A 54,851-nucleotide genomic window follows, 5' to 3' on the forward strand; every position below is an offset into this window, starting at 1 on the left:
GGGGGGGGGGGGGGGGGGGGCGGGGGGTGGGGGGGGGGGGGGGGCGCGGGCGGGGGGGGGGGGGCCGGCCCCCCCCCCCCCCCCCCCCGGTCGGGGGGAGGGGGTGTCCGGCGGATCAGGGTCGGACCGGGGTCGGACCCGGGCCCGGCCGTGATCCGCCGGACACCCCCTGGCTCGGCCGCGGCCGTCAGGCGCGGACGCCGCGGGCTGCCAGCATCTGGGCCGCCTTCCCGGCGGTTCCGGCCTGGTGGAGCTCGTCGTCCGTGATCTCGACGCCGAAGCGCCGGCTCAGGTCGACGGCCACCTCGACCAGGACGAGGGAGTCGTAGCCGAGCATTTCGAAGTTGGTCTCGGGGGTGGTGTGGGCCGGCGCCTCGTACTTCGCGATGAGCACGTCGAGGATGACCTCGGTGAGGACGGTGACCGGGTTGGCGGCGGTGAGCGTGGTGATGCTCATGGGGATCTCCTTCGTGGAACGGACGTCTGAATGAGGGATGCTGCGGTCAGCAGGCGATGATCTCGGGCCAGGTCAGGGCTGCCGAGCCCCAGGTGAGGCCGCCACCGAAGGCGGTGAGGAGCACCCGGTCGCCGGGGGCGATGGTGCCGGCGGACGAGGCTTCGGCGAGGGCCAGCGGGATGGAGGCGGCGGAGGTGTTCCCGACCCGGTCGATGTTGATCACCGCGCGGTCGGCCTCGATGCCGATCTGCTCGGCGACGGCCCGCAGGATGCGGATGTTCGCCTGGTGGCCGACCAGGTGGTCGACGCTGTCGACGGGCCAGCCGATGCGGTCCAGGAGGGTGGCGGAGGACTCGCTCATCCGGCGGACGGCGCTGGCGAAGACCTTCTTGCCCTGCATGGTGAAGTAGCGGCCGTCGTCGCCGGGTTCCTGGTGCGTGGCCCGCTGGCGGGAGCCGCCGTCGGGGATGCAGATCAGGTCCTTGTCGGTGCCGTCGGAGCCGAGGTCGAATCCGGCGAAGGCGCCGGGCTGGCCCGCCTCTCCGCGGCGCAGGACCGCGGCACCGGCGCCGTCGCCGAAGATGACGGAGGTGGTGCGGTCCTGCGGGTTCAGGATGGTGGAGTAGGTCTCGGCCCCGATGACCAGGGCGGTCTCGACCCGCCCGGCCAGTACGGCGTTCGCGGCCACTTCGAGGGCGTACACGAAGCCGGAGCACACCGCCGAGATGTCGTAGGCGGCGGCCCGGGAGAGGCCGAGGCGGGCGGCGACGTCGGGGGCGGTGGCGGGGCACGGGTGGTCGGGCGTGGTGGTGGCCAGTACGACGAGGTCGACATCGGCTCCGATGTCCAGGCCAGCCGACTTCAGCGCGCGGTGCCCCGCCTCGGTGGCGAGGTCTCCGGTGGACTGACCGGTGTCGGCCCACCGACGCTGGCGGATCCCGGTCCGGGTGCGGATCCATTCGTCGGAGGTGTCGAATCGGTCGGCGAGCTCTTCGTTGGACACCCGCCGAGGCGGAAGGTAGGTGCCAAGTCCTCCAAGAACGGCCGCAGGCATGGGGATCCTCCAGTAGGTGTGGGTGGGAGCGGACGGGGCCGGGCGGCCCAGCGGCTGGGCATCCGGCCCCGTCCGCCGCTCGTTTGGTCCGCGGGACCTCAGGCCGCGATGCGGTCCAGCTCGTTGGTGGTGTCGAGCTGGGCGTACTCCTCCTGGGCCCGCTCGATGGCCTCGTCGATGCTCAGGACCGGGCGGATGCCGTAGATGTCGATGATCTTCTGGAGGCGCTCCGGGATGGTCCCGCCGACGCTGTGGTACGGGATGTTGAGCTCGTCGAGGGTCTTGAGCATCAGCTCGTCGGCGAGCGAGCGGAAGCGCTCGTTCACGGGCCGGTGGCCGTCCGCGACCAGCGGGAACTCGATGGGCAGGTGGACGAAGGAGTCGTAGGCCGCCTTGGCGTGCTGCTTGGCCGGGACGGCCATCTGCTCCAGCACCTTGCCGTAGAACCGGACCTCTTCGCTGACCTCGACGGTCTCCAGGTTCACGGACTCGTTCGGGTTGATGCCGACGAGGACGCGGACGGTGCCGTACGCCCACTCGTGCAGCGAGGAGCCGTCGGAGACGAAACCGTGCGGCAGGTGCGACTCGTTGACCGCGCGCTCCTGGTTGCGGCGCATGATCAGCATGATCAGCTCGGCCGGGGTGCACTCCTCCAGCGTCTTGCCGGGGATGGAGATGGGCAGCAGCTCCCGCATGGTCTTCGCGGAGGAGCGCGGCAGGCCGGTGAGGTGCGCGACGGCCATGGTGGTGAGGGTCTTGCCGACGGAGTAGGTACCGGCGATGGCGAGCTTCATGATCGTTCCTCGAATGTGTGTGAAGTGAAGTGGGGTGAAGCGGTGATCAAGCAAGAAAGGGGGTGCCGCGGGGCGGGTCAGCCGGGGAGGCGGTGCGCCACCGAGCAGATGACGCTCACTCCCGCGAGTTCCGCGGCGATGTCGGCCCGGCGCCAGGTGTCGCCGTGGCGGGTGGTGAGCCGGGTGGCGTCGCGCAGTTCGGCCGCGACCGGGTGCGCTCCGCCGTCCGGCGTGGTCAGCGGGCGGTGCGGGGAGGAGGCCTCCAGCAGGGTGGAGCGCATCCAGAGGGTGTCGGAGTCGGCACGGCTGACCCCGTCCAGTTCGTAGAGCAGTACCTGGCCGAGCTGGAGGGCGACGACGAAGGCGTCGACCAGTCCGGCGGACGGCTGGTGGCCTCCCTCGGTCCCGGAGCCCGGCGCGGCGGCCAGGTCCCATGCGGTCAGCCGGGCGAGGGCGGTGGCGCTGTCCCGGCCGGGGGCGACGCGCACGTCCTCGACGCTCTGCCGGCGCTGACGGTACGCATCGCCGAAGGGGCGGTCGGCCGCCCCGGTGAGGGGCGGGCGGGCCGGTGCGCGGCGTACGTCCGGGTGGTCGAGCTCGACCCGGATCGTCAGGGCGCCGACGGTGGCGTCCACGACGGACACGGTCCGGCCCGGGTCGGGCGAGGGCTGTTCGCCGCCGAGGCGGGCGGCGACCGGGATGGCGGTCAGGTCGTCCTCGACCGGTACGGCGCCGGCCTTGATCCGGGCCCGGCGCAGCCAGGAGCCGCGGAAGTCCTCCTCGCCGAGGCCCCGGTGCTCGGCCAGCAGGGCCTCGGTGAGCTGTACGCCCAGGAGCAGGACGTCGATGGTGGAGAGGTGGGGCTTCTGGTCGACGTCGCCCTTGCGGGACCAGTCGGCGGGGTAGGTGACGGCCGCGGTGCCGGTCAGGGTGGGGGTGGTGTCCCCGGCGGCGGCGTCCTGGCCGTGGGTGATGCCGGTCAGCCGGTGCTGGGCGCGCTTGTAGCCTTCGCCGAAGAAGCGGCGCTCGGGAGCACCGAGGTAGTCCGACACGTTGTCGAGGTGCAGGGGGTCGCGGGTCGCGTTGCTCTCGGATGCGGCCAGGATCGCCATCGGGGTCCTTCCTTCCTTTGTGCCGTGTGGGGCGGGGATGGGGCGGGGGGCTACTTGGCGCCGACGAGGGTGCGCTCGTCGGCCGTCTCCTGGATCGGCTCCGGGGCGACCGGGGCTTCCGCGGGCTTGTCGGCCTTCAGGAAGAGGGCGACCAGCAGGGCTCCGCCGAGGACGATCAGGCCGTCGACGAACATTCCGAAGGTGGTGCCGGTCAGGACGCCGGCCACCGAGGCGACTCCGTCGGTGAGGTCCCCGTACTGCGAGGCGGCGACGGCGGACATGATCGGGATGCCGAGCGTGAAGCCGATCTGCTGGGTCATGGTGGCCAGGCCGGTCGCCAGGCCCTGCTCGCTGTCGTCGATGCCGGAGGTGGCGGTGACGGAGTAGGCGACGATGGCGAGGACGTGGCCGAAGCCGCCGACGAAGGTGGTGATCAGGATGGCGACGATGCCGGCGGTCTTGTTCTCACCGAGCCAGAAGAGGACACCGGTCATGACGGCCTGGATGACCAGGCCGAGGACCAGGCCGCCCTTGGCGCCGGTACGGGCGAGGATCTTCGAGGCGAAGGTGCCGCCGAGGAAGGCGCCGAGGCCGAGGAAGCCGAACATCAAACCGGTCTGGAAGGCGGTGAGTTCGAGCACCTGCTGCATGTACAGGGTGAGCAGGAAGGAGAGGGCGGACTCCATCGAGAAGGTGACCAGGCCGCCCAGGTTGCCCCACTTGACGGAGTTGGACTTCAGGATGGCCACCGGGGCCAGCGGCGCGGCGGACTTCAGCTCGATCAGGTAGAAGGCGACGAGCAGGACCGCGGCGAGCAGCAGGGTGCCCCAGGTCTGCGGCGCGGCCCAGCCGTTGCGCTCGATGCCGGTGATGCCGAAGACGAAGGCGAGCAGGCCGCCGGTCACGGTGATCGCACCGGGGACGTCCAGCTTGGGGCGGGAGTCGGAGACCGAATCGGAGATCACGGCGATACCGGCGACGAACAGGACGACACCGACCGGGACGTTGATGAAGAAGTCCCAGCGCCAGGACAGCAGATCGGTGAGGACACCGCCGAGAATCGCGCCGGAGGCGAATCCCAGGGAAAGCAGCGCGCCGTTGAGGCCGAGCGCCTTGGTCCGCAGCGGACCCTCTTCGAAACTCGTGGTGATCAATGCCATTCCTGACGGAGTGACGATGGCGGTCGCCAGGCCCTGCGCGATGCGCGCGGCGAGCATGACCTCAGGGCTCGTGGCGAGTCCACCGATCAGGGAAGAGACGGTCAGAAGCGCCATTCCGGCGAGGAAGAGCTTCTTCCGGCCGATGATGTCGCCGATGCGGCCGAAGAGGAGCATGAATCCGGCGGCGGTCAGTGCGAATGCGGATACGACCCACTGGAGGCTGTCGATTCCGAATCCGAGATCGTCGCCGATCTTCGGGAGGGCGACGGTCAGGATCGAGAAGTCGACGGCGAACATGAACTGGGCGCCGAGAAGGACGAGGAGGATCGTCTTCTGCTTGCCCGTCATGCGGGGGGAATTCGGGGAGGTTGTCTTGGACATGTGAAGAGCTTCGTGCTTCGCAAGAAGATCAACCAGTGCGCGGGCAACATAGTGCCGGTGCCAACAGGATGTCCGGACGGCCGTGGTCGGGTGACGTCAGCTCAGCGGGTCCCAGACGTGCCCGTCGCCGTCCCGGTCCGCGCGCACCCGGCCGAAGACGACGTCGGCGAAGTGGCCGGCGTAGACCACGGTGCCGGGGGCGGCGGCGTCCTGGAGGAAGGCCGTGCGGGTCCGTACGGCCGCGGCCCGGTCGGCGTCGAAGAACACCGGCCAGTGCGGGTGGGCGACCTGGAGCGGCGAGTGCAGGACGTCTCCCGTGACGATCAGCCGGTCCCCGTCCGGGCCGCCGTCGCCGGCGATGACGTAACTGGCGTGCCCCCCGGTGTGACCGGGGCTCTCCCGCAGGGTGACGCCGGGGAAGACCTCCTCGCCGTCCACGGCCGGCCGGACCCGGTCGTGGAGCACCGCGGGTATCGACCCGGCCCCGCCGCCGCGCCATTCGGCCGTGGAGAGGACGAAGGAGGCCGAGGAGAACAGCGGGCCCCGGTCGGTGCCGAGGAAGGCCCAGCCGACGTGGTCGTCGTGGAGGTGGGTGAAGGCGATGGTGTCGATCTCCGCGGGTGCCCGGCCCGCCTCGGTGAGGGATCCGAGCAGGCCGCCGCCCACCAGCTCGCCCATCGAGGGATGCGTACGGTCGGCCGCCAGCCGGCGCGGCCCGTAGCCGGTGTCGATGAGCAGGGCCCGGTCCTCGTACTCGACGAGCAGGCCCCCGATGGCGGCGACCAGGCAGCCGTCGGCGTCGAGGTGGTCCGGGAAGCCGTCCGTGTCCGCCGCCGTCAGGCCGGGGAACCAGCCGGTCGGGCGGAGCTGGACGAGTCCGTCGGGCAGGTGGGTGAGGCGGTACTGGCCGAAGGTACGGGTGCGGAGCGGGGAGGGCCGGCTGAGTCGCTGCGCCGTCGGGGCCGGTGACATTGGGATGCGCTCTTTTCGCTGGATCGTCGAAACCCGGCGATCACGGGGGCGATCACCGGGTCGTGGGAGGGGTGCGGGGAACAGGGAGGCGGGGCGGGGGCGGGGCTAGGCGGCCGACTGGTGGCGCGATTCCGTCGGGGGTTCGGCAGCGAGCTTCTCGATCAACTGGCGGCCGCTCGTTCCGGGGACCGGGAAGAAGACGGTCAGCCGCAGACCCAGGCGCGCCGTGAAGTCCAGGGTGGTGCGCTTGAGGGAGATCGGCCCGGTCAGCGGGTGCTGGAGGATGTCCACCCCGCAGGCGTCCTCCCGGACGTCCAGGGCGAACCAGTGGTCCGCGAATTCCGGGCTCTCGGCACACAGCCGCTCGATTCCGGAGGCGAGCAGCGGGTCTCCGGGGTATTGGGCCGCGTGGGAGCGGAAACGGGCGACCAGAGTGGGCGCCTCCTGCTCCCAGGAGGGGTACGCGTCACGGGTTTTCGGGTGGAGGAAGAAATCCCGCAGGATGTTCCCGGTGCCGCCGTCCATGGCGAGGAGTTCACGCGCCGACCGGTTCGCGACGGTGATGTCCCAGACGCGATCCGTGATGTAGGCGGGACTGGGCGACCAGTTGTCGACATAGGGCTGCAGGACCCCCGCGTCCGGTGTGGCCGGGGCGACGTTCTGGTCGGGCCGCAGATCCGCCAGACGCCAGACGTATTGGCGCTGCGTGTAATCCAGATTGAGCACACGGGAAATCGAACCCAGCACCTCCGCGGAAACGTTCTCCGCACGTCCCTGTTCGATCCACGTGTACCAGGAAACGCCCACCCCGGCGAGGAGGGCGACTTCTTCGCGGCGCAGTCCCGGTGTCCGCCGCACCCCGGCAACGGGAAGGCCCACTTCGGCCGGTGTGATCTCGGCGCGGCGGGCGATGAGGAACTTGCCCAGCTCTTTCAATTGCTGCGATTGGGACATGGCGAATGGATCCCCCGGGGTTGCGATTGGTCATATGACGGTATCGACACCCGCCGCCGGCCCAACGGCCGCAGGGCCCACTCTGTCAGGTATGGACCTCTTGACGGCTGGTCCAGACCTTTCTAATCTCACCGCAACACTGTGGTGAGCGTGCCATGACAAGCGTGCTCACGGGCGGCGCAGGTCCCACCCCCATGTGGCAGTCGGCCCCACGACTGTCGCGGACCTACGGAGGAGCACCCCTTGAGCACAGCATCCCCACCCCGTACCGGGCGCACCCGGCGCACCCGGTTCTTCACCCGGGTCGCGGCCATCGTGGCCGCCCTGGCCGTGCCCGTCACCGGACTCGTCGCCCTGGCCGGCCCCGCGCAGGCCGCGACCTCCGCGACCTCGACGTACACCAAGGTCTCCGACTGGGGCACCGGCTTCGAGGGCAAGTGGACGGTGAAGAACACCGGCACCACGACCATCACCTCGTGGACCGTCGAGTGGGACTTCCCCGCCGGCACCGCGGTCACCTCGGCCTGGGACGGCACCGTCACCAGCTCCGGCACCCACTGGACCGGCAAGAACGTCGGCTGGAACGGCACCCTCGCCCCCGGCGGCACCGCCAGCTTCGGCTTCAACGGCACCGGCAGCGGCTCCCCCAGCGGCTGCAAGGTCAACGGCGGCTCCTGCGACGGCACCACCCAGCCCGGCGACAACCCGCCCTCCGCCCCCGGCACCCCCACGGCCGGCGGCGTCACGGACACCTCGGTGACCCTGAGCTGGTCGGCGGCCACCGACGACAAGGGCGTCAAGAACTACGACGTCTTCCGCGACGGCGCCAAGATCGCGACCGTCACCGGCACCACCTACACGGACTCCGGCCTGACCAAGGGCACGACGTACGGCTACACCATCACCGCCCGCGACACCATCGACCAGACCGGCCCCTCCTCCGGCAGCCTGTCCGTGACCACCACGGGCGGCACCACCCAGCCCCCGGACCCGGGCGGCAAGGTCAAGCTCGGCTACTTCACCGAGTGGGGCGTCTACGGCCGCAACTACCACGTGAAGAACCTGGTCACCTCGGGCTCCGCCGCGAAGATCACCCACATCAACTACGCCTTCGGCAACGTCCAGAACGGCCAGTGCACCATCGGCGACGCCTACGCCGACTACGACAAGGCCTACACCGCCGACCAGAGCGTCGACGGCGTCGCCGACAACTGGGACCAGCCCCTGCGCGGCAACTTCAACCAGCTCCGCAAGCTCAAGGCCAAGTACCCGGGCATCAAGGTCCTCTGGTCCTTCGGCGGCTGGACCTGGTCCGGCGGCTTCGGCCAGGCCGCGGCCAACCCGGCCGCCTTCGCCCAGTCCTGCTACAACCTGGTCGAGGACCCGCGCTGGGCCGACGTCTTCGACGGCATCGACATCGACTGGGAGTACCCGAACGCCTGCGGCCTGTCCTGCGACACCAGCGGCGCCGCCGCGTTCAAGAACCTGATGTCGGCGCTGCGGGCCAAGTTCGGCGGCTCCAACCTGGTCACCGCCGCGATCTCCGCCGACGGCTCCAACGGCGGCAAGCTCGACCTCGCCGACTACGCGGGCGCCGCCCAGTACGCAGACTTCTACAACGTCATGACGTACGACTTCTTCGGCGCCTGGGACGCCAAGGGCCCGACCGCCCCGCACTCCCCGCTCACCTCGTACGCCGGCATCCCGATCGCCGGCTTCAACTCCGAGGCCGCCATCACCAAGCTCAAGGGCAAGGGCATCCCCGGCTCCAAGCTCAACCTCGGCATCGGCTTCTACGGCCGCGGCTGGACCGGGGTCACCCAGGCCACCCCCGGCGGCACCGCCACCGGACCCGCGCAGGGCACCTACGAGCAGGGCATCGAGGACTACAAGGTCCTCAAGACCAGCTGCCCGACCACCGGCACCGTCGCCGGCACGGCCTACGCCAAGTGCGGCAGCAACTGGTGGAGCTACGACACCCCCGCCACCATCGCCGGGAAGATGACCTGGGCCAAGAACCAGGGCCTCAAGGGAGCCTTCTTCTGGGAGTTCAGCGGCGACACCACCAACGGTGAGCTCGCGAACGCGATCCACACCGGGCTCCAGTAACCCCACGTACGGAAGCCGGGGAGACGGGTCCGCCCCCGTCTCCCCGGCTTCCTCACGTCATGATCCGACTACGCCACGTTGACTCTCTGGCCGGGAGGCGCCGCCTCCAGCCAGGCCAGGAAACCGGTCAGGGCGTCCTCGCTCATGGCCAGCTCCAGGCGGGTCCCCCGGTGGACACAGCCGAGCACGACGGCGTCGGAGAGCAGGGCCAGCTCCTCCTCGCCCTCGGGGGCACGGCGGGCGACGACCTCGATGGAGGCCCGCTCCAGCAGCCGGCGCGGGCGCGGGGAGTAGCTGAAGACGCGGAACCAGTCGATGCGGTCACCGCTGTAGCGCGCGACCCCGTACACCCAGCCCTTGCCGGAGACGTCGGGCTCCTCGGCCACGCCCCAGCGCATGCTGCAGTCGAAGGTGCCGCCGGAACGCTGGATCAGCCTGCGGCGCAGCCCGAAGACAAACAGCCCGATCACCACCAGGGCTACGACCAGGCCGCTCACAAGCAGAGCGAGGAGCATCTTCACCGACCTCCTCGCTCATCGAATACAGACGAAAAACAGACCTGCATCGCCTCAGCCGCGACCCGCTCCGGAAAATTCCGGAACGGACCGCGGCTGAGGTTTCACACTTTTGGTACGGCGCTCAGTGCCCCGCGACCGCGCGCAGACGGACTTCGGCACGCCGCTCGGAGGCAGCGTCGGTGTCCGCCTTGGCGCGCTCCAGTGCCCGCTCCGCGCGCTGGACGTCAATCTCGTCCGCGAGCTCGGCGATCTCGGCCAGCAGGGACAGCTTGTTGTCCGCGAACGAGATGAAACCGCCGTGCACCGCTGCGACGACAGTGTTGCCCTCGCTGGTGCGGATGGTCACAGGGCCCGATTCCAGCACACCGAGAAGCGGCTGGTGACCGGGCATGACGCCGATGTCGCCGGACGTGGTGCGGGCAACAACAAGGGTGGCCTCGCCGGACCAGACATTGCGGTCCGCCGCGACCAGCTCGACGTGCAGCTCAGCAGCCAAGGTGGCTCCTCGGGTCACCACCCGGCGGATCGGCCGGGTGTTGGGTCAAATTCTAATGGGCGTGGGGAGAGGGACGGGACATACCCGCCCCTCTCCGTGAAACCTGTGAAACCGATGCGCTCCTCGCGGAGCGCGCCGGATCAGGAGACGCCCAGCTCCTTGGCGTTGGCCTTCAGGTCCTCGATGCCACCGCACAGGAAGAACGCCTGCTCGGGGAAGTGGTCGTAGTCACCGTCGCAGATCGCGTTGAACGCGGTGATCGACTCCTCCAGCGGAACGTCCGAACCGTCCACGCCGGTGAACTGCTTCGCCACGTGGGTGTTCTGCGACAGGAAGCGCTCGACACGACGGGCACGGTGGACAACGAGCTTGTCCTCCTCGCCCAGCTCGTCGATACCGAGGATCGCGATGATGTCCTGGAGGTCCTTGTACTTCTGGAGGATCCCCTTGACGCGCATCGCCGTGGCGTAGTGGTCCGCCGCGATGTACCGCGGGTCGAGGATGCGGGACGTCGAGTCCAGCGGGTCCACGGCCGGGTAGATGCCCTTCTCGGAGATCGGACGGGAGAGAACCGTCGTCGCGTCGAGGTGGGCGAAGGTGGTCGCCGGCGCCGGGTCGGTCAGGTCGTCCGCGGGGACGTAGATCGCCTGCATCGAGGTGATCGAGTGACCACGGGTCGAGGTGATGCGCTCCTGGAGGAGACCCATCTCGTCGGCCAGGTTCGGCTGGTAACCCACCGCGGAGGGCATACGGCCGAGCAGGGTCGACACCTCGGAACCCGCCTGGGTGTACCGGAAGATGTTGTCGATGAAGAACAGCACGTCCTGCTTCTGCACATCGCGGAAGTACTCCGCCATGGTCAGACCGGCAAGCGCGACGCGAAGACGCGTGCCCGGCGGCTCGTCCATCTGGCCGAAGACAAGCGCCGTCTTGTCGATGACGCCCGAGTCGGCCATTTCCTCGATGAGGTCGTTGCCCTCACGGGTACGCTCACCGACGCCCGCGAAGACCGACACACCGTCGTGGTTGTTGGCGACGCGGTAGATCATTTCCTGGATCAGAACGGTCTTGCCGACACCGGCACCACCGAACAGACCGATCTTTCCACCCTTGACGTACGGGGTGAGAAGGTCGATGACCTTGACGCCGGTCTCGAACATCTCCGTCTTCGACTCAAGCTCGTCGAAGCGGGGGGCCTTGCGGTGGATCGGCCAGCGCTCGCCGACGTTGGCGTTCTCCTCGGGGTAGTTCAGCACCTCACCGAGGGTGTTGAACACCTTGCCCTTGGTGAAGTCACCGACGGGGACGGTGATGCCCTCGCCCGTGTCGGTCACCGCGGCCTGGCGGACCAGGCCGTCGGTCGGCTGCATCGAGATGGTACGGACGAGGCCGTCACCCAGGTGCTGCGCGACCTCAAGGGTCAGGGTCTTGAGCTTGCCGTCCTCGGCCGGGTCGGCGACCTGGACCTTGAGGGCGTTGTAGATCTCGGGCATGGCGTCGACGGGGAACTCCACGTCGACGACCGGGCCGATGACCCGGGCGACGCGGCCCGTGGCGGCGGCCGTCTCAACAGTGGTCGTCATTACTTGTCACTCCCCGCGGTCGCGTCAGCCATGGCGCTCGCGCCACCGACGATCTCGCTGATTTCCTGGGTGATTTCGGCCTGGCGGGCCGCGTTGGCAAGCCGGGAGAGGCTCTTGATGAGATCCCCGGCGTTGTCGGTGGCCGACTTCATCGCGCGGCGGCGGGCGGCGTGCTCGGAAGCGGCCGACTGCAGCAGTGCGTTGTAGACACGGCTCTCGACGTAGCGCGGCAGCAGGGCGTCGAGGACGTCCTCCGCCGACGGCTCGAAGTCGAACAGCGGAAGGATCTCGCCCTTCGCGCCGGTCTCCTCCTCTGCCTTCTCAAGGCTGAGCGGCAGCATCCGGCCGTCGACCGCGTTCTGCGTCATCATCGACACGAATTCCGTGTAGACGATGTGCAGCTCGTCGACGCCACCCTCGGCCGTGTCCAGCTGGATGGCCTCGATCAGCGGTCCGGCGACGCGCTTGGCGTCGGCGTAGGCCGGGCTGTCGGTGAAGCCGGTCCACGAATCCGCGACCTTGCGCTCGCGGAAGCCGTAGTAGGCGACACCCTTACGGCCGACGATGTACGTGTCGACCTCCTTGCCCTCCCCGCGCAGCCGCTCGGTGAGCCGCTCCGCCTGCTTGATGGCGTTCGAGGAGTAGCCGCCGGCCAGACCGCGGTCGCTCGTGATGAGCAGGACCGCGGCGCGCACCGGCGCCTCGACCTCGGTCGTCAGGGCGTGCTTGGTGTTCGAACCGGTCGCCACCGCGGTCACCGCACGGGTGAGCTCGGTCGCGTACGGCATCGATGCCGCCACCTTGCGCTGCGCCTTGACGATGCGCGAGGCGGCGATCATCTCCATCGCCTTGGTGATCTTCTTGGTCGCCGTGACGGCACGGATACGACGCTTGTAGACCCGGAGCTGCGCTCCCATGAGTCAGCTTCCTTCCGTCGTCACTTGGAGACGTTGACGGCCGGCGCGTCCTCGCCCAGGAGCTTGCCGTCCGAGGTCTCGAACTGGCGCTTGAAGCCGGCGATGGCGTCAGCGATGGACGTCAGGGTGTCGTCCGACATCTTGCCGCCGTCGGAGATCGAGGTGAGGAGGTCCTTGCGCTCACGGCGCAGGTGCTCCAGCAGCTCGGACTCGAAGCGACGGATGTCGTTGACCGGGACATCGTCCATCTTGCCGGTGGTACCGGCCCAGACGGAGATGACCTGCTCCTCGACGGGCATCGGCTGGTACTGGCCCTGCTTCAGCAGCTCGACCAGACGCTTGCCGCGCTCCAGCGAGGCCTTCGACGCGGCGTCCAGGTCGGAACCGAAGGCGGCGAACGCCTCCAGCTCGCGGTACTGGGCGAGGTCCAGGCGCAGACGGCCGGAAACCTGCTTCATGGCCTTGTGCTGGGCGGAGCCACCGACGCGGGAGACCGAGATACCGACGTTCAGCGCCGGGCGCTGGCCCGCGTTGAACAGGTCGGACTCCAGGAAGCACTGGCCGTCGGTGATGGAGATGACGTTGGTCGGGATGAACGCCGACACGTCGTTCGCCTTGGTCTCGACGATCGGCAGACCGGTCATCGAACCGGCACCCATGTCGTCGGACAGCTTCGCGCAGCGCTCCAGCAGACGGGAGTGCAGGTAGAAGACGTCACCCGGGTAGGCCTCACGGCCCGGCGGGCGGCGCAGCAGCAGCGACACGGCGCGGTAGGCGTCGGCCTGCTTCGACAGGTCGTCGAAGATGATCAGGACGTGCTTGCCGGCGTACATCCAGTGCTGGCCGATGGCGGAACCGGTGTAGGGCGCCAGGTACTTGAAGCCGGCCGGGTCGGACGCCGGGGCGGCGACGATCGTCGTGTACTCCAGGGCGCCCGCGTCTTCCAGGGCACCGCGGACCGACGCGATGGTCGAGCCCTTCTGGCCGATGGCGACGTAGATGCAGCGGACCTGCTTGTTCACGTCACCCGAGCGCCAGTTGTCGCGCTGGTTGATGATCGTGTCGACGGCCAGAGCGGTCTTGCCGGTCTGACGGTCGCCGATGATCAGCTGACGCTGGCCGCGGCCGATCGGCACCATCGCGTCGATGGCCTTGTAGCCGGTCTGCATGGGCTCGTGGACCGACTTGCGGACCATGACGCCCGGGGCCTGCAGTTCGAGCGCGCGGCGGCCTTCGGTCGCGATCTCGCCGAGACCGTCGATCGGGTTGCCGAGCGGGTCGACGACGCGGCCGAGGTAGCCCTCGCCGACGCCGACGGAGAGAACCTCACCGGTGCGCTGCACCGGCTGGCCCTCCTCGATGCCGCTGAACTCGCCGAGGACGACCGCACCGATCTCGCGCTCCTCAAGGTTGAGGGCGAGACCGAGGGTGCCGTCCTCGAACTTCAGCAGCTCGTTCGCCATGGCGGAGGGCAGGCCCTCCACCTTCGCGATGCCGTCGCCGGCAACGCTGACCGTTCCGACCTCCTCGCGCGAGGCCGCGTCCGGCTGGTACGACTGGACAAAGTTCTCCAGTGCGTCCCGGATCTCCTCCGGCCGGATCGTGAGCTCCGCCATCTGGGTTCCCTGCTCTCCTTGTTGGGCCTGAAGCTTCTTAGGGGTCTGGGGGCGACCCCCAGGAATCTTCTGCAAGTTCTGCACGGCCCAACCGGGCCGCTAGGAATGCTTTTGTTCTGTTGCTGGCTGGTCAGCCGGCCATGCGACGGGACGCCTCGGTGAGACGCTCCGCGATGGTGCCGTCGATGACCTCGTCACCGACACGGACCACGATCCCGCCGAGGACCGTGGGGTCCACGTCGAGGTTCAGGTGCATCTGGCGGCCGTACAGCTTGGCCAGCACCGCGCCGAGACGCGCCTTCTGCACGTCGCTGAGCGGAACCGCGCTGGTCACGGTGGCGACCATGCGGTCACGGCGCTCGGCGGCGAGCTTGGAGAGGGACTCGAGTCCCGCTTCCAGGCTACGTCCACGCGGGTGCGTGACGAGACGCGTGACCAGACGCTCGCTGACGGCGTTCGCCTTGCCGCCGAGCAGGCTGCCCAGCAGCGTGCTCTTGGCGGAGGCGGTGGCCGCCCGGTCGGTCAGCGCGGCGCGCAGCTCGGTGTTCGAGGCGACGATCCGGCCGAAGCGGAACAGCTCGTCCTCGACGTCGTCGAGCGCGCCGCCCTGCTGGGCCGCCGTGAGGTCGGCGGTGGCCGCCAGCTCCTCCAGCGAGTCCACCAGGTCGCGGGACTGCGACCAGCGGGACCGGGCCATGCCCGACACCAGGTCGAGGGTCTCCCCGCCCACCTGGCCGGACAGCAGTCGGCTCACCAGCTCGGCCTTGGCCTCGCCGGACTGCGCCGGGTCCGTGATGACCCGACGCAGCGAGACCTCACGGTCGAGCAGCGCGGTGACGGCTGCCAGCTCACCGGCGAGCTTCGCCGCGTCGACGGACGTGTTGTCCGTCAGCGCGTCGAGACGCTCGCGCGCGGAGGCCAGCGCCTCGCGGCTCGCTCCGTTCATCGGGCCGCCTCGGCCTTCTCCTCGAGCTCGCTGAGGAAGCGGTCGATCGTGCGGCTCTGCCGGGCGTGGTCCTCAAGGGACTCGCCGACGAGCTTGCCGGCCAGGTCGGTGGCGAGCTTGCCCACGTCCTGGCGCAGCGCCTGAGAGGCGGCCTTGCGGTCCGCCGCGATCTGGGCGTGGCCTGCAGCGATGATCTCCTCACGCTGCCGCTGGCCCTCTGCGCGCAGTTCTTCCTTCAGCGCAGTGCCCTGCTCCAGCGCTTCCTGGCGCAGGCGCGCGGCCTCGTGCCGGGCCTCGGCGAGCTGGGCCTTGTACTGCTCCAGCACGCTCTGAGCCTCGGTCTGAGCGGCCTCAGCCTTCTCGATACCGCCCTCGATCGCCGCGTGGCGCTCGTCCAGAACCTTGTTGATGTTCGGGAGGAGCTTCTTCGCGAGGAAACCGAAGACGATGACGAAGGCGATCAGACCGATGACGAGCTCGGGGATCGGCGGGATGAGGGGGTTTTCCACCTCAGCCGCGAGAACCAGGAGGTTCACATCAGTGCCTTTCGTCTAGTGGGCTGTTCGTCGAGACCGAGGATCAGGAGCTCGGGTAGACGAACGGCATGACCAGACCGATCAGGGCGAGCGCCTCACAGAAGGCGAAGCCGAGGATCTGGTTGGCGCGGATCAGACCGGCAGCCTCGGGCTGACGGGCGAGGGCCTGGGTGCCGTTACCGAAGATGATGCCGACGCCGACGCCGGGGCCGATGGCCGCGAGACCGTAACCAACGGAGCTGAGGGAGCCGGTGACGGCGGCAAGGGTCTGGGACATGCCAGTTCTTCCTTCTCTTTCACGGACCGGTGGGGGTTGGCCACCGGACGAATACGGGGGGCTGAGCGGGGGCGGGCCTGGCTCAGTGGTGCTCGGCGAGGGCGCCCTGCAGGAAGCTGCAGGCCAGGAGGACGAAGACGTACGCCTGGACGGCCTGGATGAAGAGCTCGAAGGCGGTCATCACGATGACCATGACGAACGAGACACCCGCGTAGGCGATGCCGATGCCGTTCAGCAGGTACCAGCTGGCGATCGTGAAGAGCAGCAGCAGGGTGTGACCGGCGAACATGTTCGCGAACAGTCGGACCGCGTGGGTGAACGGGCGGACCAGGACGTTCGAGAAGAACTCGATCAGCATGACGAGCGGGAGGACCGGGCCGAGCGACTTGTCGTAGCCGGTCAGGTTCTTGAAGCCGCCGACGAAGCCGTGGCGCTTGAAGGTCACGCTCATCCAGATCACGTACACGATCGCGGCGAGGGCCGCGGGGTACGCGATGATCGACGTCACCGGGAACTGCGCCACCGGGATGATCGACCAGAGGTTCAGGATCCAGACGAAGAAGAACAGCGAGACCATCAGGGGGACGTACTTCTCGCCCTCCTTCTTGCCCAGCGTCTCGTACACGATGCCGCGACGCACGAAGTCGTAGCCGGCCTCGGCCACCATCTGGAGCTTGCCCGGGACGACCTTCGGGTTACGGAAGGCCAGCCAGAAGAAGCCGACGATGACGACGGTGCCGAGCAGTGCCAGCAGCATCGTCTTGTTGAAGTAGGTGTTGCTGTCCGCATTGCCGAAGATCGGCTCGAACAGGAACGAGTGCAGGCCGGGAGCCGGGAAGCCACAACCGTCGAAGATGTGGCAATCGGTCTCGAAGGCGAGCACCGTCGTCGGGTCAGCACTCACCGCGGGCTCCTTCAGCGTGGCGCATAGGTACGGCAACCTCGTTGTGTCGGCGCGGCGCGCGGCCGCGGTTCGGCACTGGACTGGTGTTACGGATGGTGGGGCGGCGGCCAGGCATCGAGCCTCGCGATGGAACAGGCGTCAGCTCAGGTGCCCGAGCCCGCAGTGCCGCATATGGCACCGGACGATAGCAGGATCCCGAACGCACACTTATCCCGGCCCTACCCCTCACGACTTCGACCCCGGATTTTCGGGCTTTTCACCCTTGTCCGAGTCCGGTTCGACGTAAAGGATCTTGGCCTTCATGTGAGCACGCGTCTGCGCGCCGATCCACACGAGAGTGGTGGCGACGAGCGTGATCGCGAATGCCCTGGGGTGGAACAGCGTCGTGTTCTTGAACACGGCGAGAAAGACGAAGAGCAGCAGGATCTGGGCCGCGTAGAGCATGAGCCCCATGGCCTGGAACAGGTGCGGCAGTGATTTCGCCGTGCGCTGCAGAACGATGAATCCGAGCCCCATGAAGAGAATCACGACCACCGTCGCGACAACGGAACCGATCGCTCCCTTTCCGCCGACGACGACACCGCTGATGACGGCGGCGATGGCGCCGGCGACAGCGGTGGGTACGGCGGTTTGCAGGAGGGGTCGGACATCATCTGACCGCATGGCGGTTTGCTCCGCTTGGGTGGTGGGGGCACGGGACTCGTACGGGACGAGCGTAAGCCCGGTCCGAGAGAGAACCTCGGGCCAATGGACCGTCGCACTACGGCCCTTCGGCTCTGTCGCCGGGTTTAGTGAACGGTATCACAAACTATTTGATGAGAGCTTTACCTGCTGGGTGTGCCGACTGTCACACATGAGAGTTAACCCGCGCGTGTGTGCACGACAGGGTGGCAGGTTGTCTGCTAAAGGGGCGTCATGTCGGACATGTGCGCCGACCGTCAGCGTGCCGATCCGGCCTTCCGCCGGTCGGGAAAGCGCGAACGGGGGCCTACGGCAGTCGCGCCGTTGACGCCGGAGACACCCGCCGCGATGGGCCTGGCAGGCTCCGGCTCCCGGCCGGAGGCTTCCCGGAGGGCTGCCTCAGCGGCACGCTCGGCGTGCCGGTAGCGCGGCGGCACCAGTCCGTACGCCCAGCGCGGGGCGCGCGGGGTGAAGCGCGGCAGGAGCAGCAGGGTCAGGCCCACCGCGCTCAGCGCGGCGATCGCCAGCACGATCCACATCGAGGCGGAATGCACCGAATAGGCCACCGTGCCGAAGGCGATCAGCCCTGACCAGAAGTACATGATGAGCACCGCGCGACTGTGCGAATGCCCGAGTTCCAGCAGGCGGTGGTGCAGGTGCCCGCGGTCCGCAGCGAAGGGCGACTGGCCCTTCCACGTACGCCGGACGATGGCCAGGACCAGGTCCGCCATCGGGATGGCGATGACGGTCAGCGGCAGGATCAGCGGGATGTAGGCGGGGAGCATCGCGTGCGTCGCGTTGCGCTCACCGCCGGCGAAGAGGGCCAGGGCGTCCGGGTCCACCTGCCCGGTGAGGGAGATGGCGGACGCGGCCAGCACCAGGCCGATGAGCATCGAGCCGGAGTCGCCCATGAAGATCCGGGCGGGGTGCATGTTGTGCGGCAGGAAGCCCAGGCACATGCCCATCAGGATCGCGGCGAAGAGGGTCGCGGGCGCGGCCGACTCGATGCCGTAGCCGAACCAGATCCGGTACGCGTAGAGGAAGAGCGCGGTGGCGGCGATGCAGACCATGCCGGCGGCGAGACCGTCGAGTCCGTCCACGAAGTTCACGGCGTTGATGGTGATCACGACGAGGGCCACGGTGAGCAGGTTGCCCTGCCACTGGGTGAGCGGGACCGTTCCGATGCCCGGGACGGGGATCCACAGGATGGTCAGACCCTGCATGACCATCAGACCGGCGGAGATCATCTGCGCGCCGAGCTTGATCAGGGCGTCGAGTTCGAACTTGTCGTCGAGTACGCCGACCAGCCAGATCAGGGCCGCGCCGGTGAGCAGCGCCCGGGGTTCCCTCGACAGCTCGAAGACGCCGTTGAGGTTCCGCAGGTGGTCGGCGACCAGCAGGCCGGCACACAGCCCGCCGAACATCGCGATGCCGCCGAGCCGTGGCGTGGGCTCGCGGTGCACGTCGCGGGCGCGGATCTCCGGCATGGCCCCGGCCGCGATCGCGAACTTCCGCACGGGCCCGGTCAGCAGGTAGGTAACCGCGACCGTGACGCAAAGCGTCAGCAGATATTCACGCACGGGCTGCCCCAGATGTATCGCCGGCCATCTCAGCCCCACACATTAGCTGCGATGTCCCCTCCCCCGAGGACGCGAGGGGGCCGCATCCCGGTTGCAGTACGCCCCTCTTGCCCCGATTACTCCCCGTAAGGGGGAAATCCCTGCGTCAGCTCGTTGACCTCCGTACGTGTCTTCGCGGCGTCCCCGTGCAGTGCGGCGGCGAACAGCCCGGCGATGCGGAGCATCTCCGCCTCCCCCATCCCCTGGGTGGTCACGGCCGCGGTACCGAGGCGGATGCCCCGCTGGTCCCCGTACGGGAGGGCGCAGGTGTCGAGCACGATCCCGGCGGCCGCGAGCCGGCCGCGCGCGGTCGGGCCGTCGACGCCGAGCGGCGCCGGGTCGGCGGTGATCAGGTGCGTGTCGGTGCCGCCGGTGGTGATGGTGAAGCCGTACCCCTCCAGCGCCTCGGCCAGCACCCGGGCATGGGCGACGACGCGGTGGGCGTACGTGGTGAAGGCGGGCCCGGCGGCCTCGCCGAAGGCCACGGCCTTGGCGGCGATGGTGTGCATCTGGGCGCCGCCCTGCGTGAAGGGGAACACCGCCCGGTCGATGCGCTCCGCGAATTCGGCGCCGCACAGGATCATCCCGCCACGCGGCCCGCGCAGCACCTTGTGCGTGGTCGCGCAGACGACGTCCGCGTACGGCACGGGGCTGGGCGCGGCACCGCCCGCCACCAGCCCGATGGGGTGCGCGGCGTCGGCGATGAGGTAGGCCCCCACCTCGTCGGCGATCTCCCGGAAGGCCGAGTACTCCGGGTGCCTGGGATAGGAGATGGACCCGCAGACGATCGCCTTGGGCCGGTGCGTGCGGGCCAGCTCCTGCACCTGGTGGTAGTCGATGAGCCCCGTCTCGGCGTCGACCCCGTACCCGACGAAGTCGAACCAGCGGCCCGAGAAGTTGGCGGGCGAGCCGTGCGTGAGGTGCCCGCCGTACGGGAGGCCCATCGCCAGCACGGTGTCCCCTGGCCGCAGCAGCGCCGCGTAGGCGGCGAGCACGGCGGAGGACCCGGAGTGCGGCTGCACGTTGGCGTGCTCGGCCCCGAACAGCGCCTTGGCCCGCTCGACGGCGATCTGCTCGGCCACGTCCACGTACTCACAGCCGCCGTGGTAGCGGGAGCCGGGGTAGCCCTCGGCGTACTTGTTGGAGAGCGCCGACCCGAGCGCGGCGAGCACCGCGGGCGAGGTGAAGTTCTCGGCGGCGATCAGCTGCAGGGTGGTCGCCTGCCGCCGGGCCTCACCGGCGAGTACGTCGGCCATCTGCGGATCCTGTTGGCGCAGGAGATCCGTCGGCTGGGTGAGGACGCTCATGGCATGCTCCCGCGCAGTGGGGGTACCGGTACCAGCCACTGTAGGCCGGAGCCACCCCTCGCGCCCTGCGGCACCGCTGCCGGGGCGCCGCGGGTCAGCGGCGTGCCGTGACGCCCGTCAGGGCCGTGACCACCGGGTCGAGGGCCTGGTTGAGCACCTTCTCGACGCGTTCCTCGCACCGCTCGGCCCCTGGGGGGCCTCCCGGGCGTCGGCCCGCTGCGTCGGCCTCCGGCCGCCGGGTCAGCGGCGTGCCGTGACGCCCGTCAGGGCCGTGACCACCGGGTCGAGGGCCTGGTTGATCTCGTCGCCGATCGAGCGGAAGAACGTGATCGGCGCGCCGTACGGGTCGTACACCTCGTCCGCGTCGGGGGAAGGCGCCAGCAGCCAGCCCCGCAGGGCGGCCGCGGCCCGTACGAGGGCCCGCGCCCGCTCCGCCATGCCGTCCTCCAGCGGCGGCAGCGTGGCCGGGTCTATCGCCCGTACCAGCCGCGTGAACTCCTTCAGCGTGAAGGTCCGCAGCCCCGCCGAGTGGCCCATCGAGATGACCTGCGCCCGGTGGTCCCGCGTGGCGGTCAGCACCAGGTCGGCCCGGATGACGTGCTCGTCCAGCAGCTCCCGCCCGGTGAACCCGGACGCGTCGGCCCCGAAGTCCGCCAGCACGGCGGCCGCGTTCGCCTCCATCGGGGCGCCCTCGTGACCCCACGTACCCGCGCTCTCCACGATGAGGTCCCCCTGGACGAGGCCGCCCAGCCGGTGCGAGAGGGCGTGCCGCGTCAGCCGCTCGGTGATGGGCGAGCGGCACACGTTGCCGGTGCTGACGTGGAGGATGCGGAAGGTGGTGTCCCCGGCTATGCCACGCCCCTCAGGGCTCACGGGGCGACCTCGAGGTCGGGTACGACCTCCCGCAGCTGGTCCGCGGTGAGCGCGCCCTCGCGCAGCAGGACGGGAACCTTCCCGGTGACGTCGACGATCGACGACGGCTGGATGCCGGGCGTCGGCCCGCCGTCCAGGTACACGGACACGGAGTCCCCGAGCATCTCGCGGGCCGCGTCGCAGTCCTCGGGCGCCGGGTGCCCGGTCAGGTTGGCCGAGGACACCGCCATCGGGCCGACCTCGGTGAGCAGCTCGATCGCCACGGGGTGCAGGGGCATCCGTACGGCCACGGTGCCGCCGGTGTCGCCGAGGTCCCACGCCAGCGAGGGCTGGTGCTTGGCGACGAGCGTCAGCGCACCCGGCCAGAAGGCGTCGACGAGCTCCCACGCCTGCTCGGAGAAGTCCGTGACCAGGCCGTGCAGGGTGTTCGGGGAGCCGATGAGCACGGGGGTGGGCATGCCGCGGCCCCGCCCCTTGGCGGCGAGCAGGTCGTGGACGGCCTCCGGGCTGAAGGCGTCCGCGCCGATCCCGTAAAGGGTGTCCGTGGGCAGCACGACGAGCTCGCCGCGACGCACGGCGGATGCGGCTTCGCGCAGACCCGTCTTGCGGTCCGTCGCGTCGTTGCAGTCGTATCGCCGGGCCATCAGCGGTTCTCCTCGTGCAGCAGGGTGGTGGCGGGAAGGGGCGCCCCGGTCACGGCAGCGCCTTGCGGGCGGTCGCGAAGCGCGGGCGGTTGTTGAGGTCCGGGTGGTCGGCCGCGTCGGCCCACCCCCGTTCCTCGGCGAAGATCCAGGGCACCTGACCGCCCTGGGTGTCGGCGTGCTCGACGACGACGATGCCGCCCGGCCTCAGCAGCCGGTGGGCGGTGCGCTCGATGCCGCGGATGGTGTCGAGGCCGTCCTCGCCGGAGAAGAGCGCCATCTCCGGATCGTGGTCCCGTGCCTCGGGGGCCACGTACTCCCACTCGGTGAGCGGGATGTACGGAGGGTTGGAGATGACCAGGTCGACCTGTCCGTCGAGCTCGGGCAGGGCGCTGAGCGCGTCACCCTGGTGGACGGTGACCCGGGAGCCCTCGGCGTTCTTGCGGGTCCACCGCAGGGCCTCCTCGGACAGCTCGACCGCGTGCACGCGCGAGCGCGGCACCTCCTGCGCCATGGCCAGCGCGATCGCGCCGGAGCCGGAGCACAGGTCGACGATCAGAGGCTCGACCACGTCCATCGCGCGGACGGCGTGTATGGCCCAGTCCACGACCGACTCGGTCTCGGGCCGGGGCACGAAGACCCCGGGCCCGACCTGGAGCTCCAGGTACCGGAAGAAGGCCCGGCCGGTGATGTGCTGGAGCGGCTCGCGCGCCTCGCGGCGGGCGACGGCCTCCCAGTAGCGGGCGTCGAAGTCCGCGTCCTTGACGTGGTGCAGTTCCCCCCGCTTGACGCCGTGCACGAAGGCCGCGAGCTCCTCCGCGTCGAAGCGCGGTGAGGGCACGCCGGCGGCGGCCAGCCGCTGGGTGGCCTGGGCCACCTCGGCAAGCAGCAAGTTCACGCTGGTCCTCCGGGCTGCTGTCATGGGGGTCCCCCCTGCTCGAGCGAAGCCGAGAGCTTGGGGGAGGGGGGTGGTACGGGTCTTTACTGCGCGGCGGCGAGCTTGGCCGCGGAGTCGGCGTCGGCACAGGCCTGGATGACCGAGTCGAGGTCGCCGTCGAGCACCTGGTCCAAGTTGTACGCCTTGAAGCCGGTGCGGTGGTCCGAGATCCGGTTTTCCGGGAAGTTGTACGTGCGGATCTTCTCCGAACGGTCCACGGAGCGCACCTGGCTGCGGCGCACGTCGGAGGCCTCCTGCTCGGCGGCCTCCTGGGCGGCTGCCAGCAGACGCGAGCGCAGGATGCGCATGGCCTGCTCCTTGTTCTGGAGCTGGCTCTTCTCGTTCTGGCAGGAGGCGACCACGCCGGTCGGGATGTGCGTGATGCGCACGGCCGAGTCGGTGGTGTTGACGGACTGGCCGCCGGGGCCGGAGGAGCGGTACACGTCGATGCGGAGGTCGTTCATGTTGATCTCGACCTCGACCTCCTCGGCCTCCGGGGTGACGAGCACGCCGGCGGCGGAGGTGTGGATGCGGCCCTGGGACTCGGTGGCCGGAACGCGCTGGACGCGGTGCACGCCGCCCTCGTACTTCAGGCGGGCCCACACGCCCTGGCCGGGCTCGGTGGCGCCGTTGCCGCCCTTGGTGCGGACGGAGACCTGGACGTCCTTGTAGCCGCCGAGCTCGGACTCGGTGGCGTCGATGATCTCGGTCTTCCAGCCCACGCGCTCGGCGTAGCGCAGGTACATGCGCAGCAGGTCGCCGGCGAACAGGGCCGACTCGTCGCCGCCCGCGCCCGCCTTGACCTCGAGGAGCACGTCCTTGTCGTCGCTGGGGTCGCGCGGGACCAGCAGCAGGCGGAGCTTCTCGGTGAGCTCCTCGCGCTGCGCCGTCAGCTCCTTGACCTCGGCCGCGAAGTCGGGGTCGTCGGCCGCGAGCTCCTTGGCCGTCTCGATGTCCTCGGCCGACTGCTTCCAGGCACGGAAGGTCGCGACGATCGGGGTCAGCTCCGCGTAGCGCTTGTTCAGCTTGCGCGCGTTGGCCTGATCCGAGTGGACCGAAGGGTCGGCGAGCTTCTTCTCAAGATCGGCGTGCTCGCCGATCAGTTCCTCGACCGCCTCGAACATCGGGGGCTCCTGTGGTGAAAGTACGAAAGAACGGCACTGGGTGACGGGGCTGGACGACGACAAAGGCGCCGGTCCGGCCACCCCCGCATGGACAGGGAGCGGCCGGGGACCGGCGCCTGGGTCGCGCTACTTCTTGGCCGCACCCTTGCCGAAGCGAGCCTCGAAGCGGGCCACACGGCCACCGGTGTCGAGGATCTTCTGCTTGCCCGTGTAGAACGGGTGGCACTCGGAGCAGACCTCGGCACGGATGGTGCCGCCGGTCAGCGTGGAGCGGGTGGTGAACGACGCGCCACAGGTGCAGCTGACCTGGGTCTCGACGTACTCGGGGTGAACATCGCGCTTCAAGGTGTCTCCTAGATTCGGGAGGGCGCCGGGTCGCAGGGGCCGAATTGCGCGCTGCGTGAACCGGGGCCGACAGACCAGTCTGCCAGGACCGGGCTGCCTGTCAAAATTCTGAGGACGCCTCCCTCAACGGAGGGGGGTCCGCATCTATTCCGCCGGGTCCCCGCCCGGGTCCTCACTGGACGATCGAGCCCGCGGAGCTCTTGTCACCGGAGGAGTTCACGGTGGCCTCGGCGGGGATCGGCTGGTCGGCCAGCAGGGCGTCCCAGACCATCTTGGACTCCTTGGTCAGCGGGGCGACGCGGTTGCTGTCACGGGCGTCGGTGGTGACCGGGAGCGTGATCATCTGCATGTCCTGGGCGCTGATGCCCTGGAGGCCCTGGGCGAAGCCCATGAGCGATTTCACATCGCCGAGCGCCTTGTCGGTGGTGATCGCCTTGGTCGCGTTGTCGGCGAGGTCGAGCAGCCTCTTGGGGTTGTCGAACAGCCCGATGCTCTTGACCTGCTTGATCAGTGCCTTGATGAAGGCCTGCTGGAGCTGTATTCGGCCCAGGTCGCTGCCGTCGCCGACGCTCTTGCGGGTGCGGACGAGGCCGAGGGCCTGCTCCCCGTTGAGCTTGTTGGGGCCGGCCGCGAGGTCGAGGTGGCTGGACCCGTCCTTGATCGGCTTGGTCGTGGTCACCTCGACGCCGCCGAGGGTGTCGATGATCTTCTTGAATCCGGTGAAGTCGACCTCGATGTAGTGGTCCATGCGGATCCCCGACATCTTCTCGACGGTCTTCACCGCGCAGGCGGCCCCGCCGATGGTGAAGGCCTCGTTGAACTGCCTGCGCGAGCTGCCGGGGTCGGTCTTGCCGTTGGGCATGGTGCAGGAGGGCTGGGCGATCATCGTGTCGCGGGGTATGGACACGACGCTGGCCTTCTTGTGGCCCTCGTACAGGTGGATGATCATCGCGGTGTCGGAGCGGGCCGAGCCGCCGTCGTCCTGGCCGTACTCGGAGTTCGCGCCGCCGCGGGAGTCGGAGCCGAGGACGAGGATGTCCATCGAGCCGTTGTCCACGTTCTGCGGGCGGTCGGTGCCGAGCGCCTGGTCGATGTCGACGGTCTTCAGGTTGCCGTTGAACTTGAAGTAGAAGTAGCCGAGGCCCGCCCCGCCGAGCAGGACCACGCCCGCGGCGCTCCACGCGACGATGGCGAGGGCTCTGCGGCGCGCCGGCGGTTTCCGTCGGCGCCGACCCGCGGCGCGCCTGCCGCGGCCGTTGCTTTCCTCGCTCATGCTCTCCTCAGTCCCTGAATGCGATCCTCGCTGCCCCCTGACACAGACGGCCGAACGTCCTCCAGGGTTCCACGGCGCGCGCGGCGTCCGGACGCCCGCGAGACCGCGTCCCGCCGCCCCGACGTCGGCATGTACGCGTCGTAGCGGGCCACCTACCTGCGGTTTCACCCGCCGGCGCGGAGCGGCCTACGGCGGTTCGCGCAGGTCAGGACTGTGGTGAAGGTCGCACAGGACGGACAGGACGCAAACGCACGGCCGCCCCCGCCGCAGGTGCGGCGGGGGCGGCCGTGGTGGTGCCCGGGACTACCGTCAGTCGTCGTTCTTGCCCGACGGGGTCGTCTTCGCGATCTGCATCAGGAACTCGGCGTTCGACTTCGTCTGCTTCATCTTGTCGAGGAGCAGTTCGATCGCCTGCTGCGAGTCGAGCGCGTGCAGCACCCGGCGCAGCTTCCAGACGATGGCGAGCTCCTCCGCGTTGAGGAGGATCTCCTCCTTGCGGGTGCCCGACGGGTCGACGTCGACGGCCGGGAAGATGCGCTTGTCGGCGAGCTTCCGGTCGAGCTTGAGCTCCATGTTGCCGGTGCCCTTGAACTCCTCGAAGATCACCTCGTCCATGCGCGAGCCGGTGTCGACCAGCGCGGTGGCCAGGATGGTCAGCGAGCCGCCGTCCTCGATGTTGCGCGCGGCACCGAAGAAGCGCTTCGGCGGGTACAGCGCGGTCGAGTCGACACCACCGGACAGGATGCGGCCGGAGGCGGGCGCCGCGAGGTTGTACGCGCGGCCCAGACGGGTGATGGAGTCCAGCAGGACGACCACGTCGTGACCCAGCTCGACGAGACGCTTGGCGCGCTCGATGGCCAGCTCGGCGACGGTGGTGTGGTCCTCGGCCGGGCGGTCGAAGGTCGAGGAGATGACCTCGCCCTTGACCGACCGCTGCATGTCGGTGACCTCTTCCGGACGCTCGTCGACCAGGACGACCATCAGGTGGCACTCGGGGTTGTTCGTGGTGATCGCGTTGGCGATCGCCTGCATGATCATGGTCTTGCCGGTCTTCGGCGGGGCCACGATCAGACCGCGCTGGCCCTTTCCGATCGGCGACACGAGGTCGATGATGCGGGTGGTCAGCACGCCCGGGTCGGTCTCCAGACGGAGCCGGTCCTGCGGGTAGAGCGGGGTCAGCTTCTGGAACTCCGGCCGTCCGCGCCCGGATTCGGGCGCCATGCCGTTCACCGAGTCCAGTCGCACAAGGGCGTTGAACTTCTCGCGGCGCTCGCCGTCCTTGGGCTGGCGCACGGCACCGGTGGTGTGGTCGCCCTTGCGCAGACCGGCCTTGCGGACCTGGGCGAGGGAGACGTACACGTCGTTGGGGCCGGGCAGGTAGCCCGAGGTCCGGATGAACGCGTAGTTGTCGAGGATGTCGAGGATGCCCGCGACGGGGATCAGGACGTCGTCGTCGGCGACCTGCGGCTCGCCCGGCGCGAACTCGTCGCGGCCGCGACGGCCACGGCGGTCGCGGTAGCGGCCGCGACGGCCACGGCGGCCGCCCTCGTCGTCGAAGTCGTCCTGCGGACCGTTGTCCTGGCGGTCCTGACGGCCCTGCTGGCCCTGCTGCTGGCGGTCCTGACGGCCGCCCTGCTGCTGACGGTCCTGACGGCCGCCGCCCTGGCCGCCCTGCGCGCCCTGACCCTGGCCGCCCTGGCCCTGGTCGTCGCCCTTGGCGCCGCGGTCACGGCGGTCGCGCTGGCGGTCCCCGCGCTCGGCGCGGTCACGGCGGTCGCGACGGCCGCGGCCCTCGCCCTCCTGGGCGGGCGCGGAGACGGCGGTCGCGGCCTCGGCCTTGACCTCCGCCGGCGCGGTGGCGGTGGCGGTCTCGGGCTTCGCCTCGACCTGTACGGCGGCGGCGGGGGCTGCGGTCTCCGGGCTGCCGGAGGGGGCCGTGGCCCGACGGCGACGCCGCTCGCCGACCGGCGCATCCTCTCCCCCACGCTCGGCTTCGCTCGCGCGGGAGGGGCCCCCAGCGGGCTGACCGGGGATCTCGATCTGCGCCGGCGCGGCGGCGGGCTTCTCGGCGGGCGCCTCGGCGGCGACCTCGCCCGTACGGGCCTTGCTGGTGGCGCGGCGCTTCGGCTTGGCCTCGGCGGTGTCGGCGGCGCCCGCGGCGGAGGACGCGGCCTTGGGGGCGCTGCCGCCACCCGCCTGCGCCTCCTTGATGACCTCGATCAGCTGGCTCTTGCGCATCCGCGCGGTGCCCCTGATGCCGAGGCCCGACGCGACCTGCTGCAGCTCGGCCAGGACCATGCCGTCGAGGCCGGTGCCGGTGCGGCGACGCCGTCCGGCAGTAGCGGCTGCGGCGCCCGCGGCGGGGGCACTGGCGTCGACAGAGGTGTCGGCAGCGCCCATCAGATCGGTGGTGTCGCTCACGAAGGGTCCTTCCCTGGAGCGGACGTCGGCCTGTCTGGCTCGGCGACCGGTTGTGCTGTCCGACAACAGTTCTAGGTGTGTGAACTGTGCCGGGGCGGTGGTCCGCCGATAGAGAGACGGCGGAGAGAAACGTGCCTGGGTGGTTCCGGCGAGAAGCCCCCGAGCTGAAAGCGTGGGAATGTCACGCCGATTCCGGAGCGTGCTCGAAACTGCTGGAAGTGATCAAAGCAGTCGGGGAGGCTCCCGGAAGAAAGGTGGTCCCGGATGGGGACACTGAGCACCGAGCCATGGCGGCTTCGGCTGCACACTTGAGACTAACAGTACCGGATCCAAAAGACATTCCCCCTCTCAATCACCGGCAATCGCGCCCTTCCGCGCGGGCGGCCTGCCCTGGCCGCCCACGCCCCTGACCGGCCCTGATTCAGCCGCCCTGGGTACCCAGCGGAAGTACGCTCGCGCCCGCGGCGTCGAGTGCGAGCCGGTTGGCCGCCCATCCCTCGCCCGCGAGCTGCGCGACCTTGTCGGCCGCGCCGTTGTCGACCAGCGCGAGGACCGTGGGGCCCGCGCCGGAGATGACCGCGGGGATGCCGTCCGCCCGCAGTCGATTGACGAGTGCCACGCTCTCGGGCATCGCCGGGGACCGGTACTCCTGGTGGAGCCGGTCTTCGGTGGCCGCCAGCAGGAACTCGGGACGCCTGGTCAGGGCCTCCACGAGCAGGCCCGCGCGGCCCGCGTTGACGGCCGCGTCCACGTGCGGGACGGTGCGCGGCAGCAGGCCGCGCGCGGTCTCCGTCAGGACCGGCTTGGAGGGGACGAAGACCACCGGAACGATGGAATCGGCGGGCTCCATACGGATCGCCTTGGCGCTGCCCCCGTCCATCCACGCCAGGGTGAAGCCGCCGAGCAGACAGGCGGCGACGTTGTCGGGGTGCCCCTCGATCTCGGTGGCGAGCTCGAGGAGGGCCGTGTCGTCGAGCTTGGCCTCTCCGCCTATGGTCACGGCGCGGGCGGCGACGATGCCGGCGCAGATCGCGGCGGAGGAGGAGCCGAGGCCGCGGCCGTGCGGGATCCGGTTGGCGCAGACCACCTCGAGGCCGCGCGGCTGGCCGCCCAGCAGGTCGAAGGCGGTGCGCATGGAGCGTACGAGCAGGTGGCTCTCGTCCCGCGGGAGGGTGTCGGCGCCCTCACCCGCGATGTCGATGTCCAGGCCGGAGTCGGCCACCCGGACGACGACGTCGTCGTAGAGGCCCAGGGCCAGGCCGAAGGCATCGAAGCCGGGGCCGAGGTTGGCACTGCTGGCGGGGACGCGCACCCGTACGGCGGCGGCGCGGAACGCTGGACCGGCCATCGTCCGATGACACTCCTTGTTGCTGTGCGAGATCTTCGCTCTTCGCTGGCTCGCTGCGAATGTACTGGAGAACGTACGACACCCGAAGGCCCTTGGGGCAGCACCGCGGTCATATGCGCGGTGGCGGATGTAAGTACAGCGTATCGAAGGAAGGTTCTCTCGCGACATAGGGCGCACAGGAGGCGCACGATGCGTGTCGCGGGTGCCGCGGGCTTCGGCCGTACTTTTGTCGTCGTACGGGGTGAGTTGCCGGGTTCCGGAGGGTCTGGCGGACCCTGCGGAACCCGGCTCTCGGGTGGTGCGTCAGACCAGGCCGAGGCGGATGGCCGCGGCTTCGGCGTCCACCGGAACGGTGACCGGCTGCGGAGCGCCGGCGATCGCCCAGTCGGGGTCCTTCAGGCCGTTGCCGGTGACGGTGCACACGATCTTCTGGCCCGGGTCGACCAGACCCTGCTCGGCGGCCTTGAGCAGGCCGGCCACGGAGGCGGCCGAGGCGGGCTCGACGAAGACGCCCTCCTGGGCGGCCAACAGCCTGTAGGCGGCGAGGATCTGGCGGTCCGTCACCTCGTCGATGAAGCCGCCCGACTCGTCCTTCGCGGCGAGCGCGTAGTCCCAGGAGGCCGGGTTGCCGATCCGGATCGCGGTGGCGATGGTGTGCGGCTCCTTGACGACCTCGCCGCGCACGATGGGCGCGGAACCGGAGGCCTGGAAACCCCACACGCGGGGCGTACGGGAGGCCAGGCCATCGGCCTTGTACTCCTTGAAGCCCTTCCAGTACGCGGTGATGTTGCCGGCGTTGCCGACGGGCAGCACGTGGATGTCGGGCGCGTCGCCGAGCGCGTCGACGATCTCGAACGCGGCCGTCTTCTGGCCCTCGATGCGGACCGGGTTGACCGAATTGACCAGTGCCACCGGGTAGTTGTCGGACAGCGCGCGGGCCAGGTTCAGGCAGTCGTCGAAGTTGCCGTCCACCTGGAGGATCTTGGCGCCGTGCACGAGGGCCTGGCCCATCTTGCCGAGCGCGATCTTGCCGCGGGGCACGAGCACCGCGGAGACCATCCCGGCGCGCACCGCGTACGCGGCGGCGGAGGCCGAGGTGTTGCCCGTGGAGGCGCAGATGACGGCCTTGGCGCCGTCCTCCTTGGCCTTGGTGATGGCCATGGTCATGCCGCGGTCCTTGAAGGACCCGGTCGGGTTCGCGCCCTCGACCTTGAGGTGCACCTCGCAGCCGGTGCGCTCGGAGAGCACCTGCGCGGGGACGAGAGGCGTACCGCCCTCGCGGAGTGTGACCACGGGAGTGGTGTCCGTCACCGGCAGGCGGTCCCGGTACTCCTCGATGATGCCGCGCCACTGGTGGGTGCGATTGCTGCTCATGGGTCCTTACTCCCCTTCAACACGCATGATGCTGGCGACACCGCGCACGGTGTCCAGCTTCCGCAGCGCGTCGACGGTCCCGGAGAGGGCGGCGTCGGGCGCTCGGTGAGTGACGACGACGAGGGAGGCCTCGCCGTCCTTGCCCTGCTGGGTGACGGTGTCGATGGACACGCCGTGCTCCGCGAAGACCGTCGCCACCTGGGCGAGGACGCCCGGCTTGTCGGCCACATCGAGGCTGATGTGGTAGCGGGTGACGACCTCGCCCATGGCACTGACCGGCAGCTGGGTGTACGCCGACTCGCCCGGCCCCGTTGCCTCGGCGAGCTTGTTGCGGCAGACGGCGACGAGGTCGCCGAGGACCGCGGACGCGGTCGGCGAACCGCCCGCGCCGGGCCCGTAGAACATGAGCCGCCCGGCGGCCTCCGCCTCGACGAAGACCGCGTTGTACGCCTCGCGGACGGAGGCGAGCGGGTGGCTCAGCGGGATCATGGCGGGGTGCACGCGGGCGGTGACGGACTCGCCGTCGGCGGCGCGCTCCAGGATCGCCAGGAGCTTGATGGTGCAGCCCATCCGCTTGGCGGAGGCGAAGTCGGACGCGCTGACCTCGGTCATGCCCTCGCGGTAGACGTCGTCGAGGCGGACCCGGGTGTGGAACGCGATGCCGGCCAGGATCGCGGCCTTGGCGGCGGCGTCGTAGCCCTCGACGTCGGCGGTGGGGTCGGCCTCGGCGTACCCGAGGGCGGTGGCCTCGTCGAGCGCCTCCTGGTAGCCGGCGCCGGTGGAGTCCATCTTGTCAAGGATGAAGTTCGTCGTGCCGTTGACGATGCCCATGACCCGGTTGATCTTGTCGCCCGCGAGGGACTCGCGCATCGGGCGGACCAGCGGGATCGCGCCGGCGACGGCGGCCTCGTAGTACAGGTCCAGCCCGTGCGTCTCGGCGGCGGCGTGCAGCGCGGCGCCGTCCTGGGCGAGGAGCGCCTTGTTCGCGGAGACGACGGAGATGCCGTTCTCGAAGGCGGTGGTGATGAGGGTGCGGGCCGGCTCGATGCCGCCGATGACCTCGATGGCGACGTCGATGTCGCCGCGTTTGAGGAGGGCGGTCGCGTCGGTGGTGACGAGCGCGGGGTCGATGCCCTCGCGCACCTTGGAGGGCCGCCGCACGGCCACACCGGCGAGCTCGACGGGCGCGCCGATCCTCTGCGCGAGGTCGTCGGCGTGCGTCGTCATGATGCGCGCCACCTCTGAGCCGACCACTCCACAGCCCAGCAGCGCCACCTTCAGCGGACGCGTACGCATCATTCGACCTACGCCTTTCGTCTTCCTTCAATACCCCGCGCACGGTTTGCGCGCGGGGTGAGAACCAGTCTCACTCAATGGACAGCAGTTTCCACCCTCGGTCCATTGAGTGAGACACCTATTTTGGGGGTCTGGGGGCTTCTCCCAGAAATATGCGGATCATCCGAGGTCGAGACGCAGGAGATCTTCCTCCGTCTCGCGCCGGACGATGACGCGGGCCTGTCCGTCACGCACTGCGACGACGGGCGGACGCAGCGCGTGGTTGTAGTTGCTGGCCATGGAGCGGCAGTACGCGCCGGTGGCCGGGACGGCGAGCAGGTCGCCGGGGGCGAGGTCGGCGGGCAGGAAGGCGTCCTTCACGACGATGTCGCCGCTCTCGCAGTGCTTGCCGACGACGCGGGCGAGCATGGGCTCGGCGTCGGAGGTGCGGGAGACGAGGGTGACCGAGTACTCGGCGTCGTAGAGGGCGGTCCGGATGTTGTCGGACATCCCCCCGTCGACGGAGACGTACGTCCGCAGGCCCTCCAGCGGCTTGATCGTCCCTACCTCGTAGAGGGTGAAGGCGGTCGGCCCGACGATGGCACGGCCGGGCTCGACGGAGATCCGCGGCGCGCGCAGGCCCGCGCTCTCGCACTCCCGCGCCACGATCTCGGTGAGCGCCTTGGCGATCTCGCGCGGCTCGCGCGGGTCGTCGTCGGAGGTGTACGCGATCCCGAGCCCGCCCCCGAGATCGATCTCGGGAAGCTCGACCCCGTGCTCGTCGCGTACGGCGGCCAGCAGCTGCACGACGCGCTTCGCGGACACCTCGAAGCCGGCCATGTCGAAGATCTGCGAGCCGATGTGGGAGTGGATGCCGAGCAGCTCGAGCGAGTCGTGCCCGAGCGCGCGCCGCACGGCCTCGGCGGCGGATCCGTCGGCGACGGCGATCCCGAACTTCTGGTCCTCGTGCGCCGTCGCGATGAACTCATGCGTATGCGCTTCCACCCCCACCGTCACGCGGATCTGGACGGGCTGGCGTACGCCCAGCTCACGGGCGATGTGCGCGACGCGCGCGATCTCCTGGAAGGAGTCGAGCACGATCCGCCCGACCCCGGCCTCGACGGCCCGCCGGATCTCGTGCTCGGACTTGTTGTTCCCGTGGAAGGCGATCCGCGAGGCGGGCATCTCGGCGGCGAGCGCGGTGGCCAGCTCCCCGCCGGAGCACACGTCGAGATTGAGGCCCTCCTCCTTCAGCCACTTCACGATGGCCTTGGACAGGAACGCCTTCCCGGCATAGAAGACATCGGCGTCCTTCCCGAAGGCATGCGCCCAGGCGCGGCACCGAGCCCGGAAGTCCTCCTCATCGAGGAAATAGGCAGGAGTCCCGAACTCCTCGGCGAGCTTGGTCACTTCGATGCCACCGACACTGACGACGCCATCGGCGTCACGCTGGACGGTCCGGGACCAGACCTTCTCGTCGAGGGCGTTGAGGTCGGCCGGGGGCGGGGAGTAGTGCCCCTCGGGCAGGACGTCGGCGTGACGGGGCCCGGCGGGGTGCGCGGAACGGCTCATCGGTGTCTCTCTTCACTGTTCACAGGCGTTCAGGTGCGTCTATGCCGAGGAGGGCCAGGCCGCCGGCCAGCACCGTCCCGGCGGCTTCGGCAAGAGCCAGCCGGGCGCGGTGGGCGGCCGAGGGTTTCTCGTCCCCCTTGGGCAGTACGCGGTACTGGAAGTCGAGCAGCGCGTCCGCCAGCTCGACGAGGTGCCGGACGAGCCGCTCGGGCGCCCGGTGGTGCGCGGCGGCCTCCAGCACGAGGGGGTAGTCGGCGAGGGCACGGACCAGCTCGGGGGCGTCGGCCACGTCCCCGGCCTCCGCGCTGAACCCCCACTCGGCGGCATTCCGTACGAGCGCACGACACCTGGCGTAGGCGTACCGCACGCGGAAGAACTCACTGCTCTCCCCCTGCACGAGCAGGTCGTAGGAGAACACGGGGGTCTCGCGCGCGGGGACGGAGAGCACGGCCCAGACGGCCGCGTCGGTCCCATACCGGGCCCGTACATCGCCGTCCCGCTTGGCGACGGGCGCGATGCCCGCCCAAGGCCCGCCATCCGCCTCCTGCCCCTGGCTGCGCAGGAGCCGTACGACGGCCTCGTGGACGGCCCGCTCCCGCAGCCCGATCGCGGGGTCGGAGTAGGCCGGCTCGGTCTCCACGGCTGCTCCGTGGGCATACCCGTACCGGGACCCGCGAGCGTGGATGTCCCGTACGAGGGCGGCGGCGGACCGCGGCGCGAGCGTGAAGTTCAAGAACCCCGCGCCGGTGACGTCCGCCCGCTCGACCCCGGGCTCCGCGGCGAGCCGGCGGGCGAGCACACCGGCCACCTCACCGGGCGCGCGACGGGCGGCCTTGGCCACCTGAAAGGCGACGGGGGTGGCGTAGTCCCCCACCCCACCGGGCCGGGTCCGCTCAACGACGACCCGCGCGGGCACCTCGATCCCCACCGGCAGCTCCCCATCCTCGACGGCGCGGCGCACGGCACGTACGACGCAACGGGAGAGGTCGGCGGGGGTCACGGGACCAGCCTAGGGGAGAGGCCCTGTCATCCCACGAAGGGTTTCGCCATGTGAACAGAGGGAAAGGGGGTCACCCCTGCCTCCCTCTCCCCGCAGGGGCCCCTCTCCTCCCATCCCGCCGATCCTTCCGCTCGACGAGCCGCCGCACGACCCGCACCAGCTCGGCGGGCTCGAAGGGCTTGGCGACGAAGGCATCCACCCCGGCAGCGATCCCGGTCTCCACCTCGTGCTGCGTACAGGCGCTCACGATCGCGACGGGCACGTCCCGGGTCCGCGGGTCGGCCCGCAACTGCGCGGCGGCCCCGAACCCGTCCAGCCGGGGCATGACCACATCAAGGGTGATCACATCAGGACACACGTGATGCACGACGTCCAGACACTCGGCACCATCGTTCGCGGTCACGACCTCGAAGCCCTCCAGCTCGAGATTGACCTTGATCAGCTGCCGGATGACCTTGTTGTCGTCGACAACAAGCACCCGGCCCGAGACGCCTGGCACAACTCGAGAGTAGGTCGAGCCAAGCCCCCGCGTCCGGGTTTTTGCCACTTCCACCCCCTCCGAGCGACCCACTCCCCCGTCCCCCACAAACCGGTTCCTGATCACCCCGCAGAAGCTGGTAGTGTTCAACCCGTCGCCGCACAGCGAACGACACGCCCCCGTAGCTCAGGGGATAGAGCAACGGCCTCCGGAGCCGTGTGCGCAGGTTCGAATCCTGCCGGGGGCACTTCTGCCGGGACGTCGCGATCACATCGCCGACCGGCTGAAGCGCCAGACTTCAAGGGTTGGACCCAGTCTCACTGGGTCCAACCCTTTGTCGTTCTCTGTCACTGGTCGCGAGTGAGCGGCGAGGGAACCCAAGATGCCGCGCGGGCCCCCGGGGTGGTGCCCAGCACGTGCTGATCGGCGCGTCGCACCGACAGCTGTCACCGCCCCCGTGCGCGAAATGCCTGAGCCGGCGTCGCTGCCGAGACTGGGCACTACGATCCCTCTGTGATTACGGGTGAGCTGAAGAGCAAGGTGGACCGCGTCTGGGATGCGTTCTGGTCGGGCGGGATCTCCAACCCGCTGGAAGTGATGGAACAGATCACCTACCTCCTCTTCATCCGGCGTCTGGACGAATTGCAGACGGCCAAGGACCGGATGGTCCGCCGCGGCATCCCGGACACCAGCCCTTTCTTCGGCGCTGGCCAGCAGGACCTGCGCTGGAAGACCTTCAAGGACGCCGAACCGGCGCAGATGTACCGAACGGTCGCCGACAAGGTCTTCCCCTACCTGCGCGCGCTGGGCGGCGAGGACTCCACGTACTCGCACCATATGAAGGACGCCCGCTTCACGATCCCGACCCCAAACCTGCTGGCCAAGGTCGTTCTCCTCCTGGAGGGCATCCCGATGCAGGACAAGGACACGAAGGGCGATCTGTACGAGTACATGCTCGGCAAGATCGCCTCAGCGGGGCAGAACGGGCAGTTCCGCACGCCTCGGCACATCATTCAGTTGATGGTCGAGATGACCGCGCCGAACCCTCGCGACGAGATCTGCGACCCCGCCTGCGGCACCGCAGGCTTCTTGGTGAACGCGTCCGAGTACGTACAGCGGGTCCACAAAGACGACCTGATCGAAGCCGACAACCAGCATCACTTCAACAACAGCATGTTCCACGGGTTCGACTTCGACTCGACCATGCTCCGCATCGGCTCGATGAACATGCTTCAGCACGGCGTCGAAAGCCCGGACATCCGGCACCGCGACTCCCTCTCGCAAAGCGCGGGTGAAGAGAGCGACCGCTACTCCCTGATCCTCGCGAACCCGCCCTTCGCCGGCAGCCTCGACTACGAGACGACCTCGTCGGACCTGCTGAAGGTCGTCAAGACCAAGAAGACCGAACTCCTCTTCCTGACCCTCTTCCTCAAGCTGCTCAAACCGGGCGGCCGGGCCGCGGTGATCGTTCCTGACGGCGTCCTCTTCGGCACCACGAAGGCACACAAGGAACTGCGCCGCATGCTGGTCGAGGGCCAGAAGCTCGATGCGGTGGTGAAGCTGCCGTCCGGCGTCTTCAAGCCCTACGCAGGCGTCTCCACCGCCATCCTCTTCTTCACGAAGACCGACTCCGGCGGTACGGACGATGTCTGGTTCTACGATGTCCGGGCGGACGGCTTCAGCCTGGATGACAAGCGCACGCCGCTGTTGGCGGAGGAGCACCTGGGTGCCCGCGCCACCGACCTTACGGCTGAGCAGCACACGAAGAACAACCTCCCGGACGTCCTGGCCCGTTGGAGGCGCCGCACCGCCGACGAACGCACCCGCGCCCGTACGGAACAGAGCTTCTGTGTCCCGAAGTCCGACATCACCGCCCAGGAGTACGACCTCTCCCTGAACCGCTACAAGGAGATCGTCCAGAAGGAGGTCGTGACCAGGCCGCCGCTGGAGATCTTGGACGATCTCGAGCGGTTGGACAAGGCGATCGAGGCGGGCTCAGCAGAGCTGAAGGAGATGCTGGCGTGAGCGGATCTCCAGAGACCTTGACCCCTTTCCCCATTCCTGACTCATGGGAATGGAAGAAATTCGGCGATGTGGCACATGTTGCCAGCGACCTCGTGGACCCGGCCAAATATCGCGATTCAGTACACATCGCGCCGAATCACATTGAACCTGAGACGGGACACCTCCTCCCCTTCAAGACCATCGCTGAAGACGGCGTAGAGAGCCCGAAGCACAGGTTCCGCGCCGGGCAGATCCTGTATTCGAAAATTCGCCCCTATCTGGCGAAAGTCACAGTCCCCGGTGTCCCCGGGTTGTGTAGCGCAGACATGTATCCGATCGACACTTCACTCGTCCCGAGATATCTCTTTCGGTGGATGCTGCACCCCCAGTTCACGGCGGCAGCGAGTCGACATGAAGGACGCAACGTACTGCCGAAAATCAACAAGGCAGCCTTGTCCTCACTCCCCGTTCCCGTCCCGCCAAAGGCAGATCAGGAGCGCATTGCTGCCGTCCTGGACCAAGCCGACGCTCTACGCGTGAAGCGCCGCCGGTCCATCGCCCTTCTCGACGACCTCGCCCAGTCCATCTTCGTCTACATGTTCGCCGGAGACGCTCGCCCTTGGCCGATTGCAGCCATCGAAGACCTCTGCTCCGTCGTCGTTGACTGTGTCAACAGGACGGCACCGGTGGTCGATGAAGTGACTCCGTTCAGGATGATTCGGACCACCAATGTACGGAATGGCCGAATCGACCTTGATGATGCCAGATATGTGAACGAGGAAACCTTCCACAGATGGAATCGGAGGGCGACGCCGCGACGGGGGGATGTCGTGTTCACCCGAGAGGCACCAGTTGGCGAGGCGGGCATCATCGAGACAGATGATCCGGTATTTCTGGGGCAGCGACTCATGCTCTACAGGCCGCACCCGGACCGATCTACAGCCGCCTATCTCGCGACAGCACTGATGAGCCCGCAACTGCGCGCTCAATACGAACAGGCCGGCTCGGGCAGCACGGTGAAGCATCTTTCGCTCCCCACCTGCCGGGGGTTGCAGGTACCGGCACCGCCGGTCGGTGCGCAGCGGGAGTTCGAGGCACGAGTTGCCGCGCTTCAGAAGCAGAAGGCGATGCACCATGCCCACCTCGCCGCCCTCGAGGAGCTCTTCACCTCCCTCCAGCAGCGCGCCTTCTCCGGCACCCTCTGGGATCATGAAGCCGCCACATAGGGCCTAGCAGGGAGGGGCAGCTTCGTCATGGCCAAAGAGGGGTACGGAAGCGGCCAGGAGCGGGACGAGCGTGAAGCGGTGCAAGATCAGAGCATCGCCGCCGCCCACGGGATCGGGCAGCCGCAAAGCAACTTCTTCTTCCTCCGCGACAAGTGGCCTGCCTTCTACAACGAGGCCCTTCGTGCCGAGCGTCTCGCCTACGCGGACCCGCGTACCTCCTGCTTCTACGCCCGCCGCGTCCTTGAGCTAGCCGTGCACTGGATGTACGACAAGGACTCCGCGCTGCAGCCCCCGTACAACAACGACCTGAGCGCGATGCTCAACGAGCCGAGCATGCGGAATCTGGTCGGGCCGACGCTCAGCGCGAAGATGGGCCTCATCCGGCGCCAGGGCAACCACGCCGTGCACCGCCCGACGCCCGTCCAGGCCAGGGACGCGGTGCGTACGGTCGCCGAGCTGTTCCATGTCTTCTACTGGTTTGCCCGCACCTACGCGCCCGACCCGGCCGCGGCTCCTGCCCCCGGAGTCGGCTTCGACACGCGGCGCATACCGCGTCCCGTGCCCGTCGAGGTCAAACGGCTTCGCCAGGCCGAGCTGAAGAAGCAGGCCGAGGAAGACCGGGCACGCTGGGAAGCCCAGGCCGAGGAGCTGGCCGCGGAGCGCGCGAAGGGCGCACAGCTTGCCTCCGACGTGGCCGAGCTGCGTGCCCGTATCACCAAACTCCGCAAGGCCAACGAGGCCCGTCCTGATGCCCACGACTACGATGAGGCCGCCACCCGCGACCTGTTCATCGACCTCCTCTTGAAGGAGGCCGGTTGGGATCTCGCCGAGGAGCGCGACCGCGAATTCCCGGTGGACGGGGAGCCCGGGGTGATCAGCAAGTCCGGTAAAGGTTACGTGGACTACGTCCTGTGGGGCGATGACGACCTGCCCCTCGCCGTCATCGAAGCCAAGCGCACCCGCATCGACGCCCGCGCCGGTCGTCAGCAGGCGGAGCTCTATGCCAACGCGCTCGAAGCCGCCTACAACCAGAGGCCGGTGATCTTCTACACCAACGGCTACGAGACCTACCTGTGGGACGAGGGCAACGGCTACCCGCCCCGCAAGGTCCAGGGCTTCCGCACCCAGGACCAGCTGCGCTGGCTGATTCGCCAGCGTGCCGGCCGCCTCGCCCTGAAGTCAGCCAACGTCGACCAGGGCATCGCGGGACGTCCATACCAGCTCGAGGCCATCCAACGCGTCAGCGAGAGCTTCGAGAAGGAGCAGCGCCGCCGTGCCCTGCTGGTCATGGCGACCGGCACCGGCAAGACCCGTACCGCGGTGGCCCTCACCGAGCTGCTGCAGCGGGCGGGCTGGGTACGCCGCATCCTTTTCCTGGCCGACCGCCAAGCTCTGGTCAACCAGGCGGTGCGGGCCTTCAAAGAGCACCTGCCGAACAGCGTGACGGTCAACCTCCTCACCGAGAAGAAGACCGAGGGCCATGTCTACGTATCGACGTACCCGAAGATGATGAACCTGATCAACGAGGTCACGGAGGACGGCCGCCGCCGCTTCGGGCCGGGATTCTTCGACCTGGTCGTCATCGACGAGGCGCACCGCTCCGTCTACGACAAGTACGGCGAGCTCTTCGAGTACTTCGACAGCCTCCTCCTGGGCCTGACGGCCACGCCCAAGGATGACGTCGGCCACAACACGTACCGGCTGTTCCAGCTGGAGGATGGTGTCCCCACCCACTCCTACAGCCTGGACCAGGCGGCCACGCACGGCTTCCTGGTGAAGCCGAACATCGTCGATGTCCCCTTCGAATCCCTCCGGCGAGGCTTCCGGTACGACGACCTCACCGAGGAACAGAAGGAGGCCTGGGACAACCTGGAGTGGACCGAGGACGGGCAGGTCCCGGACGCTGTCTCCGTGGACGAGGTCAACCGCTTCTTGTTCAACCGGCCGACCATCGACAAGGCGCTTGAGGTCATGATGCGGCACGGTCTGCGAGTGGAAGGTGGAGACCGAATCGGCAAGACGATCATCTTCGCCAAGAACAACACGCATGCCCTGGCCATCGAGGAGCAGTACAACCTCCACTACCCGCACGGCGCCGGAAACGACGCCCGTGTCATCACCTACCTGGAGAAGAACCCCCAGCAGCTCATCGACCACTTCTCCGACCCGGCCAAGGCACCGGACATCGCCATCTCGGTCGACATGCTGGACACCGGCATCGACGTGCCCGAGGTGCTGAACCTCGTCCTGTTCAAGCCGGTGTACTCGCGTACCAAGTTCTGGCAGATGATCGGTCGCGGTACTCGCCTGTGCACGGACGTCTACGGCCCTGGCCGTGACAAGGACGGGTTCCTCGTCTTCGACCTGTGCAGCAATGCCGAGTTCTTCAACCATGAACTCGAACGCTCCCCCGCCCGGCAGGCTCCGACGCTCACCGAGAAGCTGCTGCAGCACCAGCTCGACCTCATCCGGACCTTGGACCACCGCCAAGCTCCCGACCCGGCGCACGACGTTGGTACGGGCGCAATCGACACTGAGGCGTCACTGCGCTGGGCAGCCGCTCACCGTCTCCACGAAACGGTGCGGGGCATGAACCTCGACAACTTCCTCGTACGACCCCACCGCCGTCATGTCGAGCTGTTCGGGGGCGACTTCGCCGCCTGGCACCGCATCGACGACGACGCGGCCCACGTGCTCAGCGAGAGGGTCCTTGGCCTGCCGTCCGCCTACTGGCCCGAGGGCGAGGACAAGAGTGAAGAGGCCAAGCGCTTCGATCTCCTCGGCTATCGCCTCCAACTCGCAGCCCTTACGGGCGGATCCGACTACGCACGCCTGCGCGGCCAGCTCCAGGAGCTCGCCCACCACCTCCTCGGCAAGACCAACATCCCCCTCGTCCGGGACCAAGCCACCTTGCTGGAGGCCATCACCGGCGACGCGTGGTGGGAGAGCGCGACCCTCCCCATGCTGGAGCACATGCGGCGTCGGGTGCGCGGCCTGGCCCATCTGATCGACGCGCCGACGGCGCGGAAGATCGTCTACACGGACATAGCGGAGGACCACGGAGACCTGACGGAGATCGAGCTCAAGGGCCTCCCGGTCGGCACGGACGAGGAGCGGTTCAAGCAGAAGGCCCGCGCCTATCTCCAGAGCCACCGCGAACAGGAGGCCGTCCGCAAGCTGCGCGAGAACGAGCAGATCACGGCCGGGGACCTCGCCGCCCTGGAGGGGGTCTTCCTCGCGGAGGGAGTCGCCTCTGCCGAGGACCTGGAGCAGAAGCGGGAGGCGGACGGCGGTCTCGGCGTGTTCCTGCGCCGTATCGGAGGACTGAACAAGGAAGCCGCACAAGAGGCCTTCTCCCAGTTCATCGCCGACCACGATCTCTCCGCACACCAGATCGATCTCGTCGGCCTGATGGTCCGGTATGTCGCGGCCAACGGCCTCATCGACGTCCGCGATCTGTACGAGAGCAGTCTCTTCACCAGCAAGGGGCTGATCGACAACCACTTCACCGACGACGAGATCGACGCCCTGGAGGTCGTCTTCAGCGCCCTGCGCTCCCGGGCGATGCCGGACACGGATCTCGCCGCGTAGTCGCGGGGATGTTCCGGTGGTCTGTACGAGGGAGGTGGGGTGGGGTCTGTGGGTTTGGGGGGTGGGTGGGGGTGGGGGGCGTGCGTAGGGTGGTTTGTGAGGCCGCATTGTGCCGTTGACCTGGTGCTTTGCGGGGAGTGCTCGCAGGAGATGGGGCGGCGGAGATGCGTGAGCTGGTGGAGACGGCGCGGCAGTGGGTGACCGAGGGGCGGGCCGGCTATTTGGCCCGGCCCGTGACCGAGCAGGGGTTCGGGCCGCGGGATCCGGCCGGGGCCGTGCTCGTCGATGCGCGGGGTGAGTGCGTCGGGGCGCTGTACAACGGGGTTTTCGATGCACAGCTCGTCGCCGAGGCCGGGGCCATGGCCGCCGGGGACACGGCTCGGGTGTGCCAGGTGTCGGTCGGGGCGGGCGAGGCGGTGGAGGCCCGGTTGACCTGTGGCGGGCAGGCCGAGGTGCTGCTCCAGCCGCTGGCGGCGATCCCCGCGGAGTGGTGGGAGCTGCTCGGCGAGGGGGCCGGGGTGGCGCTCGTGAGCCGGCTGAACGAGGCCGCCGATCAGGCCGTGAGCGAGGTCGTACGGGCTACGGAGGCGCCGCGTGACGATGCCGGGCGGCGGGCCGGGGAGCTGCTGGGGACTCGGCGGCCGGGGCGCGACGCGCTGTACGGGGAGTCCGGGCTGGTGCTCGTGGAGGCGTATCCGTCGGCCCCGTACGTGGTGATCGGCGGGGGCGGCGAGCTCGGGGAGATCATCGAGCGGCAGGCCGTCCTGCTGGGCTGGGGCGCGCGGACCGTGGAGGCGGCGGCGGACGCGCTGAAGGTGCTTTCCGATCACCGCGACGCGGCCTGCCTGGTGCTGCTCAGCCACGATCCGGAGTTCGATGTCCCGACGCTGCGGGGTGCGCTGGAACTCGGGATCCCCTACGTGGGTGCGCTCGGGTCGCGGCGGACCACCGCGAGGCGGCGCGAGGGGCTGGTCGCCGCCGGGGTGAGCGAGGCCCAACTGGCCCTGGTGCACGGGCCGATCGGGCTCGACCTCGGCGCGCGGACCCCGGCGGAGACGGCTCTGGCCATCTGCGCCGAGATCCTGGGCGTGCTCGGCGGCCGCGAGACCCGGGCGCTGCGCGACTCGGACGGGCCGCTGAGGGGGTAGCGGCCGTTCGAAACGACCGCCGGGGCCGCGCCATGTGGTACCCGGGCTGTTGTGGGGAGCAGCCCGGGTACCACATGGCGCGGCCCCGGCGGGTGGGGGTCACTCGCCCAGGGCCCGTTTGAGTTGGGCCTTGTTCATGTCCGAGCGGCCGTGGATGTTGCGGCGCTGGGCCTCCGCGTAGAGCTGGCCGTACGTGGGGCCCTGGGGCCCTGGGGGCCGGAGTGGGAGTGGAGGCCGCCGCGCCGGGAGGAGGACATGTCCTCCAGGGACAGCTTGCTCGCGGTCTTGGACTCGCCTGCCCGGGCGCGTTCCTTGTTGACCGTGCGGGCGGCGATCTCCTTGGCTTTCGCCTCGGACTCGCCGCGCTGCTCGATGCCCTCCTTGATGTGTTCGTACTGGCGTTCTCGTTTGGGGGAAGATCCGCGGGGTGGCGTCATGGCCGGCCTCCTTGGCTGTGCGCGTGGCTGGTGCCCATGGGTGCGTACCCCGGATGGGGGAACGTATCCCGGTCTGAAATGCGCATATCACACTGAAGTGCGGGAAAATGGTGTGTATGGACATGATCCTGAGCGTGGACGCGGTCCTCTCCGACATCGCGTGGTTCTTCGTCGTCGGACTGGTCGTCGTCGCTATGCTGCTCGGCGGTTTCAAGCTGGGCCAGCGGGTCAGGGCCAAGGAGCCCCCGCCCCCCACCCCCGAGAGCCAGCCGCACCTGCCCAACGGGGGCGCGGTCCACGAGGTCCGCGAGGAGCGGGACCCCGTGGAGATCCCCGAGGGCGGCCTACGGCCGCATGAGATGCAGGGGTACGGGAACTTCGGCTCCACCACCTCCAGCCACCCGGACGAGGTCCGCAAGGAGCGCGAGTCCGGCTACAAGCACGTGGAGGGACCGCATCCGCACGTGCAGCCCGGGGCTCCCCCGGACGCCGGGCGGGGCGCCCACGCCTGAGCCTCGAGACCCACCAGCCGTACCGTCGGCCTCTGACCTGCGCCTCCCGCGCGGGTCAGAGGTCTGTTCTGAGGCGGAGCACCTCGGGTGGCGGATGGCGCGTGGACGTGTGCCGGACCTCCGCCGTCAGGGGCGGGTCCAGCGGGCGGAAAGGGACCTCGCCGAGCCCGATCGCCGTCACCGTGGCCAGGGCCCCGGCCCCCACGGCCGCGGCGGCCGCCGCCTCCGCCCGGGAGGCCACGACGGCCGCTACCTCCGCACGCAGGGCCGCCGTCAGCGGGCTCGACATCAGCGGCGTCTCGGCCCCGACCGGCAGTACCAGGACCAGGGCCAGCGGGCGGCGCGGGGTGCCGGTGTAGCCGACCACCGCCGCGTCGCGCACGTCCGTGTGCCGCAGCTTCTGCCAGCCGCGCCGCCCGGCCGGGTAGGCCTGGTCCAGCCGCTTGACGACCAGCCCCTCGATGCCGCTGGCGGGCAGGGTCTCGTACCAGGTGGCGGCCAGCTCCGGGTCCGTCGTCATGGGCACCGGCTGGAGGGGCGGACCCAGCGGGAGCAGGAGGTCGACGAGGAGCGCGCGGCGGCGTTCGTACGGGCGGGCGCGCAGGTCGAGGCCCGCCAGCTCCAGCACGTCGAAGGCGGCGTACGAGGCCGGCAGGCTCTGCGCGAGGACGGCCGCCCGGGCCGCGGTGGCCGCCGCGCGCCGCTGGACCAGGGCGAAGTCGGTGCGGCCCTGGTGCCAGACGACCACCTCCCCGTCGAGGACCGTCCCGGCGGGCAACTGCAGTGCCGCCGCCGCCAGATCGGGGAACGCGCTCGTCACGATCCGGCCGGAGCGGGCCTGGAGCACCACCTCGGTCTCGGAGCGCACGACGACCAGCCGATGGCCGTCGTTCTCCAGACTTCGGCGTGCCTCATGAGACACACCGGCGCCTCGTGCCGGCTGTCGCGGGACGCCCTGACCCTCACCATCGACGCAGAGTCACTCACAGTAGGCGTTTGCGTTCTGTGTGTCCCGCTCCGGGCGGCCTCGCACGGGTCAACCTGACCTTGCGGTGACTGGGACGGTGGATAGAGGGACCGATAGCGCACCGCGCCCGCACGGTGTGATGAACTGCCGTCCGTTCACCGTTGAATAAGACCGTTGAATAAGAGGGGGAGACTTGGCCACCGACGCTCCGTCCGCGCAAACGCCCGATCCCGCACCTACCGCACAGAATCACGCCGAACAGGAGCGACGGGCAGCCCTGGAAACCGGCACGACCGGCCAGCTGCCGGGATCTCCCGGCACGGAGATCACCCGGCATTCCGAGGCCGAGGCCCGCATCATGCACGACGCCGTCAACCTCTTCGACTACGGCGACGGGAATGGCAAGGACGACAAGGGTGAGCTGAAGGGGCAGGGCGACACCGTCCTGAAGAGCGAGGAGTACGCGAACGTACGCGGACCACTTGCGCGCGCTCTGTCCTCCTACTCCCCGGATATCGTGGACATCATCGCCGGCGAGGGGCCCGGTGACAGGGTGGGCAAGGACGACGCGCTGGCCGCCGGCGATGACTCCAGGATCCAGAACAGCAGAGGCAGTGTGCTGCGTGTGCTGAGAGGGGTGTCCGAGGATCCGGAGAACTACTTCCTCCTCCACGAGTCTGAGCGCCGCTATATGGCGGAGCAGCTCACTACCTCGGACCTCTCCGATCCCGAAGCCCTCAAGAACCGCGCGGCCAAGATAGGCGAGGTCAACGGCGCAATCAACGCCATAGGCGGCGACATCAAGCTGAGCGAACGCGATGCCGTCCTGAGCGAGGCCGGCGACAAGAGGGTGTACGGATACCACGTGATCGGCGGCTCCATCACCGGCATACCCGTCGTCGGAGACCTCGCCCAGCGGACGGTCGACGGGGCCTGGAACGAATGGCTCAAGGGAGTCACCGCAGAACAAGGCCTGCTGGCACGCGAGCGCATCAGCTCCGCCAACGACGCCGCACAGACAGACCTCGACAAGTTCTTCCAGAGCTGGGGAAAGGAAACCCACCAGTCAGCGACCAGCGTCGGAGCGGCTCAGCGAGAGGCTCAGCAGAGTTACACCGGTGGGCGTGAAAGTGCCTACCTCGCCTTGCGAGAGAAGAAGTAATCCTTATGCCCCTGCGTCCTCGAATCAGTCGGCGAACCACGCGCACAGGACTCGCCACGCTGCTCGCCCTCGCCGGCTGTGCCGGACTGCTCATCTGGTGGAACACCGACATCATGGGCCAGAACCGCTTCTGCAACGGCGCGCTCGCCTCATCAGAGCTGAGCCCCGTGCTGGACGGTCCCGGCAGGCTGACCCGGAAGAGCATCTACGAGGGGTCGGATCCGTACGGTTTCTCGTGCACCGTTCAGCGCACCAGCAAGCTCCTGGGAGCCGACCAGCCCGAGCTGAAGGCGGAACTCTCCTTCGACAGGGCCGACTTCGCCCTCGGATCCCGACTGTGGAAGGACCCGTCGGCCTCCTCCTACTTCGTGGGCGGCGCCACCGGTGCCGCCTCCGAGACCCAGGCATGGGTCCTGCTCCCTACCAGCTGCTCCGGTAAGGCTGCGCCCGTCGTCCAGCGCGCGAACGTACCGGCACTCAAGGTAGACCTCATCCGCGGCCGGGCCGCCCGCGAAGATCTAGCCCAGGCAGCGATGAGCGCAGCCAGGCACGTCGCTGAAGGGCTCGGCTGTATGGACAGCAGCGCATTGAAGGCTCCCGTGGGCCTGCAGGGTCCATCCGACTCCGGTGGACCACAGCCCACCGATCCGGCCAACGCCTGCGGCATGGCCGGCTTCAGGCTGCCGGAGGCCGCTCTCTTCGAGGGAAAGGCAGAACCCGGTACCGAGCGGGTGACCGGTAACGACTCCAAGACGAGGGTCTGTGAGCTGACCCTGAAGGGTCCTGGCGCGCCTCACATCACCCTGGCCGTCAGCGAGGATCCCCTCCTGACCCAAGGAGTACGCAGAGATGAGACAGCCACTCCGCAAAACACCCGCACCGTCAGCACCTGCACCGCCGGGGACCTGTACGTTGCCATGGGCTATGACGACACGTACCGCGACCTGCTGCTGGACGCGGGCAGCGCCTCACACGAACAGGCCCGAACCTCCCTCTTCAAGGCGTTCTTCGACTCGGTGGCCAAGGACCGAGGATGTAGGACCAACTGACACGACGCCGCCTCAATCCTCGATCCGGACGCGCACGAATCTCGCGGTCTCGTGGCGGCCGGCCGTCTCGCGCACCTCAACCAGAACTGGCTCGATCAGTAGGATCACGGGCCCGTGGTCGGGATGTTCGGTCCGCTCTCCGAGGCGGCCGCGTACCGATTCGCCGACCTGTCGTGCCTGAATTCCCGTCAGACGCGGCGAGGTCTTCACAGTTCGGCCGTCGGGAAGCTCCACGAGAAGGGCGTGCGGTCGCTGTTCCGGACCGAACACGCCGAGGAGTCTGCCGTCTCGGGTGTCGAAGTGCCTGATCTTCCTCCAGGCCCATGTTTCCCCCGGCTGATAGGTCGAACTGAGCGACTTGGCCACGATCCCTTCGACTCCCACGGCCCTCATCTCGCGAAACCAGAGGTACGCAATCCCCTCGTCCAGCGTGGCAAGCACACGCTGGAGGGGAGGCTCGGCATCGCCCAACGCCCCGCCAAGGAGCTCCCACCGCTCCCATAGAGGCAGGGCCCTGACGTCAATTCCTGGGATGGCGAGGATGTCGAAGGCGATGTAGTAGACCGGAATTCCTGACCGCTCGCGATCGGCGCGGGATCGAAGCAGATCAGTGAAGTTCAGCCGCCCGTCGCGGTAGGCGCAGAGCTCGCCGTCCAGGACGATTCCGGGCGGTAGATTCTCATGCAGATATTCGGTGACCTGCGGGAACTCTCTGGTGAGGTCCCTCCCGGAACGTGACTGCAAGAACACTCTTCCGCCGTCCAGGATGAAGGCGAGTGCACGAAACCCATCCAGCTTGAGAGAGTACTGAAGCCCCCCGGGCATGCTGTCCTGCTCGGGGATCTCATCGGCCGGACGCGGACGCATGACTTCAAGGGGCGGTCGAAGGACCACCTTCGGCGAACTCTCATCCATGCCGCCAGGGTCTGTCTGCTCGGTCCTCTGAACGGAGTGGGGCTCGCTGGTCCGGCCGGCCTGTCACCGGAATAGCCTCACCCCGCGCGGGCTCGCAGTTCATTCACGGATGGCGTTCGTCCGGTCGAGTGGGATGACGACGGCCGATCGTTTGGCCGGCTGTTCACGGAACGCCGCGTTCTCGGCCAGCAGCGCCGTGATGACAGTGGCAGCGGCGTCGACCTGGTCCTGGAGCTGCCGGCATTCCTGTCGGCTCTTACGGAGCTTGCCGCGAACTTCGCTGAGCTCCTCGCGGTGCTGGCGATCCAGGGCGGTAGCCGGACTCTCGTCGACCCGGCTGTCCCATTCGGCGAGGACTGAGGTCGCGCGGTTCATGGTGGCTCGGCTGACGCCGGCCTCGGGTGCGTACGGCGGTGGCGAGCGCGACGCTGATCACGACCGCCCCCCGGGGAGTCTCCCGGCCCTGTCGAGACGGGCCAGCGGGGCGAAGAGGTCTCCGTCGCGGGCCAGCCGCGGTGCGATGTCGTCGGCGAGGAAGACCAGGTCGAAGGGGTTGCGGCAGGCCTCGACCTCCTCCCAGGACACCGGCGCGGACACGGTCGGGCGGGCCCGCGCGCGCAGCGTGTAAGGGGCGGCGGTGGTCTTGGCGGCGGCGTTCTGGCTGTGGTCGACGAAGACCTTGCCGGGGCGCAGGGCCTTGGCCATGCGGTGCACGACCAGGTCGGGGAGCTCGCGCTCGGCCTCCTGGGCGAGCCGCTTCGCGTACGCCGACACCTGCTCGGAGGGGGCCGGCTCGAGGGGCACCGCCAGGTGCATGCCCTTGGAGCCGGAGGTCTTGGCGTAGGCGTGCAGGCCGTCGGCGGCGAGCCGGTCGCGCAGCCAGAGCGCGGCGGCGCAGCACTCGACGACGGTGGCGGGCGGGCCGGGGTCGAGGTCGATGATCATCCGGTCGGCGACGGCCGGGCGGCCGGCGGGCCACTGGGGCGTGTGGAACTCCACGACGAGGTTCGCCGCCCACATGAGGGAGGGCATGTCCGCGACAACCACCTGTTCGGCGGAGAGGTCCTCGGAGCGGGGCACGGGGGTGGTCTTCACCCAGGCGGGTGTGCCGGGCGGCGGGTTCTTCGTGAAGAAGAGCTGGCCGTCCGGGCCGTCGGGATAGCGGAGGAAGGACACCGGCCGGTCGTGGATGTGGACGAGGAGCGGACCCGCGACGGTGGCGTAGTAGTGCAGCACCTCGCCCTTGGTGAAGCCGGTCTCCGGGTACAGGACCTTGTCGAGATTGCTGAGCGCGATGCGACGGCCCTCCACCATTGTGATCGGCGTCATACGATGAGATTGCCACGAATCAGGAGGAACCGTGCGATCCATTTGGAACGGGGCGATCTCCTTCGGCTTGGTCAGCATTCCGATCAAGCTCGTGAACGCCACCGAGAGCCACTCGATCTCCTTCCGTCAGATCCACCTGAGTGACGGCGGCCGGGTCCGCTACCGCAAGGTGTGTGAGCTGGACGGCGAGGAGGTGTCGACGGCCGAGATCGGCAAGGGGTACGAGGAGGCCGACGGGTCGATCATCCCGATCACGGACGAGGACCTGGCACAGCTGCCGATCGCGACCGCGAAGACGATCGAGATCGTTTCGTTCGTGCCGGCGGAGGAGATCGATCCGCTGCAGATGGACGCGGCGTACTACCTGGCGTCGAACGGGGCGACGGCGGCGAAGCCGTACACGTTGCTACGGGAGGCACTGAAGCGGAGCCGGAAGGTGGCGATCGCGAAGTACGCGCTGCGGGGGCGGGAACGGCTGGGCATGCTGCGGGTCGTCGACGATGTGATCGCGATGCACGGGCTGTTGTGGCCGGACGAGATCCGGGCGCCGGAGGGGGTGGCGCCGGAGGGGTCGGTGAAGGTACGGGACGCCGAACTCGACCTGGCCGATGCGCTGATGGCCACGCTGGGGGAGGTGGAGATGGCCTCGCTGCACGACGACTACCGGGACGCCGTGGAGGCGATGATCGCGGCGAAGGCGGGCGGGGCGTTCGAGCCGGCGGAGGCGGTGGTGGAGCCGGCCGGTGGGCAGGTGATCGACCTGATGGCGGCGCTGGAGAAGAGCGTACGGGCGGCCAAGGCCTCGCGGGGGGAGGGGGGTTCGGAGGCTGAGGCCGAGGCGGAGGCCGGGGCCAAGGCCGATGTGACGCCGATTCGGCGCAAGGCGGCGGCCGCGAGTGCCCCGAAGGCGGTGGGCGGGAAGAAGTCGACAGCGGCGTCGGCGTCGGCGAAGAAGACGGCGGCTTCGGCCGGGACGAAGAAGACGGCGGCCGCCACGAAGACGGCCAAGTCGGCGGCGAAGAAGTCGGCTTCGGCGGCGGCCGCGAAGAAGTCGACCGCCGCCTCTGCCTCTGCTGCCGCGAAGAAGGGGGCTCCGGCGCGGAAGCGGACCTCCGCCTGACGGGGGGAGGCCGGCGGCGCCGCTTCCTGGGGCTCCGCCCCGGACCCCGCGCCTCAAACGCCGGCGGGGCTGGGTTTGCCCGCCTGAGCGCGCAGGTGCGGGCACAAGATTCGGGGCTCCGCCCCGGACCCCGCGCCTCAAACGCCGGCGGGGCTGGATGTGCCCCGGCCTTGTGCACAGGTGCGGGTACAAGATTCGGGGCTCCGCCCCGGGCCCCGCGCCTCAAACGCCGGCGGGGCTGGATGTGCCTGCGGGGCCGGATTTGGAAGTGGGGCCGGATTTGGGTGTGGGTCGGAGCCAGGTTCGTAGGTCCCGGGCCGTGGTGAACAGGGCTTCGATGTCCGGGGGTTTGAGGGTGGTCGGGGATGCCGTGAGGTCTCGGGGGGCGGTCAGGGGTTGGAGGATGCGGATGTCGCGGAGGGTGGGGGCCACCTCCAGGCGGGAGGCTTCGACCAGGGCCAGGGCCGGGGTGACCGGTGCGCTCAGGGCCGAGGTGGCGCGGGCCGCCGCGCGGCGGATCCAGCGCGGGTCCGGGCGGGGTTCGGTGCGGCCGACCGTGAGCAGGAGGTCGCCGACCACGGCGCGTTGACGGCGGCCCGGGACCGTACGCACGCAGAAGACCCCGGCGGGGCCGATCAGCAGGTGGTCGATGCGTCCCGCCCCCGGGAGCGGGACGCAGTGCAGGATCCGCCAGCCGTCGGCCTCCATGGCGTCGAAGGCGTCCCCCATCCGCTGCCGGGCCACCAGGTCCTGCCGGAGCCGGTGCCGGGCGCGGGTGCCCGCGGCGCCGTGTTCCAGCTCGCCCAGCAGGGTCTCGCCCGGGCGGTTCGGCGCCAGGTCCGCGTCCGGGGGCATGGCGAGGCCGAGCAGGTCGGCCGCCGTGGGGACGGGCGGCGGGCCGATGGCGACCGTCCCGCTCAGGTACGGGCGCAGCACCGCCAGGATCGCCTCGCGGTGGTCGTCCGCGAGGACGCTGATGCGGTTCGCCTGCCGGTCGTACCAGGCCACCGCCTGCCCGTCGGGCAGGTTGACATACAGCCGACCCCGGCCGGGCCGACCGCTCGGCAGCACCTTGAGTCCCCTCATGACCCTCACCCCCGCCGTCCATGGGAGCAGCCCGGGCGCCGCACGGCAATCCCCCTGTTGTGTAACGACTCCGACGGCACCCTGCGACACCGCTGTTACACGAACGGGGCTCTGCCGCAACGGCCGGCGCATAGGTTGGGGCCACCTGGACGCTCCAGGGCGACCAACAGCACCGAAGGACTTTCCGTGACCACCGTCAGCCGCCGCACTCTCGTTCGCGCCGCCGCCGTGACCGCATGCGCCGGAAGCCTGCTGGCGCTGCCCACCGCCGCCGCGCTGGCCGAGGGGGTGCCGGCCGCCTCGTCCGCGCACTCCGCCGCGCCGCAGCGGACCCTGGTCAAGAGCCTCTCCCTCGCCGACGGCGTCTCCACCGCGAAGGTGTACCGCGTCGCCAAGGACGCGTACCAGGCCGACATCCTCACCGCCGACGGCCGCACGGCCACCACCCTGACCAGCCGGGACGGCGCGACCGCCGTCGGCGGCGCCGGGGATCTGCACGCCACGCTCCAGTCCGACGGGCGGCTGACGTCCTGGATCGGGGACACCCCCGCGCCGGGCGCCGCCCACGGGGTCGCGGGTGACGGCCACAAGACCGGCACCCGCGGCGGCGGCAACGGCGGCCGGGTCGTGCCCGCCTCCGCCCCGAAGGGATCACCTGCGCGTACGGTCGCGGACGGCCCCGCCGACGTGCAGCGCCTGAACTCCCTCGCCGACGGGCCGGGTGACGGCGTGCTGCTGCTCGCCGCGGGCGCCGGCATCGCGGCCGTCGGCGCCGCCGGGCTCGGTTTCGCGATGCTGCGTCGCGGACGTACCGACGGCTGACCCGCGAACCTCGCGGGCAAAAAGGGCGTACCTCCGCATAAGGTTGACCGGATCGTTGTCGTCGGCCGGCATCGCCGTCGTACCGTCGCGGACAGGAGGACGCTGGGGGCTGTGAAGACCTTTCCCTTCCGTACGCCTTTCCGTACGCCCTTCCGTACGGTCGCGCTGCTGGCCCTGCTGCCCCTCGTGCCGGTCCTGGCGGGCTGCGGCCGGAGCGGCGGGCTGGCGAGTGCGGGGGCCACCGCTACCGCGAGCGGGCCCGTACACCTGTGGCCCGACCGCCAGGGCGCCGCGGTGCCACCGGCCGACCCGGGGGGCGCCCCGCCCGAGTACGTCCAGGGGATCCCGCCCGTCCCGGACCAGAACGTGCACGCGGTCGACCCGGTGGCCCTCGTCCAGGCCGAGCTGCGGGCCCACCCGAACGCGGACGTCGGCGCCGACGGGATGCCGCCCGAGACCGCCGCCGCGATCAGGGGCTGCGGGCAGGAGGGGGCCGAGCGGGCGGCGTGCCCGGTGCTGACGCCGTACTACCGGGACCTGACGGGGAACGAGGCGGACGAGTTGATCGTCGGGATCGAGTTCCCGGACAAGATGATGTCCGTACGGGTCTACACTGCGGACGCCGACGGCCGGCTCAACCGGATCATGGCGACCACGCAGACCGTCGTCTCGGTGGAGCTCGCCGGGCGGGACGTGATCCTGCGCGTGCCCAGCGGCAACAACGGCTACGAGCTGATCACCGCCTGGTCCTGGGACGAGAAGCAGCGCACGATGCTGCCGACGCGCGAGCAGATCGTACGGGTGCCCGGGAATCCGCAGACCCCGGTGGGCCCGAGCCCCGGCCTTGTCCCGGGCACGGGCACGTCGCCGTGAGGCTCCCTGCTCGGCTCCGGCTGCCCGCGTGGACGGCCACGCTGACCTGGAAGTCGGCGTGTTTCATCGTGGTGATGTGCTGCTCCCTGGCCGCCGTGGTGGGTGCGCTGGTGCACGTGGAGGTGACCCGGCAGACCGTGGCCACAGCGCGCGAGAAGGCCCTCGCCAAGCTGCACGACGCCTCGCGCGCGTACGAGGCGGGCGAGGCCCTGCCGCCCGAGTCGGGGCTCGATCCGGAGGGGCTTCCGCCGCGGCTGCGGGCGCTCGCCGTCAGCGGGCACCGCGGGACGATCGTGGGCGAGTACCGGGGCCGCCCGACGATGTGGGCGGCGGCGCCGGCCGACGGGCGGGCGCTGGCCACCGCCATCGACTACGGGCAGAGCGCGCGCACGATCAGCGGCCTGGACAACGCGATCATCGGCTCGTCGGTCCTGGCGATCGGCGGGACGCTGCTGGTCGGCGCCTTCGCCGTGACGCGCGTGACGCGGCGGCTGCACCAGACCGCGACCGTGGCCCGGCGGATCACGCAGGGCGACCTCGACGCACGGGTGGGCGACCCGCGGACGAAGGACCCGGCGCGGCGCCAGGACGAGGTGGCTACGGTGGCCGGGGCACTGGACACGATGGCGGGGACGCTGCAGGCGAAGCTGGAGAGCGAGCAGCGGTTCACGGCGGACGTGGCGCACGAGCTGCGGACGCCGCTGACGGGGTTGCAGGCGGCGTCGGAACTGCTGCCGGAGGGGCGGCCGACGGAGCTGGTGCGGGAGCGCGTACGGACCATGCGGCAGCTGACGGAGGACCTGCTGGAGATCTCGCGGCTGGACTCGGGTAGCGAGGCGGTGGAGACCGACCTGCACCAGCTGGGGCGGCTGGCGCGGCGGGTGGTGCGGGCGTCGGGGACGCCGACGGAGGTCGTGATCGTACGGGACGCGCACGTGGAGACGGACCGGCGGCGGCTGGAGCGGGTGCTGGGGAATCTGGTGGCGAACGCGCACAAGCACGGGCGGGCGCCGGTGGTGTTGACCGTGGACGGGCCGGTGGTGACGGTACGGGACCACGGGGACGGCTTCCCCGACTACCTGGTGGCGCACGGGCCGCAGCGGTTCCGGAGTGGGGGGAAGGGGCATGGGCTGGGGCTGACGATCGCGGTGGGGCAGGCGGAGTCGATCGGGGCGCGGCTGGAGTTCCGGCGGGCGGAGGGGGGCGGGGCGCTGGCGGTCCTGACCCTTCCCGTGGCGGGGTAGTCGCCCTGGCGGGGGCCGGGGGCGCGTTCCCCTGGCGGGGGGCTCGGCGGTGTTCCTGGCGGGGGCCGGGGCGGGTCCCCCTGGCGGGGGCTTCGTGGGCGTCGGGGCCGGGGCCGGTCCCCCTGGCCGGGGGCTTCGCGGTGGTCGGGGCCGGGGCCGGTCCCCCTGGCCGGGGCTCGGCCGATCCCTGGCGGGGGTTTCGCGGGGGCCGGGGACGGGGGGGGGGGGGGGGGGGCGGCGCGGGGGGGAGTCGTGGGCCGCCCAGACGGGGGGGGGCGGCGGGCGGGGGCGTGGCCGCGTAAAAAACCGAGG

At 69.7% G+C, this 54,851-nt stretch carries 49 protein-coding genes, 1 tRNA gene and 1 pseudogene; 13 read left to right on the top strand and 38 right to left on the bottom strand.

The genetic code is table 11. The annotated features are described in order from the left end of the window. Positions 1-187: 187 nt before the first annotated feature. The 7 genes from ACGFYU_RS35175 to ACGFYU_RS35205 all read right to left on the bottom strand — a co-directional run bounded on the left by ACGFYU_RS35175 (position 188) and on the right by ACGFYU_RS35205 (position 6,884). Entirely contained in the window at positions 188-457 is a 270-nt protein-coding gene (locus ACGFYU_RS35175) for an acyl carrier protein (RefSeq protein ID WP_393831375.1), read from the bottom strand. Positions 458-503: 46 nt separating this feature from the next. Continuing rightward, complete coding sequence (locus ACGFYU_RS35180) at positions 504-1,511, bottom strand: beta-ketoacyl-ACP synthase III (RefSeq protein WP_393831376.1); 1,008 nt, start codon at positions 1,509-1,511, stop codon at positions 504-506. A 98-nt stretch (positions 1,512-1,609) separates the two neighbouring features. After that, the gene (locus ACGFYU_RS35185) at positions 1,610-2,305 is read right to left on the bottom strand and encodes an AAA family ATPase (RefSeq protein ID WP_393831377.1); all 696 of its coding nucleotides are present in this window, start codon (positions 2,303-2,305) and stop codon (positions 1,610-1,612) included. Between the two features lie 77 nt (positions 2,306-2,382). Beyond that, a complete protein-coding gene (locus ACGFYU_RS35190; protein WP_393831378.1) occupies positions 2,383-3,417 on the bottom strand; it encodes an AvrD family protein in 1,035 nt (344 codons plus the stop codon). A 50-nt stretch (positions 3,418-3,467) separates the two neighbouring features. Beyond that, positions 3,468-4,958, bottom strand: a complete 1,491-nt coding sequence (locus tag ACGFYU_RS35195) for an MFS transporter (protein ID WP_393831379.1) — start codon at positions 4,956-4,958, stop codon at positions 3,468-3,470. Positions 4,959-5,054: 96 nt separating this feature from the next. Further along, entirely contained in the window at positions 5,055-5,930 is an 876-nt protein-coding gene (locus ACGFYU_RS35200) for an MBL fold metallo-hydrolase (RefSeq protein WP_393831380.1), read from the bottom strand. A 105-nt stretch (positions 5,931-6,035) separates the two neighbouring features. Beyond that, entirely contained in the window at positions 6,036-6,884 is an 849-nt protein-coding gene (locus tag ACGFYU_RS35205; RefSeq protein ID WP_393831381.1) for a helix-turn-helix domain-containing protein, read from the bottom strand. Positions 6,885-7,127: 243 nt separating this feature from the next. Between ACGFYU_RS35205 and ACGFYU_RS35210 the strand changes: the two genes are divergently transcribed. Then, positions 7,128-8,993: a glycosyl hydrolase family 18 protein gene (locus ACGFYU_RS35210; protein WP_393831382.1), complete on the top strand. Its 1,866-nt coding sequence runs from the start codon at positions 7,128-7,130 to the stop codon at positions 8,991-8,993. Positions 8,994-9,061: 68 nt separating this feature from the next. On the opposite strand, the gene ACGFYU_RS35215 is transcribed toward ACGFYU_RS35210, so the two are convergent. The 25 genes from ACGFYU_RS35215 to ACGFYU_RS35335 all read right to left on the bottom strand — a co-directional run bounded on the left by ACGFYU_RS35215 (position 9,062) and on the right by ACGFYU_RS35335 (position 35,129). Further along, positions 9,062-9,508, bottom strand: a complete 447-nt coding sequence (locus ACGFYU_RS35215) for a DUF2550 domain-containing protein (RefSeq protein WP_393831383.1) — start codon at positions 9,506-9,508, stop codon at positions 9,062-9,064. Positions 9,509-9,632: 124 nt separating this feature from the next. Beyond that, a complete protein-coding gene (locus tag ACGFYU_RS35220) occupies positions 9,633-10,007 on the bottom strand; it encodes a F0F1 ATP synthase subunit epsilon (RefSeq protein ID WP_393831384.1) in 375 nt (124 codons plus the stop codon). A 140-nt stretch (positions 10,008-10,147) separates the two neighbouring features. Further along, positions 10,148-11,590 (bottom strand): F0F1 ATP synthase subunit beta, encoded by a 1,443-nt coding sequence (gene atpD / locus ACGFYU_RS35225; RefSeq protein ID WP_393831385.1) that lies wholly within the window; start codon positions 11,588-11,590, stop codon positions 10,148-10,150. Continuing rightward, positions 11,590-12,507, bottom strand: a complete 918-nt coding sequence (locus ACGFYU_RS35230) for a F0F1 ATP synthase subunit gamma (RefSeq protein WP_393831386.1) — start codon at positions 12,505-12,507, stop codon at positions 11,590-11,592. The genes atpD and ACGFYU_RS35230 overlap by 1 nt, the downstream gene beginning before the upstream one ends. A gap of 20 nt (positions 12,508-12,527) precedes the next feature. After that, the gene (gene atpA, locus ACGFYU_RS35235; RefSeq protein WP_393831387.1) at positions 12,528-14,123 is read right to left on the bottom strand and encodes a F0F1 ATP synthase subunit alpha; all 1,596 of its coding nucleotides are present in this window, start codon (positions 14,121-14,123) and stop codon (positions 12,528-12,530) included. 130 nt (positions 14,124-14,253) lie between these two features. Further along, the gene (locus ACGFYU_RS35240) at positions 14,254-15,069 is read right to left on the bottom strand and encodes a F0F1 ATP synthase subunit delta (protein ID WP_393831388.1); all 816 of its coding nucleotides are present in this window, start codon (positions 15,067-15,069) and stop codon (positions 14,254-14,256) included. Then, complete coding sequence (locus tag ACGFYU_RS35245) at positions 15,066-15,605, bottom strand: F0F1 ATP synthase subunit B (RefSeq protein ID WP_393831389.1); 540 nt, start codon at positions 15,603-15,605, stop codon at positions 15,066-15,068. Before ACGFYU_RS35245 ends, ACGFYU_RS35240 begins: the two co-directional genes overlap by 4 nt. Before the next feature lie 43 nt (positions 15,606-15,648). Next, the gene (gene atpE, locus ACGFYU_RS35250; RefSeq protein WP_007266589.1) at positions 15,649-15,882 is read right to left on the bottom strand and encodes an ATP synthase F0 subunit C; all 234 of its coding nucleotides are present in this window, start codon (positions 15,880-15,882) and stop codon (positions 15,649-15,651) included. 82 nt (positions 15,883-15,964) lie between these two features. Further along, entirely contained in the window at positions 15,965-16,801 is an 837-nt protein-coding gene (gene atpB, locus ACGFYU_RS35255) for a F0F1 ATP synthase subunit A (protein WP_393831422.1), read from the bottom strand. A gap of 210 nt (positions 16,802-17,011) precedes the next feature. Continuing rightward, the gene (locus tag ACGFYU_RS35260) at positions 17,012-17,449 is read right to left on the bottom strand and encodes a hypothetical protein (protein ID WP_393831390.1); all 438 of its coding nucleotides are present in this window, start codon (positions 17,447-17,449) and stop codon (positions 17,012-17,014) included. Between the two features lie 275 nt (positions 17,450-17,724). Next, positions 17,725-19,059 carry an MraY family glycosyltransferase gene (locus tag ACGFYU_RS35265; protein WP_393831423.1) on the bottom strand — a complete coding sequence of 445 codons (1,335 nt, stop codon included), beginning with the start codon at positions 19,057-19,059 and terminating at the stop codon, positions 17,725-17,727. Between the two features lie 104 nt (positions 19,060-19,163). Then, on the bottom strand, positions 19,164-20,393 hold the full coding sequence (glyA, locus tag ACGFYU_RS35270) for a serine hydroxymethyltransferase (protein WP_393831391.1): 1,230 nt from the start codon (positions 20,391-20,393) through the stop codon (positions 19,164-19,166). 240 nt (positions 20,394-20,633) lie between these two features. Continuing rightward, positions 20,634-21,266 carry a protein-tyrosine-phosphatase gene (locus ACGFYU_RS35275; protein WP_393831392.1) on the bottom strand — a complete coding sequence of 211 codons (633 nt, stop codon included), beginning with the start codon at positions 21,264-21,266 and terminating at the stop codon, positions 20,634-20,636. Then, on the bottom strand, positions 21,263-21,910 hold the full coding sequence (locus ACGFYU_RS35280) for an L-threonylcarbamoyladenylate synthase (protein ID WP_365069556.1): 648 nt from the start codon (positions 21,908-21,910) through the stop codon (positions 21,263-21,265). The genes ACGFYU_RS35275 and ACGFYU_RS35280 overlap by 4 nt, the downstream gene beginning before the upstream one ends. A gap of 49 nt (positions 21,911-21,959) precedes the next feature. After that, a complete protein-coding gene (gene prmC / locus ACGFYU_RS35285) occupies positions 21,960-22,805 on the bottom strand; it encodes a peptide chain release factor N(5)-glutamine methyltransferase (RefSeq protein ID WP_393831393.1) in 846 nt (281 codons plus the stop codon). 83 nt (positions 22,806-22,888) lie between these two features. Next, positions 22,889-23,968: a peptide chain release factor 1 gene (gene prfA / locus ACGFYU_RS35290; protein ID WP_393831394.1), complete on the bottom strand. Its 1,080-nt coding sequence runs from the start codon at positions 23,966-23,968 to the stop codon at positions 22,889-22,891. A gap of 126 nt (positions 23,969-24,094) precedes the next feature. After that, positions 24,095-24,313: a 50S ribosomal protein L31 gene (gene rpmE / locus ACGFYU_RS35295; RefSeq protein ID WP_393831395.1), complete on the bottom strand. Its 219-nt coding sequence runs from the start codon at positions 24,311-24,313 to the stop codon at positions 24,095-24,097. A gap of 172 nt (positions 24,314-24,485) precedes the next feature. Then, entirely contained in the window at positions 24,486-25,586 is a 1,101-nt protein-coding gene (locus tag ACGFYU_RS35300) for an LCP family protein (protein WP_393831396.1), read from the bottom strand. Between the two features lie 309 nt (positions 25,587-25,895). Continuing rightward, positions 25,896-28,007, bottom strand: a complete 2,112-nt coding sequence (rho, locus tag ACGFYU_RS35305) for a transcription termination factor Rho (RefSeq protein WP_393831397.1) — start codon at positions 28,005-28,007, stop codon at positions 25,896-25,898. 421 nt (positions 28,008-28,428) lie between these two features. Continuing rightward, the gene (thrB, locus tag ACGFYU_RS35310) at positions 28,429-29,355 is read right to left on the bottom strand and encodes a homoserine kinase (protein ID WP_393831398.1); all 927 of its coding nucleotides are present in this window, start codon (positions 29,353-29,355) and stop codon (positions 28,429-28,431) included. 303 nt (positions 29,356-29,658) lie between these two features. After that, positions 29,659-30,729 carry a threonine synthase gene (gene thrC, locus ACGFYU_RS35315; protein WP_393831399.1) on the bottom strand — a complete coding sequence of 357 codons (1,071 nt, stop codon included), beginning with the start codon at positions 30,727-30,729 and terminating at the stop codon, positions 29,659-29,661. A gap of 6 nt (positions 30,730-30,735) precedes the next feature. After that, positions 30,736-32,025: a homoserine dehydrogenase gene (locus ACGFYU_RS35320; protein WP_393831424.1), complete on the bottom strand. Its 1,290-nt coding sequence runs from the start codon at positions 32,023-32,025 to the stop codon at positions 30,736-30,738. A 159-nt stretch (positions 32,026-32,184) separates the two neighbouring features. Continuing rightward, positions 32,185-33,576, bottom strand: coding sequence for a diaminopimelate decarboxylase (lysA, locus tag ACGFYU_RS35325; protein ID WP_393831400.1), 1,392 nt, complete (start codon positions 33,574-33,576; stop codon positions 32,185-32,187). 19 nt (positions 33,577-33,595) lie between these two features. Continuing rightward, positions 33,596-34,576: an ArgS-related anticodon-binding protein NrtL gene (gene nrtL / locus ACGFYU_RS35330; RefSeq protein ID WP_393831401.1), complete on the bottom strand. Its 981-nt coding sequence runs from the start codon at positions 34,574-34,576 to the stop codon at positions 33,596-33,598. Between the two features lie 70 nt (positions 34,577-34,646). Beyond that, positions 34,647-35,129: a response regulator gene (locus tag ACGFYU_RS35335; protein WP_393831425.1), complete on the bottom strand. Its 483-nt coding sequence runs from the start codon at positions 35,127-35,129 to the stop codon at positions 34,647-34,649. A 100-nt stretch (positions 35,130-35,229) separates the two neighbouring features. On the opposite strand from ACGFYU_RS35335, the gene ACGFYU_RS35340 reads away from it, so the two are divergent. From ACGFYU_RS35340 to ACGFYU_RS35360, 5 genes are all read left to right on the top strand, one after another. Further along, positions 35,230-35,301: transfer RNA gene (locus tag ACGFYU_RS35340), tRNA-Arg, on the top strand. Positions 35,302-35,567: 266 nt separating this feature from the next. Further along, the gene (locus ACGFYU_RS35345; RefSeq protein ID WP_393831402.1) at positions 35,568-37,079 is read left to right on the top strand and encodes an N-6 DNA methylase; all 1,512 of its coding nucleotides are present in this window, start codon (positions 35,568-35,570) and stop codon (positions 37,077-37,079) included. Further along, complete coding sequence (locus ACGFYU_RS35350; protein WP_393831403.1) at positions 37,076-38,284, top strand: restriction endonuclease subunit S; 1,209 nt, start codon at positions 37,076-37,078, stop codon at positions 38,282-38,284. Before ACGFYU_RS35345 ends, ACGFYU_RS35350 begins: the two co-directional genes overlap by 4 nt. Positions 38,285-38,311: 27 nt before the next feature. Continuing rightward, positions 38,312-41,875: a DEAD/DEAH box helicase family protein gene (locus tag ACGFYU_RS35355; protein WP_393831404.1), complete on the top strand. Its 3,564-nt coding sequence runs from the start codon at positions 38,312-38,314 to the stop codon at positions 41,873-41,875. Positions 41,876-42,039: 164 nt separating this feature from the next. Continuing rightward, positions 42,040-43,023 (top strand): XdhC family protein, encoded by a 984-nt coding sequence (locus ACGFYU_RS35360; protein ID WP_393831405.1) that lies wholly within the window; start codon positions 42,040-42,042, stop codon positions 43,021-43,023. A gap of 99 nt (positions 43,024-43,122) precedes the next feature. Here the strand turns inward: ACGFYU_RS35360 and ACGFYU_RS35365 are convergent. Next, positions 43,123-43,460 (bottom strand): annotated as a pseudogene (locus ACGFYU_RS35365) (plasmid stabilization protein). 116 nt (positions 43,461-43,576) lie between these two features. Here ACGFYU_RS35365 and ACGFYU_RS35370 point away from each other — a divergent pair. Beyond that, positions 43,577-43,972 (top strand): DUF6479 family protein, encoded by a 396-nt coding sequence (locus tag ACGFYU_RS35370; RefSeq protein ID WP_393831406.1) that lies wholly within the window; start codon positions 43,577-43,579, stop codon positions 43,970-43,972. Between the two features lie 55 nt (positions 43,973-44,027). Here ACGFYU_RS35370 and ACGFYU_RS35375 read toward each other — a convergent pair whose 3' ends face one another. Continuing rightward, positions 44,028-44,894, bottom strand: coding sequence for an ATP-dependent DNA ligase (locus ACGFYU_RS35375; RefSeq protein ID WP_393831407.1), 867 nt, complete (start codon positions 44,892-44,894; stop codon positions 44,028-44,030). A 238-nt stretch (positions 44,895-45,132) separates the two neighbouring features. Here ACGFYU_RS35375 and ACGFYU_RS35380 point away from each other — a divergent pair, with 238 nt between their 5' ends. Together ACGFYU_RS35380 and ACGFYU_RS35385 are read left to right on the top strand one after the other, a co-directional pair. Then, a complete protein-coding gene (locus ACGFYU_RS35380; RefSeq protein ID WP_393831408.1) occupies positions 45,133-46,101 on the top strand; it encodes a hypothetical protein in 969 nt (322 codons plus the stop codon). A 5-nt stretch (positions 46,102-46,106) separates the two neighbouring features. Next, positions 46,107-47,150 (top strand): hypothetical protein, encoded by a 1,044-nt coding sequence (locus tag ACGFYU_RS35385; RefSeq protein ID WP_393831409.1) that lies wholly within the window; start codon positions 46,107-46,109, stop codon positions 47,148-47,150. 12 nt (positions 47,151-47,162) lie between these two features. Here the strand turns inward: ACGFYU_RS35385 and ACGFYU_RS35390 are convergent, their stop codons facing one another. From ACGFYU_RS35390 to ligD, 3 genes are all read right to left on the bottom strand, one after another. After that, positions 47,163-48,065: a DNA ligase gene (locus ACGFYU_RS35390; RefSeq protein WP_393831410.1), complete on the bottom strand. Its 903-nt coding sequence runs from the start codon at positions 48,063-48,065 to the stop codon at positions 47,163-47,165. Positions 48,066-48,164: 99 nt separating this feature from the next. Further along, positions 48,165-48,440, bottom strand: a complete 276-nt coding sequence (locus tag ACGFYU_RS35395) for a hypothetical protein (protein WP_393831411.1) — start codon at positions 48,438-48,440, stop codon at positions 48,165-48,167. A 57-nt stretch (positions 48,441-48,497) separates the two neighbouring features. Further along, complete coding sequence (gene ligD, locus ACGFYU_RS35400; RefSeq protein ID WP_393831412.1) at positions 48,498-49,394, bottom strand: non-homologous end-joining DNA ligase; 897 nt, start codon at positions 49,392-49,394, stop codon at positions 48,498-48,500. Between the two features lie 31 nt (positions 49,395-49,425). Here ligD and ACGFYU_RS35405 point away from each other — a divergent pair, with 31 nt between their 5' ends. Then, a complete protein-coding gene (locus ACGFYU_RS35405) occupies positions 49,426-50,514 on the top strand; it encodes a Ku protein (protein ID WP_393831413.1) in 1,089 nt (362 codons plus the stop codon). Positions 50,515-50,736: 222 nt separating this feature from the next. On the opposite strand, the gene ACGFYU_RS35410 is transcribed toward ACGFYU_RS35405, so the two are convergent. Continuing rightward, positions 50,737-51,600, bottom strand: coding sequence for a nuclease-related domain-containing protein (locus ACGFYU_RS35410; protein ID WP_393831414.1), 864 nt, complete (start codon positions 51,598-51,600; stop codon positions 50,737-50,739). A 186-nt stretch (positions 51,601-51,786) separates the two neighbouring features. Here ACGFYU_RS35410 and ACGFYU_RS35415 point away from each other — a divergent pair, with 186 nt between their 5' ends. The 3 genes from ACGFYU_RS35415 to ACGFYU_RS35425 all read left to right on the top strand — a co-directional run bounded on the left by ACGFYU_RS35415 (position 51,787) and on the right by ACGFYU_RS35425 (position 54,539). Then, complete coding sequence (locus ACGFYU_RS35415) at positions 51,787-52,422, top strand: hypothetical protein (protein WP_393831415.1); 636 nt, start codon at positions 51,787-51,789, stop codon at positions 52,420-52,422. 111 nt (positions 52,423-52,533) lie between these two features. Next, complete coding sequence (locus ACGFYU_RS35420; protein ID WP_393831416.1) at positions 52,534-53,295, top strand: hypothetical protein; 762 nt, start codon at positions 52,534-52,536, stop codon at positions 53,293-53,295. Next, on the top strand, positions 53,292-54,539 hold the full coding sequence (locus ACGFYU_RS35425; protein ID WP_393831417.1) for an ATP-binding protein: 1,248 nt from the start codon (positions 53,292-53,294) through the stop codon (positions 54,537-54,539). The genes ACGFYU_RS35420 and ACGFYU_RS35425 overlap by 4 nt, the downstream gene beginning before the upstream one ends. Positions 54,540-54,851 lie beyond the last annotated feature (312 nt).

Origin of the sequence: Streptomyces sp. NPDC048337 (assembly GCF_043201175.1) — a bacterium.
In the GTDB taxonomy this organism is placed as follows: Bacteria; Actinomycetota; Actinomycetes; order Streptomycetales; family Streptomycetaceae; genus Streptomyces.

Bases quoted from the DNA above. Each gene is read 5' to 3' on its own strand.
- ACGFYU_RS35175 (WP_393831375.1), bottom strand. From the start codon at position 457: ATGAGCATCACCACGCTCACCGCCGCCAACCCGGTCACCGTCCTCACC.
- ACGFYU_RS35180 (WP_393831376.1), bottom strand. From the start codon at position 1,511: ATGCCTGCGGCCGTTCTTGGAGGACTTGGCACCTACCTTCCGCCTCGG.
- ACGFYU_RS35185 (WP_393831377.1), bottom strand. From the start codon at position 2,305: ATGAAGCTCGCCATCGCCGGTACCTACTCCGTCGGCAAGACCCTCACC.
- ACGFYU_RS35190 (WP_393831378.1), bottom strand. From the start codon at position 3,417: ATGGCGATCCTGGCCGCATCCGAGAGCAACGCGACCCGCGACCCCCTG.
- ACGFYU_RS35195 (WP_393831379.1), bottom strand. From the start codon at position 4,958: ATGTCCAAGACAACCTCCCCGAATTCCCCCCGCATGACGGGCAAGCAG.
- ACGFYU_RS35200 (WP_393831380.1), bottom strand. From the start codon at position 5,930: ATGTCACCGGCCCCGACGGCGCAGCGACTCAGCCGGCCCTCCCCGCTC.
- ACGFYU_RS35205 (WP_393831381.1), bottom strand. From the start codon at position 6,884: ATGTCCCAATCGCAGCAATTGAAAGAGCTGGGCAAGTTCCTCATCGCC.
- ACGFYU_RS35215 (WP_393831383.1), bottom strand. From the start codon at position 9,508: ATGCTCCTCGCTCTGCTTGTGAGCGGCCTGGTCGTAGCCCTGGTGGTG.
- atpD (WP_393831385.1), bottom strand. From the start codon at position 11,590: ATGACGACCACTGTTGAGACGGCCGCCGCCACGGGCCGCGTCGCCCGG.
- ACGFYU_RS35230 (WP_393831386.1), bottom strand. From the start codon at position 12,507: ATGGGAGCGCAGCTCCGGGTCTACAAGCGTCGTATCCGTGCCGTCACG.
- atpA (WP_393831387.1), bottom strand. From the start codon at position 14,123: ATGGCGGAGCTCACGATCCGGCCGGAGGAGATCCGGGACGCACTGGAG.
- ACGFYU_RS35240 (WP_393831388.1), bottom strand. From the start codon at position 15,069: ATGAACGGAGCGAGCCGCGAGGCGCTGGCCTCCGCGCGCGAGCGTCTC.
- atpE (WP_007266589.1), bottom strand. From the start codon at position 15,882: ATGTCCCAGACCCTTGCCGCCGTCACCGGCTCCCTCAGCTCCGTTGGT.
- ACGFYU_RS35260 (WP_393831390.1), bottom strand. From the start codon at position 17,449: ATGCGGTCAGATGATGTCCGACCCCTCCTGCAAACCGCCGTACCCACC.
- glyA (WP_393831391.1), bottom strand. From the start codon at position 20,393: ATGAGCGTCCTCACCCAGCCGACGGATCTCCTGCGCCAACAGGATCCG.
- ACGFYU_RS35280 (WP_365069556.1), bottom strand. From the start codon at position 21,910: ATGGCCCGGCGATACGACTGCAACGACGCGACGGACCGCAAGACGGGT.
- prfA (WP_393831394.1), bottom strand. From the start codon at position 23,968: ATGTTCGAGGCGGTCGAGGAACTGATCGGCGAGCACGCCGATCTTGAG.
- ACGFYU_RS35300 (WP_393831396.1), bottom strand. From the start codon at position 25,586: ATGAGCGAGGAAAGCAACGGCCGCGGCAGGCGCGCCGCGGGTCGGCGC.
- thrB (WP_393831398.1), bottom strand. From the start codon at position 29,355: ATGGCCGGTCCAGCGTTCCGCGCCGCCGCCGTACGGGTGCGCGTCCCC.
- thrC (WP_393831399.1), bottom strand. From the start codon at position 30,729: ATGAGCAGCAATCGCACCCACCAGTGGCGCGGCATCATCGAGGAGTAC.
- ACGFYU_RS35320 (WP_393831424.1), bottom strand. From the start codon at position 32,025: ATGCGTACGCGTCCGCTGAAGGTGGCGCTGCTGGGCTGTGGAGTGGTC.
- lysA (WP_393831400.1), bottom strand. From the start codon at position 33,576: ATGAGCCGTTCCGCGCACCCCGCCGGGCCCCGTCACGCCGACGTCCTG.
- ACGFYU_RS35355 (WP_393831404.1), top strand. From the start codon at position 38,312: ATGGCCAAAGAGGGGTACGGAAGCGGCCAGGAGCGGGACGAGCGTGAA.
- ACGFYU_RS35360 (WP_393831405.1), top strand. From the start codon at position 42,040: ATGCGTGAGCTGGTGGAGACGGCGCGGCAGTGGGTGACCGAGGGGCGG.
- ACGFYU_RS35370 (WP_393831406.1), top strand. From the start codon at position 43,577: ATGGACATGATCCTGAGCGTGGACGCGGTCCTCTCCGACATCGCGTGG.
- ACGFYU_RS35385 (WP_393831409.1), top strand. From the start codon at position 46,107: ATGCCCCTGCGTCCTCGAATCAGTCGGCGAACCACGCGCACAGGACTC.
- ACGFYU_RS35390 (WP_393831410.1), bottom strand. From the start codon at position 48,065: ATGGATGAGAGTTCGCCGAAGGTGGTCCTTCGACCGCCCCTTGAAGTC.
- ACGFYU_RS35395 (WP_393831411.1), bottom strand. From the start codon at position 48,440: ATGAACCGCGCGACCTCAGTCCTCGCCGAATGGGACAGCCGGGTCGAC.
- ligD (WP_393831412.1), bottom strand. From the start codon at position 49,394: ATGACGCCGATCACAATGGTGGAGGGCCGTCGCATCGCGCTCAGCAAT.
- ACGFYU_RS35410 (WP_393831414.1), bottom strand. From the start codon at position 51,600: ATGAGGGGACTCAAGGTGCTGCCGAGCGGTCGGCCCGGCCGGGGTCGG.